The organism is Streptomyces antnestii (assembly GCF_004005495.1).
Taxonomy (GTDB): Bacteria; Actinomycetota; Actinomycetes; order Streptomycetales; family Streptomycetaceae; genus Streptomyces; species Streptomyces antnestii.
In genome coordinates this window covers 54,828-110,817 of record NZ_RZYA01000023.1, presented here as the reverse complement: position 1 = coordinate 110,817, position 55,990 = coordinate 54,828, and the positions used below count along the sequence as shown (strand labels likewise).

Sequence of the window (55,990 nt, the reverse complement as noted above, 5' to 3'; positions counted from 1 at the left end):
CGCCGCGAGAGATTGCTACCAGCCAAGCGCGATGTCCGCCGGCCCGCAAGCGCAGGGAAAACGGCGCAGCGGCTGCCCATTCCTCCCGGAGGTTTTATCCTCACGGAGGGATTTACCGGCACCCGAACTCGATGACGGTGCGGGGCCCGGCGGGCGTGACCGTGCCGAGGACGAGCCCCGCGTCATGGGCCAGCTCGGTGAGCCGGTCCAGACCGCGCTCCCGGCCCAGGAAGTAGGCGAGCATACGCACGTCCATCTCCGTGCTGACGTGGTCGCCGCCCTGCGTCTGCTCGACCACGAGGACCTTGCCGTCGGGATGTGCGGCGTCCGCGCAGTTCCGGAGGATGCGGCGCGCGTCGTCGTCGCCCCAGTCGTGGATCACCCGGGAGAGGACGTAGCCGCCCGCGCCGGCGGGCAGCGGCTCGAAGAAGCTGCCGGTCGTCACGGTCCCGCGATCGGTGAGACCGGCTTCTGTCAGGGCCTCGGCGGCGGTGGCGGACGGCGCGGCGAGGTCGAGCACGGTTCCGCGGAGCGTGGGATGGGCGCGCAGCAGGGCGATCAGCAGCGATCCGTTGCCGCCTCCCACGTCGACGACGTCGCCGAGGGCCGACCAGTCGTACGCGGCGGCGACGGTCGCCGCTTCGGCGTTCAGCTCGCGGCCCATCAGCGTGTCGAAGGACGCGGCCCTGCCCGCGTTCCCCGCGAGGTCCTCCCAGAAGCCGAGCCCGAAGTACCGGGGAAAGGCGGGCTCACCGGTGCGCACCGTGTGCAGGAGTTCCACGACGGACAGGTCGGCGTGCCCGATGGCCCCCTCCAGGTCGATCGTCGCCCGGACGCCCTGCGGGTGATCGTCACGCAGCCACTGGCCCGCGTCGGTGAGCGCGTAGTTGCCGTCCTCGTCGTGGCGCAGGAACCCGGCGGTGACGAGATGGTCCAGTACACGTACGAGCGGGTCGGCCGAGGCGGAGAGGCGGGCGGCGAGGTCCTTGCCCGAGGTGACTCCCTCGGTGATCGCGTCCGCGACCCGCAGCGTCGCCGCCACCCGCAGCGCCATGGGCGTGATCAGATCGGCCGCGGGCCAGAGCGGCCCGCCCCACGCCTCGTCCACCTGGTTCCGTTCCTGGTCCTTGTCCGTCACCGGGCCTCCTTCAGGCCGTACGTCGACGTCCCCGTCGAATCGTCTGCCGTCGCCCGTACCCGCGCCGGCGGAATACCAAGCGGAAATGCCACGTGGGAATTCCGGGGATTACCGGCCGAACCGGCTGAACCGGCTGAACCGGCCGGTTCATTTCACGATTCGATCTGTTCGGCTTCCTGTCCGTCCGTCTCCGAATGCAGGCAGCGCACGACGAGAAGGGTCGCGTCGTCGCTCTGGTCCGGGCCGGCCATCTCCCGCACGACGTCCTGCGCGTAGCGTTCAAGGCCGTCGTGGGCGGGCGCGATGCCCGCGCGGGCCAGCCGCTCCGCCACGTCCAGGAGGCGGGCCGTGTCGGTGTCGAGGTCGCTGCCCCGCCGCTCGACGAGGCCGTCGGTGTACATCAGGATCACGTCGCCCGGGCTCTCTCCGCCGCGCGGTACGACTCCCCCGGCACGACCCCGAGGGGCAGGCCGGGTCCGCCCGGAGGGTCCGGGAGCGGGTGAACTCGTGTTCCCCGCACCAGGACCGGAGGAGGGTGGCCGGCGCACGTCCAGCGCAGGAGGGAAGCGCCGGGGCGGTAGCGGGCCACGATCGCGGTGGCGGTGGACTCCGGCCCGTCGTCGCAGGCGACCTGGTTGAGCCAGGTGGTCAGCTTCTCGACCGGCTCCTCCGTGTAGGCGAGACCGGCCAGCGCGTAACGGAGCTTGGCCATGAGCGTGACGGCTTCGACGCCGTGTCCCCGGGCGTCGCCGATCGCCAGGAGTGCCCGGCCGTTGGGCAGCACGCGGGCCTTGAACCAGTCTCCGCCCACCCCGGCCGCGCCCGGGTCCGGGTGGTACACGGCCGCGGCCTCCAGGCCCAGTGGGGCGAGGGGGTTCGCGAAGCGCGGCACCACCGCCTCGCGCAGGGTGTCGGCCACGTCGGTGAGGGCGTGCGAGCGCTCCCGCTCCCTGAGCACCTCGCGTTCGGCGTGCCGGGCGCGCTCGCTGCTGCGCCGGCCGCGGGTGATGTCCATCATGACGCCGCGTACGCCCCAGACGGGGCCGCCGGGGATCCGCACGGGTTCGGCCGCGAACCGTACGACGCGGGCGCTCACCCGGGCGAGGGTGAGTTCGCACTCGGCGGCGCGGCCGCGCAGGATCACGTCGTACAGCACCTCGTAGAGGGCGTCGAGGTCGCGCCTGTCGGTCATGGCCGCCAGATCGAGGAGGCCGGGGACCGGTGCGCCGGCGGGGAGGCCGAGGACCTGGCGCACCGCGAACGAGCCGAGGACCGAGCCGTCGCCGAGGTTCCACTCCGCCCAGCAGTACCGGGCCAGGCGCTGGGCGGCCCGGCTCAGCGCCGCTCGGTGCCCCCGCTCCCAGGTCAGCAGGAGCTGGCTGCCGCAGCGGGCCGCACGCACCTCGTTGCTGATGCGCACGACCTCCCCGCCGGGCGTCTGCAGGAACCACTCGCCGGACACGGGTCCCTGCGGCTCGCCGGTGCGGTACGCGTCGGTGAGCAGGAGCGGCACCCCGCTGTCCGCCATGCCGGGGAAGAGGTCGAACAGCCGCACGAGGCCCGGCCAGGGCCGGGACCACGACTCCCAGTCGGGCGCGACGGCGTCGGCGTAGCGGCGGCACGCCGCGTTCTGCCCCGCGTACAGGAAGTCGAGCGTGCCGTCCCCGGCGGGGACCGGTGTGATCAGGAGCCCGGGGACGGGCATCGCGTCGAAGAGTTCCCGGGCCTCGCACAGCGGCGTCCTGCCGGCGTCCCCGGCCGGGACAGCCCCCGCGGCCGGCCCGCCCGTGTACCGCTCCCGCCGGCCGACGTACGCGTGGATCCGGCGCCGCTGCTCCGCGATCAGTTCCTCGACGGCGTGCAGTTCGAGGCGGGTGTGGCTGTCGTCCCTGCCGTCCATCCCACCGTTTCCCGGTCGTGCCACTGCGCCCTCCGGGGTCAGCCGGTGACGATGCCCGTGACGAGGTTGATGGTCGTGGCGAGGATGCTGGTGCCGAACACGTAGGACAGGAGGGTGTGCCGCAGCACCACGGCACGGATCTGCGTGCTCGACACATTGGTGTCGGACACCTGGTAGGTCATGCCGAGGTTGTAGCTGAAGTAGAGGAAGTCGCTGTACCTGGGCGGGTCGTCGGAGTTGAAGTCGATCCCTTTGCCGGCGGTGTAGTAGAGGTAGGCGTACCGCGTGGCGTACATCAGGTGGAGCGCCGCCCAGGCCATGAACACGCCGCCGAGCGCGACCGCCGCCGCGGCGTGGCCGCTGTCGGACTTGCCCAGCAGGAGCAGCAGCACGGTGGCGATCAGGCCGCACAGGGCGACGGCGACGATCACGAGCTCGTCGGTGACGGGCCGGAAGTCCTCGCGCCGGGCGTTGGCGCGGGTGGCGGCGGCGTCCATGGGCCAGAGCACCGCCCAGCCGGCCAGCAGGAAGGCCAGTTCCGTCGCGGCGATGGCGGAGAGAACACCCAGTGGGATGTTGGTCGTCACGCCGACGACCGCACCGGCGACGGCCCCCAGAAACACGGCCGCACCCAGCCGGGGAACCGCGGACAAGGGCAGCCAGGCGCTCATGGCCGCCACAGTAGCGTTTCCCTCCTACCCTGGCCCGGCGAAGCCGGGGGCGGGCTTGCCCGACCGGCGAAGCCGCGGGGGTAGGGGCCCTGGCGGCGAAGCCGGGGGTAGGGGCCGTGGCGGCGAAGCCCAGGGATAGGGGCCCGGGCGGGGAGCCGGCGCCAGGAAGCCCGGTCGGCGAAGCCCTGGGCGGGCAAGCCCGGGGTAGGCAAGCCCGGCCGGCGACGCCCGGGGTAGGGAGCTCGGGCAGGGAGCCCGGCCGGCGAAGCCCAGGGACAGGGGCCCGGCGGGGGGCCGGCGCCAGGAAGCTTGGCCGGCGAAGCCCAGTCGGCGAAGCCCGAGCGGGGAAGCCCGAGCGGGGAAGCCCGAGCGGGAGCCCTGCTGGCAAAGCCGGGGCGGCGAAGCCCAGGGCGCGGAAGCCCAGTCGGCGAAGCCCCGGTCGGGGAGCCTGGCGGGCAAAGCCTGGGCGGCGAAGCCCGGGGCCGGGAAGCGTGGCTGGCAAAGCCTGGGCGGGGAAGCCCGGGGCCGGGAAGCGTGGCTGGCGAAGCCCGGGGCGGTGGGTGGGCGGGACCGGTGATATACACCGGACATGTCCTCTCGCCGCCGTTCCTTTCCCGCTGTGACCAGGCACGGGCGGCGGCTCCAGGTGACCGGCGCGGTGCGCCTGCTCTCCCCGCGCGGGTCCCTCACGCTGCACCGGGCGGACGGGGCGCTGCTCTTCGCCGTACGCGGTGCCCTCGCCATGGCGCTCGTCGCGCTGCCGGTGGCGATCGCGGGGCGGCCCGGCCTTTCCGTCTACGCGATGCTCGGCGCCTTCACCACCACCTTCGGGCGCAACCTCCCCTACCCGCGCCGGGCGCGCGTGCTCGCGCTCGTCGCGGTGGCCATGACGGCGTGCGTGGGCAGCGGGTCCGCGCTCGCCGCGTGGGTGCGTCCGCACGCGGGCGGAGCGGGTGCCGCAGCCGTCGTCGCCGCGACGGCCGTGGTCGCCGGGCTCGCGAAGTGGGCGTGCGACGCGACCCGGTTGAGCGGGCTCGGCGCCGTACTGCTGCTGTTCTCGTTCGCGGTGGCGGCCAACGGCTCGCCCGCTCCCGCCGACGTCCTTCCACAGACCGCGCTGGCCGCGGCGGGCGCGGCCGTCGCCTGGGTGCTCGGTGTGTCGGGCCGGTTCGTCCACCCCGACCGGCCGCAGCGGTTCGCCGTGGCCACGGCCCTACGGGAGATCGCGGAGCTGCTGACCGGGCCGGTGTCCGGGGGCGACGCGCGGCGGGCGCGGCACCGCGCGACCGTCGCGGTCCTGCGGGCCTACCACTCGCTCGGCCTCGCCCCGCCCGCACAGGCACGCGAGGCCGGCCGCGAGGACACCTTCGTACGCCTCACCGACCTGTGCTGGTCGCTGCTGATCGGCTCCGCGCGCAGGCCGCCCGACGACCCCGCCGCCACGGCGGAACACCTGCGGGACCAGGCGCGTCTGCTCACCGAACGCAGCCGGCGGCCGCCCACGATGCTGCCCGAACTCTCCCGCCCGTACCCGCCCACGCCGGACGACCAGTCGCCTGCCGAACCGTCTTCTTCCGGACCGTCTCCTGCCGGACAGGACGGCCAGTCCCCCGCCGCACCCGACCGGTCCGTCGCGTGGCGTGCCACGGAACTGCTCATGGGGCACAGCACCGGCGGCCCCGAACACCGGGCCGTGCTGGCCGTTCCCGCGCTGCGGATGGTGCTGGGCACCGGCGTCGCGGGCGGGCTCGCCGTGGTCGCGGGCCTGGAGCACAGCTACTGGGCGTCGATCTCCGCCGCCGCCGTGCTGCACTCCGTCAACGTACGCACCACGGCACAGCGCGCCGTCCAGCGCACCCTCGGCACCGTCGTCGGACTGCTGCTCGCGCTCGGCGTGCTCGCCACCGACCCGGACCCGGTGGCCCTGGCCTGCGTGATCGTGCTCCTCGAATTCCTGCTGGAGTACTTCGTACCGCGCAACTACGGTCTGGGCGTCGTCTTCCTCACGCCGCTGGCCCTGCTCATGAGCGACCTGGCGTCGCCCGCCCCGGCCGGTTCCCTCGTGGCGGACCGGGTGCTGGGGAGCGTGCTCGGCATCGTCGTCGGGCTGCTCTGCGCGCTGCTGGTCTTCCATGACCGCGCCGCGGTGCGGGTCGAACGGGCGCTGGCCGCGTGTACGGAGGCGTCCGCACAGGCGGAGCGGTCACTGACCGGGCGGGCAGGACCCCCGCTGCCGGTCGCTCAGGTTCAACTCGTCGTGGCGGTCGTGGAGTTGAGGGATGCCGACGACGCGGCGGCGGGAGAACTGTGGCCGGCCGGAATCGACCCCGCCGAACTCGCGGCGGCCGAGCAACGCGCGTACCTGCTCCTGGAACGGCTCCACCACCTGCCCTAGGTGGCCGCCCGGCAGGCGGGAAGGGGACGACAGGCCCTAGCGTGGTGTGATGCGCCATGAAGTGACCGAGGCCCATACCGCGACGGCGGTGGGGAGCGGTGACGTGCCCGTTCTCGCCACCCCGTGGCTGATCACGTGGATGGAGGCGGCCACTGTCCGGGCCGCCGCACCCTTCGTCACGGCCGGCCTGACGACCGTGGGTACCGGTGTCCGTATCCGGCATCTCCACGCCACGCCGGTGGGCGGCCGGGTCGACGTCCTCGCCGATCCGCCCGCCGAGACGGAGGGGCGGCAGCTCACCTTCCGTGTCCGGGCGGTGGACGGCTCGGGGCAGCTGGTCGCGACGGGCGAGATCGACCGGGCGATCGTCGACCGGCGCCGGTTCCTCGCGGGCGCGTCCGCGCAGGAGTGAGCCGGGACGAGAAGACGAAGAGGCCCAGAGACCCAGAGACCCAGAGGCCTAACGGCGGACCTTGTAGCGCAGGTGCAGCACGCGGTCGCCCTGGACCACGACGTGCGGGTCCTCCAGGAGGTGCTGGGAGTCGACCGGGCCGAAGTACCGCTTGCCCGAGCCGAAGACCACCGGTACGACGTCCATCGCCACCTCGTCCACCAGGCCGAGGGCGAGTGCCTGGCCGCCGACGTCGCCGGCGGCCACGCCGACGGTGCGGTCCCCCGCCAGTTCCCCTGCCTTGGCGACCGCCCGCGCCACGTCGTCGACGAAGAAGTACGAGGCCTCGGGGTGCCAGCCCTCGGGCCGGGGCCGGTGCGACACGACCACCACGTGCTCACCCGCGGGCGGCGACCCCTCCCAGCCGTTGGTGAGGTCGAAGAGGTGACGTCCGATCACCAGGACACCGAGGTCCGCCCACATGGGCTGTACATAGGCGGCCGACGTCTTCGACACCGTGCAGCCCGCGCCGATCTCGACGTCCCCGTTCCCGTACCACTCGAACAGCGGGCCGACCTCGTCGTCGGCGTCCGCGATGAAGCCGTCCACGGATACGACGTTGTGCATCACTACGCTGCCCATGACATCTCCCAGGGTTCCGGTGTACCAGATGTAGCGGATGTAGCGGATGTATCGGATATACGGGAAAGGTGTCCCGCCCGGTCGATACATAGACCGGGCGGGACGCCTCAACTCATCGCCGCGCGCGTGTCAGTCCCTTTCGACGTCCACGTTCGTCAGCCGGGCGTAGCGCTGCGGATCCCGGCTCCTGATGCGCAGGGCGATGGCCATGCCGGCCACCAGCACGATCGGGAGCGGTGCCAGGAGGACGGCGTTCACCGTCCAGGACGCGCCGGTCAGGAGGTCGAAGTGCAGGGCCGCGAGGACGGTCAGGAGCGCGAGGCCCGCGAACGCGATGAGCGGGGACCACACCACCCGGGCCGTGGACAGGCCCCGCCGGTCGTGGCGGAAGAAGGCCCACACGGCGAGGGCCGCCAGCGCCTGCATGAGCATGATGCCGAGGACCGCGATGCTGTTGGTCCAGATCAGGACCTGGGCGAAGGGGTCGGCGGCGAGTACGGCGCCGACGACGATCACCAGCAGGTTGAAGACCGTCTGCGCGGTCACCGCGGTGCCCGGGGAGCCGTGCCGGGCGGAGACGGCGCCGAGGCGTCGCGGCAGGAGCCCTTCACGGCCGAGGGCGTACAGGTACCGGGCGGCGGCGTTGTGGAAGGCGAGGGTGGCCGCGAAGGCGCTGATGACGACCAGGGCGTGCATCGTGTCGGCCAGCCAGGCGCCGACGTACAACTCGCCTGCCTTGAAGGTGAGTTCGGGTCCGGCCGCGGCTCGGGCCATGGCCACCGCCTTGTCGGTTCCGAAGGCGCCCATGACGAGCCACACTCCGGCGGAGTAGAACAGCGCGAGGAAGCCGATGGCGATGAAGGTGGCCCTCGGCACGGTCCTGCTCGGTTCGCGCGCCTCCTCCGCGTAGATCGCCGTGGCCTCGAAGCCCGTGAAAGCGCCGATGACGATGACGAACATGCCCGCGACCCCGCCGGTGGCGAGCGTGCCCGGGTCGAAGGACTGCATGTCGAGGGCGGCGGTGCCGCGGTGGCCGAGGATGCCGCCGTCCATGACGAGCAGGGTCAGCACTTCGAGGACCAGTGCGACGCCGAGGACCTTCGCGCTGAGGGTCACCCGGAGGAAGCCGAGGACGCCGACGGCGAGCACACAGACGCCGGAGAGCGACCACCACGGGATGTCGGCGCCCGTCGCGTCGTGGATCGACCCGGCCGCGAAGTAGCCGAAGGCGGCCGCGACTCCGGGGGTGATGAGGTTGTACGAGACCACGGCGACGTAGGCGATGCCGACACCGAGGGTGCGGCCGAGGCCGCGCGCGACGTAGGCGTAGAAGGCGCCCGCGTTGCGCACGTACAGGCTCATGGCCGTGAAACCGGCGGCGAAGAAGACGAGGAGCGCGCCCGAGATCAGGTAGCCGAGAGGGGTGCCGGCGCCGCCGATGGAGATGGCGAAGGGCGCCACACCCGCCAGCACCGTGAGGGGCGCGGCCGCGGCGACGACGAAGAAGACGAGATCGAACGTGCCGATCTGGCCGGAGGAGAGACCGGCGCCGGAGCCCGTGTCCTGGCCGGGGTCCGCGGATGCGGGGCTGCCGGGGACTTTGGTGGCGGGGGCCGCGGTGGCGGCGGAGTCTCTGGTGGTCGACTGGACGCTCATCGCTTCTCCTCCGTGGTGGGGATGCCGTCGCCCGGTACGGCGAAGGCCGGGTAGTCCGCTTCCGGTGCCGGGCCCACGACCCGTCCGTCGTGCAGGACCAGCAGGCGGCGCGGGTGGGCCGCGACCGCCTCCGGGACACTCCCCGCCGCGACGACGACGAGGTCGGCCCGGCAGCCCGGGGCGATCCCGTAGTCGGCGAGGCCGAGCGCGGCCGCCGCCTCGTCGGTGACCAGCGACGCGGCGACGTGCAGTTCCTCGTCCGTCATGAGGTCGTCCTGGAGCCCGATGATCGTGGCGCGTTCGAGCATGTCGGCGGTGCCGTACGGCCACCAGGTGTCGCGGATGTTGTCCGAGCCGGCGAAGACGCGGACACCGTGCTCGCGCAGGCGCAGCACGGGAGGCATGGAGTGCCGGGGCCCGTTCGTCATGATCGTCACGTCGGCGGCGGCGAGGGCGGCGGCCGTGCGGTCGAGTTCGGGGCCGTCGACGTCACCGAGGGCGAAGGCGTGGCTGACGGCGACCTTCCCGTTCAGGCCGAGGGCCGCCGTCCGCTCCGCGATCGCCCGCAGCTGCGCGGAGCCGGTCTCTCCCCCGTCGTGCAGGTGGATGTCGATGCCGGCGCCGTGCCGCTCGGCCAGGCCGAAGACGATGTCGAGCTGTCCGTCCACGTCACCGTCGAAGCCCGCCGGATCGAGCCCGCCGATCAGGTCGGCGCCCTCCGCGAGCGCCGCGTCGAGGAGGTCGGCGACGCCCGGCGCGCTCACGACCCCGCTCTGCGGGAACGCGACGAGCTGGATCCCGAGCCGGTCACGGAACTTCTCCCGCACCTCCACCAGCGCGTGCAGTCCGTCCAGGCGCACGTCCGGGTCGATGTCGACGTGCGACCGCACGTGGCCGGTCCCCAGGGACACCATGCGGTTCGCCAGCGCGGTGGCCCGGTCCGCCACGGGTACGGCGGTCGTGGCGCGCAGGGCCCGCTCGTTCGCGATGTGGTCGCGCAGGGTGGCCGAGGCGGGGTGCGGCTGCCAGGGGGCACCGAGCAGCGTCTTGTCCAGGTGCGCGTGGCCGTCGACGAGGGCCGGGAGGACGAGGGCGCCCCCGACGTCGACGGTGCCGGTGCCGGTGCCGGTGCCGGTGCCGGTGCCGGGCGCGGCATCGGGCCCGCGTCCGGCGCCCGGCCCGTCCACCGTGGCGGGCCCGTCCACCATGGCCGGCCGGTCCACCATGGCGGGCCGGTCCACCACGGCGGTGACGCGGCCGCCGGCCAGGTGCACGTCGGCGCGGCGGCCGTCGGGCAACGTGGCGTTCCTCAGGATCTCGGGGGCGAGCGGGATCGACGGGGTGTCGGCGGGGTGCGACACGACTTCCTCCAACTGTTCGTATGACGCCCGGCACGACTGACCAGCCGGTGGCGACTGGGGCGCTACGCTGCTGGTGAGCGGCGGGCAACGACAAGCTAACTGGTATACCGAATACCAGGCAATGGCTGTCGGCACCCGATTCGGAGGTCTGCGATGATCAGAGGCGCCCCGGGGCCGGCCACGCCCGCGCCCCGCACCCCACCGGAGAAGGACTCGATGACCACCCGCCCTGACCGCCTCCCCACGATCGGCGAGAGCCACCAGTCCCTGCGCGAGCAGGTCTACGTGGAACTCCGCGAACGGATCATCGAGGGGACCTTCCCGGCCGGCCGGCGCCTGGTGGAGCGGGAGCTGGCGGAGCAACTGGGCGTGTCCCGCATCCCCTTGAGAGAGGCGATGCAACGCCTCGAGCGGGAGGGGTTCCTGACCGTGCAGGCCCGCCGGGGCTCCGTGGTCACGGACTTCGGCGCACAGGACGCCGCGTACCTCTTCGACATCCGCGAGAACCTCGAAGGGCTCGCGGCGGGGCTCGCCGCCCGCCATGCGACGACCACTCAACTGCGCACGATGGAACGGCTGTTGGCGCGCAGCCGCAAGGCCTCCGACGCGGGGAAGCTGCGCCAGGCCGTGGCCCACAACGCGGACTTCCACCAGCAGATCGTCGAGGCGTCGGGCAACCCGCTCCTCCAGGAACTGATGGCCCCCCTGGACGCCCGGCTGCGCCGCCTCTTCCGGCTCACCTCCGAACTCAACGACGGCGACCCGATGTGCGGCGAGCACGAGCGGCTGTACGAGGCGATCCGCGCCCGTGACGCGGAGCGCGCGGAGGAGCTGGCCCGGCACCATGTGGCGGGCACGCGCGACTCGGCGCTGCGGTACTTCGCCGAGCCGGGCTGACGTCCGGCTCGGGGCTGGCTGCCCTCGCCCCCGCCCCGCCCCCGCCCCCGCCTTCGTATGAACAGAGACCGCCCCGGCGGCTGCCGAAGCAGTCACCGGGGCGGTGTGTTGCGGTGGATGTCCGCCGGGTGAGGGCAGGGGGACGTGGGTCGTAAGGGGTGTGCCGCGTGCCGTGCGTCTACTCGACCGGTGCGGCTGCCTGGGGAAGCGCCTCCGCCGCCGTACGCCCTGCGCCCTCGGCCTTCTCGCCTTCCTCGCCGCCCTGCCCCGTAGCCGGAGCCTGCCGGAAGGCCGCGAGGCAGCCCGCGCTGACCAGTGCCATCGCGGCGAAGGCAGCGGCCACGGGGATCCACGAGTTCCCGGCGGCGCTGAACAGCCAGGTCGCCGCGGCCGGGGCCAGCGTGCCGACGAGACCCGCCGTCTGGAAACTCATCGACAGGCCCGTGTAGCGGACCCGGGGAGCGAACCAGCCGGATATGAGGGTGCCGATCGAGGCGTAGGCGATCGTGCTGGCGAGCATCGGGAGGCACATGGCCAGCCAGAGGCCGGGCACGGAGCGGGTGTCGGCGAGCCAGAACATCGGGAACGCCACGACGAGATGCAGCAGGATGCCGGTCAGGGTGACGCGGCGCAGCCCGAGCCGGTCGGCGACGATCGCCGCGAGCGGGGTGCACACGATGACGACCACGGAGGCGGCGGTGCCGGCGCCGGCCACCTGCGAGTCGGTGAAGCCGAGTTCGGTGACGGCGTACGTCGACATGAACGTGACGACGACGTAGTAGCCGCCCACGGTGATGAGGAAGGCGCCGGAGGCGAGGAGCCAGGTCTTCCAGGCGTCGCGGACCACGGCGATGAAGGGCGCCGCCTGCTTCTCCTCGGCGGCCTCGGCGCGACGGGCCGCCTCGAACTCGGGTGACTCCTCCATGGACCTGCGGATCACCAGGCCGACGAGGACCAGGACGGCGGAGAGCAGGAAGGGCAGGCGCCAGGCCCAGCCGACCAGGGCCGCGTGACCGGCCATGGCGGCCAGGGCGAAGACGCCGGTGGACATGAAGTAGCCGACACCGTCGCCGACTTGGGGGAAGGAGCCGAAGAAAGCCCGGCGCCGGGGCGGTGCGTGCTCGACGGCGAACAGCACCGCGCCGCCCCACTCGCCGCCGACCGCGAGCGACTGGACCATGCGGATGAGGACGAGCAGGAGCGGCGCGGCGACGCCGATGGTGGCGTAGCCCGGGAGCAGGCCGATGCAGAAGGTGGCGCCACCCATGAGGGTCATCGACCAGATCAGGGCGCGCTTGCGGCCGTAGCGGTCTCCGATGTGCCCGAACAGGATCGCGCCGAGCGGGCGTCCGAGGGATCCCACGAAGAGGGTCGCGAACGACATGAGCGTGCCGAGGGCGCGGTTCATCTCGGGGAAGAACAGCTCGGGGAAGACGAGCGCGGCGGCGGTGGCGTAGATGCCGAAGTCGTACCACTCGACGCTGGTGCCGATCATCGAGGCCCCGGCGACCTTCCACGGCCCGGACCGGCGCCGGGGCCCCGGGTCCGTAGCGCCGTCTGCGACTGTGCTCATGTGCGTACTCCTTCACGACCAACGATTGGGTTCGCCATGGACCCAAAAACGTGGGGGCGACGCTAAGCGGCTCCCCGGGGGCTGTCAATAGGGTTCACGCCAAGTCCAATACCATGGCCGTCCGGGGGCATGACGGGACGCGCGTGACCCGCGAGCTGGGAGAGGGCCCGTGAGCAACAGCGAGAATCGTGACGACTGGACGGCGGGAACGCGCCAGGCGGCGTCGCACGCCGTGGTGGCCGAGGCACTCCGTCAGCGCATCGCGCTCGGCGGCTTCGGCCCCGGCGACAAGCTGCCCACCGAGCGGGAGCTGTCCGCCGCGTTCGGCGTGGGGCGCAACACCGTGCGGCAGGCGGTGCGCGAGCTGGCCGAGGAAGGCCTGGTCACGACCACGCTCGGACGCAGCGGCGGCACCCGCGTGGCCCCCGCCCGCCCTGGCGGCGAGGGGTCGCGGGCCGCGGTCACCGCGACGATCCGGGCATCGCTGCGCGACTACATGGAGTACCGGCTCGCGATCGAGCCGTTCGCCGCGCGGCTCGCCGCCGAGCGCGGGGCGGGTGCGGCCCGCCGTGACCTCGTGGCGATGCTCGACACCGAGGTCACGGACCTCGGCGAGTACCACCGCGCCGACACCGGCTTCCACCTGGGCATCGCGGCCGCCGGCGGCAACGAGGTCCTGGCGGAGGCGGTGACCCGGGCGCGGGCCGAGATGTTCGTCGGGGGCAACGCCCTATGGCTCGGCTCGGACTGGAGCCGGGTGTACCCGGCGGAGCGGGACTTCGGCTCCGCGTTCCGGCAGGAGCACGAGGCCGTCGCGCTCGCCGTGCTCTCCGGGGACGGCGCGGAGGCCGAGGCGCGGATGCGGGATCACCTGCTCGACTCGCACCGCCAGTTCCTCGCGCTGCTCGACCAGTTCGCGGCGCACGACTGACGCGGGTGCCCGGCCGGGCGGGGTGCGGCAGGGTTTCCGGGCGGCGCGTTCCGTCGGCGCCGGCGATTGACGCACACCTCGCGGGCGCCTACCCTCCGGAATGGATCCGATGGAGACCCAAATACAAACACCGGCCCACCCGGCAGCGCGCGACAGGAGAGACGCCCCGTGCACTCTTACGACGAGGACCTCACTCGGCAGGTCATGGACCACCTGCTGCACCGACTCCGGCTCGACCAGCCGCCGCTCGGCCGCCTCGGCGACCCCCAGGAGCTGACCCTGGCGCTCAAGGACGCGATCGGATCCGCCCCGCAGCCCCCCGCCGACGTGCTCCGCACCTACACCGACGCCCTCGAACCCACCGTCGTCTCGTGCGACCACCCGGCCTTCCTCGCGTTCATACCCGGCGCCCCGACCAAGGCCGCCGCCCTGTTCGACATGGTGCTCTCCGCGTCCTCCCTGCACGGCGTCTCCTGGCTGGAGGCGTCCGGCGCGGTCGCGGCGGAGAACCAGGTCCTTCGCCTGTTCGCCGACCTGGCCGGGCTGCCCGCGTCGGCCGGCGGCTGCTTCGTCAGCGGCGGCTCCGCCGGCAACCTCTCCGCGCTCGTCGTCGCCCGCGACACCGGCCGCCACCGGCGCGGCCTGTCCCCTCACGCCCCCGTCCGGATCGCGGTGAGCGACCAGGTCCATTCGTCGGTCGGGAACACGCTGCGCATCCTCGGTGTGGAGCCGCTCGTCGTGCCCACCGCCGACCACCGGCTCACCGGCGATGCCCTGCGCGTCGCGCTCGACGCCGCCGAGCGGGACGGCGGCGCCCCCGTCGTCGCCGCCGTCGCGACCGCGGGCACCACCAACGCCGGCATCATCGACGACCTGGAAGGCGTCGCCGAGCAGACCCGCGCCCGTGACCTGTGGCTGCACATCGACGCGGCGTACGGCGGGGCGGCGCTCTTCGTCCCGGAGCTGCGCGAGCGACTGCGCGGCATCGAACACGCGGACTCCCTCGTGGTCGACCCGCACAAGTGGATGTTCGCGCCGTTCGACTGCGGCGCGCTGCTCTACCGCGATCCGAAGCTGGCCCGCGCGGTCCACACCCAGGACGCGTCGTACCTCGACGCCATCCACGGGGCGGACGGCGCCGACGACGAGACCGAGTGGAACCCGAGCGACTACGCGTACCACCTCACGCGTCGCCCCCGCGGGCTGCCGCTGTGGTTCTCGCTCGCGGTGCACGGCACCGACGCCTACCGGGACGCGGTCGCCAAGGGAGCCGACATCGCCCGCCGCACAGCACGCCTCGTCGAGGAGACGGAGGGTCTGGAGCTGCTGCGCGAGCCGGAGCTGACGGTGGTCCTCGTCCGGCGCACCGGCTGGCAGCCGGAGGACTACTACGCCTGGTCCAAGCGGCTGCTCGCGGCGGGGACGGCCTTCGTCACGCCGAGTGTGTGGGAGGGCGAGACGGTCGCCCGCCTCGCCTTCCTCCACCCGGGCATCACCGAGGAGACCGTCCGCGCCATCCTCGGCTCACTGGTCGACGAGGGATAGGGCCCTCGCGGCGCGGGCCGCGCGTACGCGGGACGCCGGAGTGGGGGCCAGCGTGCGGTGCAGGTTGGTGCGCAGGGTCGACGCCGCGTCGAGCACGTAGTTCTGGCGGACCTTCCACGGGCTGCGGTCGCCCTGCCGGGGGAACGCGTCGATGGAGCGCTGGACGTAGCCGGCGGCGAGGTCGAGCAGCGGGCGCTCCTTCAGGGCGCTCGTCGGCCTCGGCTCCACCGCCGCGTAGTCGTGGCGGCGCATGTGGTTGAGCACCTTGCAGACGAGCCGGGACGTGAGGTCGGCGCGCAGGGTCCAGGAGGCGTTGGTGTAGCCGATGCACACCGCGAAGTTGGGGACGCCGGTCATCATCGCGCCGCGCCACACGAACTGGCGGTTCAGGGCCACGGGTTCACCGTCGACGCGTGGTGCTATCCCGCCGAACGCGAGGAGTTGGAGCCCGGTGGCGGTCACGACGATGTCGGCCTCCAGGACGCGTCCCGAACGCAGCCGGACGCCCTCGGGGACGAAGCGGTCGATGTGGTCGGTGACGATCTCGGCGTCGCCCCGCCTGAGGGCCTTGAACAGGTCCGCGTCGGGCACGGCGCACAGTCGCTGGTCCCACGGGTCGTACGACGGCGTGAGGTGTTCGTCGACGAGGCGGTCGTCCTTGAGGAGGCGCTTGTTGAGGCCGGTGAGCAGGCGTCGTGCCGCTTTCGGGCTGCGCCGGCAGAACTGGTAGACGCCGATCCCGAACAGGATGTTCTTGCTTCGCACCAGGCGGTGGGCGGCCCGCTCGGGCAGGACGGCACGGACGCTGTCGGCCAGCTTGTCGCGCGAGGGCAGGGAGCTGATCCAGGTCGGGGAGCGCTGGAGCATGGTGACGTGCGCGGCGCTCTGTGCCATCGCGGGGACGAGGGTGACGGCGGTGGCGCCGCTGCCGATGACGACGACACGCTTGCCCGCGTGGTCCAGGTCCTCGGGCCAGAACTGCGGGTGCACGACGGTGCCGTCGAACGAGTCGACGCCTTCGAAGTCGGGGGTGTGCCCCTTCTCGTAGTCGTAGTAGCCCGCGCAGGAGTAGAGGAAGTCGCAGGTGACGGTGGAGCGGGTGCGGTGTCCGGCCTCGTCGGTGTGCTCCAGCGTCACGGTCCAGCGCGCCGCCTCGGTCGACCAGTCGGCGCCGAGCACCTTCGTGCCGTAGCGGATCCGCCGGTCGATGCCGAACTCGGCGGCCGTCTCCTTGATGTAGCGGAGGATGGACCCGCCGTCGGCGAGCACCTTGCTGTCGCGCCAGGGCTTGAACGCGTAGCCGAGGGTGAACATGTCGGAGTCCGAGCGCACCCCCGGGTAGCGGAACAGGTCCCAGGTCCCGCCCAGGGACCGCCGCGCCTCGATGATCGCGTACGAGCGTTCCGGGCACTCGGTCTGCAGCCGGTACGCGGCGCCGACACCGGACAGACCGGCGCCCACGATGACGACGTCGATGTGTTCGGGCCGGTCCGCGGAACCCGCGGTGCTGGAGTCTGCGGTGTACGTCATGTCTTCCAGTGTCCGGAAGCACACCCGGCAGGCATTGACCCGGGGCGACACTTCTTTGACCCTGGACGACATGTCCGTGATCAGATCGGCGGGGCTGCGCGGCTTCCGCGCCACGGTGGCCGAACTCGGCGGTGACGCCGACGCGTACGCCCGGCAGGCCGGCTGTCCCCCGGCCGCGCTCGACGCGGACGACGTCCTCGTGCCGGAGGAGGCGATGGCCACCGTCCTCGAACTGGCCGCCGCCGACCTCGGGTGCGCCGACCTCGGACTGCGGATCGCCGCACGTCAGGACCTGGGCATGCTGGGCGCGCTCGCCCTCGCCATCCAGAACTCCGACACGCTCGGGGACGCCCTGGAGTGCACCACCCGCTACCTCTTCGTCCACGCCCGCTCGATGCACCTCACCCTTGAGCCCGACCCCTACGGCACCCCGGGCATGGCCGCCCTGCGCTACGGCGTGCGCGCGGGCGTCCAGGCACCGCCCCAGGGCATCGACCTCTCCCTGGGCTTCCTGCACCGCGCCGTCCTGTACCTCGTCGGCCCGTACGGACTGGGCTCGGTGGAGCTCCCCCACCCCTTGTCGGCGCCACTGTCCGTGTACGAGGACTTCTTCGGCGTACCCGTCAAGGGCGACCGCCCCGCCGCCCTGCTGCGTGTCCCCGTCAGTCTCGCCAACCGCTCGCTCGGCGGCGGCAATTCGCGTCTGCGGCACCTCGCGCTCGCGTACCTCGACGAGCAGTTGCCGAGGGAGCCCGCGGACGTCGTCGGCAGTGTGCGGGCCGTGGTCGAGCAGTCGCTCGGGACGTCGTCGCCCGAGATCGGGACCGTCGCCGGGCTCCTCAACGTCCATCCACGCACCCTGCAACGACGGCTGCGCTCCGCGGGCACGACGTTCGCGCGGGTCGTCGACGAGCAGCGGCGCGGCGCCGCCCACCACTACCTCACCGGCACCGATCTCCCCCTCGGCCAGATCGCCCTGCTCCTCGGCCTCTCCGAGCAGTCGGCCCTCAACCGCTGCTGCCGGCGCTGGTGGGGAACCACGCCCCGCGCCGTCCGCCTCGGACAGGGCCGCAACCTTCCTGCAACGTAGCGGGGAGTTGACTGTCGATGTCCCGCGACACCGCCTACGGAAGGAGCCTGCCGTGAGCGACGAGGCCCCGCGTGTGGAGCTGACCCCGACGGCCGCCGATCTGGTGCGGCGGCTGCGCGCGGCCCACGGGCCCCTGATGTTCCATCAGTCGGGCGGGTGCTGCGACGGCAGTGCTCCCATGTGCTACCCGGCGGGCGAGTTCCGCACGGGCGGCAGTGATGTGCGGCTCGCGTCGCTGGTCGTGGAGGGTGTGGCGGAGCCGGTCGGGTTCTGGATGTCGAGGAGCCAGTTCGACGTCTGGAGCCACACCCGGCTGATCGTGGACGTGGTCGAGGGGCGCGGGAGCGGTTTCTCCCTCGAAGCACCCGAAGGTGTACGTTTCCTCATCCGTTCCCGGCTGGTCGGCACCTAGCCATCGACGCGCCCCTCCGCGTCTGGTGAACTCCCCTGAGACAGGGGTGAGTTATCCGGGCTTCAGGGGGGCACGTGAGACATCACGACGCGCGCGTCAGAACGACACTGGCGGCCTGTGCCGCATTCGCCGCACTGGCCGGCACCGCCCTCGCCGGCGCGGCGCCGGCCAGTGGCGCGGAGGGCGGCGGCACCACGATCGCCCCGGGTGTCACCTACGAGGAGTTCGACATACCCGCGGCGAAGGGACTCACGCACGCCCATGTGCTGAGCGTCGACCTGCGGGCCCCGCACGTGCGGGTCGATCTGCTGCACCCGGACGCGGTGGGCGCCCGGGCCACGATCTCCTCACTGGCCGACGCGAGCGGCGCCGTCGGCGGTGTCAACGGCGACTTCTTCAACATCACGGAGTCCCAGCACCCGGGCGTCGAGGCCACCGGCGCCTCCGTGGGCCCGGCCGTCGCGAGCGGCCGGACCCTCAAGTCCGCCGTGCCGGACGGCCAGCGCTTCGGTCCGGCGCTCCCGCCCGGCACGACGACCGAGGACGTGCTCGGCGTGGGCGTCGACCACCGCGCCCGCCTCGACCGCATGGCCCTGGACGGCTCGGTCCGCGCCGACGGCAGGACACTGCCGCTGGGCGGCCTCAACCAGTACGCCCTGCCGGTCGGTTCGGTCGGCGCGTTCACCTCCGACTGGGGCTCCGTCTCCCGGGTGCGCGCGACGTGCGGCACGGACATGAACCGGGCCGCGCCGTGCAGCACGGACACGTACGAGGTGACGGTCCGCGAGGGCCGCGTCGTGTCGTCGGCCGACACTCCCGGCAAGGGTCCCGTCGCGTCCGGCACCACGGTCCTCGTCGGGCGCGAGGCGGGCGCGCAGGAGCTCCGCAAGCTGTCGGAGGGCGACCGCGTCGAGATCACCCACCGGCTCGTGGCGGCTTCCTCTCATGTCCCCTTCCGTTTCGCGGTCGGCGGCTACCCGGTCCTGCGGGACGGCGCGCCCCTGCCCGGCCTCGACACGAAGACCGCCGCGGTACGGACCGCCGCGGGCGCCACGAGCGACGGCCGCCACCTCTTCCTGCTGGCTCTCGACGGCGCCCCGAAGTACCGCACGGGCCTGACGATCGCCGAAGTGGCCGACGCGATGGGCAAGTTGGGCGCGGACGACGCGTTCAGCCTGGACGGCGGCGGCTCGTCGACCCTGGCGACCAGGGACCCGGGCGCCGCGTCCGTCACCGTACGGAACCACCCGACGGACCCGCCGGAGCGTGCCGTGGCGAACGGGATCGGGGTGTTCTCGAAGCAGTGACCGGCGTGATCGCCGCCCCGGTGGCCGGGGTCAGGGATTCAGGGATTCAGGGATTCAGGGATTCAGGCTGCTCACGATGCCCGCCGTCGCCGTCAGCCCGTTGTGCAGGGTGGGCGCCATACTCGTGCCGGCCAGCAGGAACCCCAGCAGCACGCAGACCAGCGCGTGCGAGATCTTCATCGCGCCGTTGCGCAGGAAGACCACCGCCAGGATCAGAAGCAGCAGCACGACCGAAATCGACAGGGACATCGCCGAACCTCCTCCGCCACGCCAACACCGCGGCTTTCGGCCGCAAGTGTGGCGTAGCGGAGGCTGCGCCCGGGCGAGTGACATGTCCGCCGAACGAGTGATGTGGGGGGCGCACCTGATTACGGCGGCGCGCCCCCTACGCGTCGTGGGCGTCGAGGAACGCTTCGAGACCCGCGAGGTCGTCCGTGTTGAGGTGGTCCACGCCCGCGGCGAGCAGTTCGCTCCACAGGGCGTCCCGCTCGGGCCCCGCGAGGTCCGGCGTGGCCCAGAAGCGGACGCGGCGGCCCTCACGGTGCGCGGCCGCCACGATGCCGCGCAGCTTCTCGCGCTCGGCGGCCGGGATCGGGCCCGCGCCCTGCCAGGTGAAGTTGTTCGTCCAGTTGTCGCTGACGAGCGGCGCGAAGGAGGCGGGCGCGGCGCCGCCGAGATCGGTGAGCCGGCCGTCGTAGAACGCGCTGCGGACCTGCTGCCGCTCCATGGGTTCGCGGGCGGCGCGGTCGCCGGAGATCACCGCGGTCAACGCGCCGTCCCGCACCCGGCCGTGGGCGTACGTGGTGAACAGGTGCCGGTAGCCGCGCAGTTGGTGGTCGAGTTCGAGATAGGTGGCCGCACCCTCGGTCTTGATATCGACCAGGAGCTGCAGCGGTGTGCGGTAACCGCGGTACACGGAGCCGTGGTTGGCCCTGACGCGGGCCGCGAGAGGTTCCAGGTAGAGCGACGCGAGCGTGCGCTTGGGGTCGAGGTCAACCGGGTCGTGGGCGACGAGGAGCTCGCCGTCCACGAGGTAGATGTCCGCCTCGACGCTGCCGAAGCGGTGGTCGAGCGCGTCGAGGAGGGGCCGGGGGTGCTCGTAGTCGTTGTGCGCGTGGGCGCGTGCCAGGGGCCGGGGTCCGCGGTTCCGTTCGGCCGCCTGCGCGTAGGCGGGGGCGGCGACGGTCGCGGTGACTGCCGCGGCGAGGGTGGTGAGGGCGGTGAGGGCTCTGCGACGGGTGGGGTGGGCCATGTGTACCTCCCGGGGAGTGCCGTACGGGACCTCAGCGAGTATGGGTGCCCGTGCGCCCCGATGGGCAGGCCCGGGGCGGGAGTTGGCCGGACCTGCACCCCGGGTTCATCTGCCGCCGCTGCCGCGACCGGGTGTGGGGCCCGGCAAGGGCGGGCCCCACCTCCGGTCCCGTACGTCAGGGCGCCCGGAGGTCGACCAGTTCGGCCAGTTCCTCCCGGTGCCGCCCCGCGGTCCCCAGGGCGATCGAGTCGGCCTTGGCCCGCTTGAGGTAGAGGTGGACCGGGTGTTCCCAGGTCATGCCGATGCCGCCGTGCAGCTGAAGTGCCTCCTCCGCCGCGTGGACGGCGGCGGGGCCGGCGTACGACTGGGCGACGGCCACCGCGACGTCCACGTCGTCACTCCCGGCCGCGAGGGTGTCCGCCGCGCTGCGGGCCGCGGCGCGCGTGCCGACGACCTCCAGCCACACCTGGGCGAGCCGGTGCTTGAGCGCCTGGAAGGAGCCGACGGGACGGTTGAACTGGTGACGCTCACGTGTGTAGCGCACCGTCTCCGTCAAGCACCAGTCGGCGACGCCGAGTTGCTCGGAGGCGAGCAGGCCCGCCCCGGCCCGCAGCGCACGGCGGACGGCCGGTACGGCATTGTCCGTGAGCACCCGTGCGGGCGCCCCGGCGAAGGTCACCGTGGCGAGGGGCCGTGTGCGGTCGAGCGAGGTCTGCGGCTCGACCGTGACACCGTCCACGCCGACGCCGACCGCGTACAGGCCGCTGCTCGTCGGCACGAGCAGCACGTCGGCCGCCGCGGCGTCGGCGACACCGGTGACCCGCCCGTCGAGCCGGCCGCCCTCCGCCCGTACGCCGTCGAAGGCCTGGCCTGGCGCGGCCGACAGGGGCACCGTGAGCACGCCCACCGTGCGGCCCGACGCGAGCGCGGCGAGCAGGGTGGACGCCTCGTCACCCGCGCAGTCGAGCAGCGCCTCGGTCGCGACGACCGCACTGGTCAGATAGGGGACGGGGGCGACGGAGCGCCCCAACTCCTCAAGGACCACGGCCACTTCGCGGTGGGTCGCGCCCTGGCCGCCCACCTCCTCGGGGACGAGCAGACCGGCGAGCCCCATCCCCTCGGTGAGGGACTTCCACAGCGCGCGGTCGTGCGGCTCGTCCGTCTCGACGCGGGCCAGCACGGACGCGGCGTCGCAGTGGTCGGCGAGGAGGTCGCGGACGGCGGACCGCAGCGCGTCCTCCTCCTCCGTGTACAGCAGGTCGCTCATCGCGCGAGGTCCTTCCAGGCGACGTCCTTGTCGGTGCGCGGTTCGGACGGCAGTCCGAGGACGCGCTCGGCGACGATGTTGAGCAGCACTTCGCTCGTCCCGCCCTCGATGCTGTTGCCCTTGGCGCGCAGGTACCGGTACCCGGCGTCACGGCCCATGAAGTCGACGAGGGCCGGCCGGCGCATGGTCCAGTCGTCGTACAACAGGCCGTCCTCGCCGAGGAGTTCGAGCTCCAGGCCGGTGATCTCCTGGTTGAGGCGGGCGAAGTTCAGCTTCATGCCGGAGCCCTCGGGGCCCGGCTGGCCGGCGACGAGCTGCTGGCGCAGGCGCTCGCCGGTGAGGCGGGCGACCTCGGCCTCCACCCACAGCTTGAGGAGCCGCTGGTGCGTGTCGTGGGTGCGCAGCTCCGGGCGTTCGCGCCAGGTCTTGGCGAGCGTGGCGATCATGCCGCCCTCGCGCGGGATGCGGGAGCCGCCGATCGACACGCGCTCGTTCATGAGCGTGGTCTGCGCGACCTTCCAGCCGTCGCCGACCGCGCCGAGGCGGTGCGCGTCGGGGATGCGGACGCCGGTGAGGAACACCTCGTTGAACTCGGCCTCGCCGGTGATCTGGCGCAGCGGTCGCACCTCGACGCCGGGGTCGGTCATGTCGCAGACGAAGTAGGTGATGCCGCGGTGCTTGGGCACGTCCGGGTCGGTGCGGGCGATGAGGATGGCCCAGCGGGCGTTGTGCGCGCCGGACGTCCACACCTTCTGCCCGTCGACCACCCAGTCCCCGCTCGCCTCGTCGCGTACCGCGCGGGTGCCGAGCGCCGCGAGGTCGGAGCCCGCGCCGGGCTCGCTGAACAGCTGGCACCACACCTCCTCGCCGACCCACAGCGGGCGCAGGAAGCGCCGCTTCTGCTCGTCGGTGCCGAAGCCGAGGATGGTCGGCGCGGCCATGCCGAGGCCGATGCCGATGCGGCGCGGCTCGTTGTCCGGGGCGCCGGCCGCGGCGAGTTCGGCGTCCACGACGGCCTGGAGCGAACGCGGCAGGCCGAGCCCGCCGAGCCCCTCCGGGAAGTGCACCCAGGCGAGACCCGCGTCGAAACGGGCCTTCAGGAAGTCGGAACGGTCCGTGCTCCGCGGCGGGTGCGCGGCCAGCAACTCCTCTGTACGGCGGCGCAGTTCGGCGGCGTCGGTCATTCGCCCGCCCCCTCGTGACCCGGCACCACGGCGACGCGGCCGGTGGTGACGCCGTCGGCGACGCGCTGCACGGCCGCCGATGCGCCGCCCAGCGGCACGCGCTCACTGATCAGGGGCTTGATCGCGCCGCGCGCGGCGAGCCCGGTGAGCTGCTCGTGGCAGTGGGCGACGAGCTTCGGGTCCTTGGTGTTGTACAGACCCCAGTGCAGGCCGAGGATCGCGTAGTTCTTCACCAGGGCGTGGTTGAGGGAGGGGCTGGGGATCGTGCCACTGGCGAAGCCGACGACGACGATCCGGCCCTCGAAGGCGACGACCTTCGTGGACTGGGTGTACGCCTCGCCGCCGACCGGGTCGTAGATGACGTCGGCACCCCGGCCGCCGGTGGACTCCTTCACGGCGGCGATGACGTCCTGGGCGCGGCGGTCGATGACGACGTCACAGCCGAGGTCGCGGGCCACCTTCGTCTTCTCCTCGCCGCCGACGACGCCGATGACGGTGGCGCCCGCGGCCTTGCCGAGCTGGACGGCGGCGCTGCCGACGCCGCCGGCCGCCGCGTGCACGAGGAGCGTCTCGCCGGCCTGGAGGTTTGCCCTGCGGTGCAAGCCGAACCAGCCGGTCTGGTAGCCGATGTGCAGGGCGGCGGCCTCGGCGTCGTCGAGGGAATCGGGCGCGGGCAGCAGGGCGGCCTCGTCCGCGACGGCGTACTCGGCGAAACCGCCATGCGGCAGCGCCGGGTTGGCCAGGACGCGCCGCCCGTCCTCGGTCTCGCCGCAGATCTCCACGCCGGGCGTGAACGGCATCGGCGGGCGCACCTGGTAGTGGCCGCGGCACATCAGCGCGTCCGGGAAGTTGATGTTCGCCGCGCGGACCCTGAGCAGGACCTGCCCGTCCCCGGGGACGGGTCGCTCGATCTCGGCGAGCTCCATCACCTCGCTCGGCTCGCCGTTCCGGTGCACTTGCCATGCCTGCATGCGGGGCCTCCACGGGACTGCTTCGTCTGACCGGGCTCGCTCGCATACTAAGCAGTCGCTTGGATTTCTGGGAACAGGCCGGGGCCCCTTTTTCGCGCACCGCGCCGCAGACCGGCCGCAGGCACACCGTGGGCGCGTCGTTCGCGCGTCGCAGACACGTCGGTCGTCGTGGGCATGGAGCTTTCGGCGTCCCCGAGGTATCGATACGGCATGACGGACACGACAGGACCCGCCGGCGCGAGCACCCCGCAGGGCCTGCCCGCCCCTCCCCCGCCCGGCGCCACGGCCCTCCCCCCGGGAACGTACCGGGGCAGCCTGGTCCTGGTCACCGGTGGAGGAACCGGGCTCGGGAAGGCCGTCGCCGCCGAGTTCGCACGGCTCGGCGCGGACGTGATGATCGTCAGCCGCCGGGCCGGCCATCTGGAGCCCGCGCGGGAGGAACTGGCGCGGCTCAGCACCGACGGCGCCACGGTGACGACCGCCGTCTGCGACATCAGGGACCCGGACCGTGTCGCCGGGGTCTACGACGCGGCGGAGGCGGCGTACGGACGTACCCCCGACGTCCTCGTCAACAACGCGGCCGCCAACTTCCCCGTACCCACGGAGGACATGACACCGAACGCGTGGCGCACCGTCGTCGACATCACCCTCAACGGCACCTTCTATATGACCCGCGAGTTCGGCCGCCGGCACCTCGCGGCGGGCACGCCGGGCTCGGTGATCGCCGTCGGCGCCTCGTACGCGTGGACGGGCGGCCCCGGCTTCGCCCACAGTGCTGCGGCCAAGGCCGGGGTGAAGAACCTGGTGGAGACGCTGGCCGTGGAGTGGGGCCCGTACGGGATCCAGGTCAACGGGCTCGTGCCGGGCCTCATGCCGCACGAGGACATGACCGCGGACATCCGCGGCAACCTCGCGCGGGGCGAGGACCACGGCCAGGGCGTGGGCGGGCACGGCGCACGGCAGCCCGCCCTGCGGGTCGGCGCGCCCCGCGAGCTGGGCTGGGCCGCCACCTTCCTCTCCTCCCCCTACGCCCGCTTCGTCAGCGGCCACACGCTCGTCGTGGACGGAGCGAACTGGCAGCGGCGCGGCCTGGTGAGCCCGCAGGTCGTGACGGTGCGCGAGCAGATGGGGCGCCGGCCGTTCAGGGCGGACACTCCCTAGGCCGACGGGAGGGTGCTACTTCCCCTCGAACCGTGGCTCGCGTCGCTGCGCCTTCGCCGCGTACCCCTCCCGGATGTCCTCCGACGTGAGGGTGAGTGCCGCGCTCATCGCCACCCGGTCGAGCGCCTCCCCCAGGCCCGCGTCGGCGTAGGCGTCGATGTCGCGCTTGACGGACTGCACGGCGAGCGGTGCGTTGGCGGCGATCTCAGCCGCCACGCCACGGGCCACGCCCTCCAACTCGTCGACTCCGGTGACCTGTTGGACGAGGTGGAGCCGGTACGCGGTCGCCGCGTCCACCTGGCGGCCCGTCAGGGCGAGGAACTTGGCCCAGCCCGCGCCCGCCTCCCGTGCGATCCGCAGGTCGCCGCCCGCGTCGACGGCGACGCCGAGTCGCGCCTCCGGCAGCGCGAAGACCGCGTCGTCGGCCGCGATCCGCACGTCGGCCATCAACGCCAGCTCGAATCCGAAGCCGAGACAGTGCCCCCGCACGGCCGCGACAACGGGCTGCGGCAGACCGGCGAAGGCACGGAACCGCTCGTGCACCCAGCGGATGCCCTCGTAGTAGTTGCGCCCCCGCTCGGCCGTGCTGCGCCCGGTGATCGCGCCGCCGGGCGCCTTCACGTCGATTCCCGCGCAGAAGGCCCGCCCCTCGGCGCGCAGCAGCACCACGCGGATCGTGTCGTCGAAGCGGATCCGGTCGGCGAGCAGGCCGAGCTGCCGGCTCGACTCCCAGCTCCAGGCGTTCAGCTTCTCCGGCCGGCACAGGGTGAGGACGCCGATCCCGCCCTCTTCCACGTCGAGCCGGAGCCGCCGTTCGCCGCCGCCGGGAAGCTCGGCGCTGGTCGTGTCGATCATCCCGCCACCACCTCTGCCTTGTTTCTGACGTGTCATCAGAAGAGCCGTCTGAAGGGGCAGGGTAGATGATCAGCGCTACCGACTGAAGAGCTCGAACGGCACGGCGGGCGTGCCGCCGAAGCGCGGGGCGACGGCCTGGATGTGGCCGGTGAGGAAGTCGCGGCAGTATTTTTCCGGATCCTGGTCCGTCAACGCCTCGATGTACGTGCGGTGTTCGAGCAGGGAGCGCACACACCGTTCGAGTCCGGGCGTGGCGTCGACCGCGTGCGTGGGAGAGGACGAGCCCGCGACGGCGACCCAGCGCACCCCGTTCCACGGTTCCAGGCCCTGGTCGATGAGCTCGGGGAAGATCCAGCGGTTGCCCGCGTCTGCGGCCGCGTCGAGGGTGGCCCGGCCGACGGCGACGTGGTCGGGGGTGTTCCAGGCGACGCCGCCCCACGTGTCACGGTGGTTGAGGGTGATGAGAAGTTCGGGGCGGTGCCTGCGGATGGCGGCGGCGATGTCGCGGCGCAGCGCGGTCCCGTACTCGACGACGCCGTCCTTGTGGTCGAGGAACTCGACGGTGCCGACGCCGACGACGGCAGCGCTCGCGAGCTGCTCCCGCTCGCGCACAGGTGCGCACTTGGCGGGTTCGAGGGTGTCGATGCCCGCCTCTCCACGGGTGGCGAGGACGTACGTGACCTCGCGCCCGCCGTCGGTCCAGCCGGCGATCGCCGCCGAGCAGCCGTATTCGAGGTCGTCCGGGTGGGCCACGACGGCGAGGGCGCGCCGCCAGTCCTCGGGCATGGGCAGCAGCTGGTCGGGGGCGGCGGGTGGGGTCTTCGGCTCGGTCATGGCGGCACCCTAGTGCGACGGCCGCGACGGAGGCCGAGGTTCCGGCGCGGGAGGGGGTCGTCCCGGTGCGGAGACGGGGTCGTCCCGGTGCGGAGACGGGGTCGTCCCGGTGCGGGGAGGATGTCGCGCCCTCCCCGCACCCACCCGACGGGTCAGGCCTCGCCGTTGACCAGGGCAAGGAGCCGGTCGAGGACGCGCGGGCCGCCGGATCGCAGGCCGTCGTGCTCGAACTCGTCGGTGACCCAGGTCCGCAGACCCTTGATCGTGCGCGCCGTGCGCAGGGCGTGGGCCGTGTCGACGTACATGTCGTCGTGGTACACGGCGGCGGCGACCGGTACCTCGTTGGCGGCCAGGCGCGCCGGGTCGTACAGCGGGGCCCAGTCGGTGCGGGCGGCGAGGAGTTCGGCGGTCTCGCGCAGGGGGCGAAGCGCCGGGTCGCAGTCGAACATCCACGGGTGCACGGACTCGCCGGTGAACAGCAGCGGTTCGTCACCGGCGAGCGTCTTCGCCGCGTCGAACCGGGGGAACTCGGCGCGTACGCGCTCGGCCGACCAGTTCGTGGGCCGGTCGTCCTGCCCGTAGATGGCCTCGTGCACGAGCGCGTACAGCGGGTGGGCTGCATACGAGAGGGTGGCGCGCGCCTCCTCCTGGAAGGCGTCGGAGAGCTCGAAGCCGCCGGGCGTGCGGACGAAGGCGTCCTCGATGAGGTAGTGCAGGCGGTCGCTGCCGCCGCTCGCGCCGAGCAGGATGCCCAGGGACTGGAAGGCCTCGACGGTCAGCTTGTAGCCGCCGTTCAGGACGGGCTCGTGCTCGGCGACGTACTGGGCGATGCGGCGCGCGCGTTCGACGTCCTGCGGGTAGCGCGCGTAGTGGGCGGCGACCTTGCGCTCGATGCGCGGGTACGCGGCGCGGTAGACGTCGTCCGCGTGGCCGTCGAGGGTGGGCAGGCCACCGGTGATGACGGCGGCGGCGAGGCCGTCGGGGGCCGTCGACAGGTAGTGGGTGGCGCAGAATCCGCCGAAGCTCTGGCCGAGGACGGTCCAGGGGGCGCCGCCGGTCACCTCGCCGCGGACCGCCTCGCAGTCGCGGACGATCGAGTCGGCTCGGAAGTGCGTGAGGTAGTCGGCCTGTTCGCGCGGGCCGCCGCGCAGCGGGAGCGTCTGGCGGTTGGCCGGGGTGGAGCTGCCGGTGCCGCGCTGGTCCAGGAGGAGGACGCGGTGGTCCTTGAGGGCGCGGCCGAGCCAGGCCTGCTTGCCGGAGAACCGGTTGGCGCCGAACCCGGGGCCGCCCTGGAGGTAGAGGAGCCAGGGCAGGTTCGCGTTCTCCTTGCCGGTGGCCACGGCCTCGCGGGCGAACAGCTCGATGCGCTCGCCGTCGGGGCGGTCGTGGTCCAGCGGCACGGAGAAACGGCGGTCGGTGAGGACGACACCGGGCTGGCGGTATGTGGCGGTCGTCAAGGGAGCTCCTGGGCGCGTACGGAATGCGGTGTGCGGTGTCCGCTCAGTTCAGCACACGCGGGCGTGCTCCCGGACCCGGCCCCCGGCCGTCCGGGCGCATGCCCGGCAGCGCTCCGTGGACGGGTGATGCGCGGTGACTCCCGTGCGGGCCGCCCGCCGCGTACGCTGCACTCATCCGATGATCGATACGAAGGGGCCGCGATGCGTGTCGCACTGTTCCTGACGTGTGTCAACGACACGCTCTATCCGGACACGGGCCGTGCGGTGGTGAAACTGCTGACCAGGCTGGGTGTCGACGTCGACTTCCCGCTGGGGCAGACGTGTTGCGGGCAGGCGCACTACAACACGGGCTACCGCCATGAGGCGGAGCCGCTCGCCCGGAAGTTCTCCGATGTATTCGGTGATTACGACGCGATCGTGACGCCGTCGGGTTCGTGCGGGGCGATGGTGCGCGAGCTGTATCCGCGCATGGGTGAGCGGGCTCGGGCGGAGGGCCGTGGCGACGGTCTCGCGACGGCGCTCGCGCCGGTCGTGCCGAAGACGTACGAACTGACGGAGTTCCTGGTCGACGTGCTGAAGGTGACCGATGTCGGCGCGTACTACCCGCACACGGTGACGTACCACCCCACCTGCCACGGCCTGCGCTCCCTGGGCCTCGGCGACCGGCCCACACAGCTCCTGCGGGCGGTCAGGGGACTTGAGCTGGTCGAGTTGCCCGGCGCGCAGGAATGCTGCGGCTTCGGCGGCACCTTCGCGGTCAAGAACTCCGATGTCTCCGCCGCGATGGGCGCCGACAAGGTCCGCAACGCCGAGTCGACGGGCGCCGATGTGCTGTGCGCCGCCGACAACTCGTGCCTGATGCATCTCGGCGGCACGATGTCCCGGCTGCACACCGCGATGCGCCCGGTCCACATCGCGGAGATCCTGGCGAGCACGGAAGAGGAGCCCCTGTCATGAGCGGCACTTTCGTCGGCATGCCCGCCTTCCCGAAGGCCGCGCACGAGGCGGTGGCGAACACCACCCTGCGCGCCAACCTGAAGCACGCCACCCACACCATCCGCGACAAACGCGCCAAGGCCGTCGCCGAACTCGACGACTGGGCGCTCCTGCGTGAGGCCGGCAAGCAGATCAAGGACCACACGCTCCGTCATCTCGACACGTATCTGGTCCAGTTGGAGGAGTCGGTCACCGCTGCGGGCGGCACCGTGCACTGGGCGGCCGACGCGGACGAGGCCAACCGGATCGTGACCCGGCTCGTCCAGGAGACGGGCGAGTCGGAGGTCGTCAAGGTCAAGTCCATGGCGACGCAGGAGATCGGCCTCAACGAAGCGCTCGAAGAGGCCGGGATCGCCGCCTACGAGACCGACCTCGCCGAACTCATCGTGCAGCTCGGCCACGACCGCCCCTCCCACATCCTCGTCCCGGCCATCCACCGCAACCGCGGCGAGATCCGCGACATCTTCCAGAAGAAGATGGGCAGTTGGGGCCGCCCGGCCCCGGAGGGTCTGACCGACACCCCTGCCGAACTCGCCGAAGCGGCCCGCCTGCACCTGCGCGAGAAGTTCCTGCGCGCGAAGGTCGGTATCTCCGGCGCGAACTTCATGGTCGCCGAGACCGGCACCCTCGTCGTCGTCGAGTCCGAGGGCAACGGCCGTATGTGCCTCACCCTCCCCCAGACGCTGATCTCCGTCGTCGGCATCGAGAAAATCGTCCCCACCTGGCGCGACTTGGAGGTCTTCCTCCAGACCCTCCCCCGCTCCTCCACGGCCGAACGCATGAACCCGTACACGTCGACGTGGACCGGCACCACCGACACCGACGGCCCCCAGACCTTCCACCTGGTCCTCCTCGACAACGGCCGCACCGACACCCTCGCCGACGACATCGGCCGCCAGGCCCTGCGCTGCATCCGCTGCTCCGCCTGCCTGAATGTGTGCCCCGTCTACGAGAGGGCGGGCGGCCACGCCTACGGCTCCGTCTATCCCGGCCCCATCGGCGCCATCCTCAGCCCCCAACTCCGGGGCACGGCAAGCGACATCGACGCCTCCCTCCCCTACGCGTCATCCCTCTGCGGCGCCTGCTACGAGGTGTGCCCCGTCGCCATCGACATCCCCGAAGTGCTGGTGCACCTGCGGGAACGGGTCGCCCAGGGCGGACCGGCCACCCGGCAGGGCAACAAAGTCGTGCTCAAGCCGGCGAAGGGCCACGCCGCCGAGCGTGCCGCCATGCGCGCGGCACGCTGGGCATTCACCCACCCGGCCGCCCTCACCACCGGCCAGCGCCTCGCCTCCCGCACCCGCCGCCTCCACCCTCGCACCCTCCCCGGCCCCGGCCGCGCCTGGAGCGCCACACGCGACCTGCCGGCCGTACCGGCAGAGCCGTTCCGTGACTGGTGGCAGCGCACCCACGGCGGAAAGGAAACCGACAAGTGAGCAGCAGGGACCTGATCCTGGGCCGCGTGCGACGCGCGCTCGGCACACCGGCGACGCCGGACACGTACGACCATGCGGTCGACCGGGGCTACCTGCGCGAGCACGGCCACCGGACAGCCGCGCAGACCGTGGACCTCCTGGCGGAGAACCTGGCCGACTACCGCGCGATCGTGCACCGGTGCACCGGTGGCGAGCTCGCGGGCACCCTGGCCCTACTGCTCGACCAGCGCGGTACGCGGTCCGTGGTGACACCGCCCGGCCTGCCGGAGAGCTGGCTTTCAGAGACCGACGCCGTCCGGGTCCCCGACGAGGTCACGAACACACCCGCCGGCCTCGACGGAGTCGACAGCGTCGTCACCGCCTGCGCCGTAGCCATCGCCGAGACCGGCACCATCGTCCTCGACGGCTCACCCGACCAGGGCCGCCGCCGCATCACGCTCATCCCCGACCACCACATCTGCGTCGTCCGGGTCCCCGACCAGGTCGTCTCCTCGGTCCCGCAGGCCCTGGAACGTCTCGACCCCACCCGCCCCCTGACGTGGATCTCGGGCCCGTCGGCCACGAGCGACATCGAACTCGACCGGGTCGAGGGCGTGCACGGACCGCGCACCCTGGAGGTGGTGCTGGTGGGCGGGGCGTGACGGACGCGGTCAGGTGTCCTTGAAGCCGATCGCCGCGTGCGTCCCGTCGCAGAACGGCTTGTTGCGCGAGGCTCCGCAGCGGCACAGGGTGACACGGTTGCGGACCTCGTACGGCGTTCCGTCGGCGGAGGTCACGGGGATGCCGCCGCGCACCCAGATCCCTCCGCTGACACCTTCCTGGGGGTCTTCGACGATGCCGATGGAGGGCGGGAGCGCAGGTTCGACGGGGCGGCGTTCGGCGGGGTTCCAGGCGACGAGGCGCCCGGAGGGGCAGCGGGCCGTCTCCCGTTCCACGATGTCGGCGGTGCCCTCCTCCTCGACGAGGTTCCACACCTGTCCGTCCGCGTCGCAGAACCGCGCGAAGGCGCACAGCGGCTGGGCGTCGGTGAGCGTCAGCTCGGGCCCGTCCTGCTCGTCGGCCTGCTCCAGATAGGGCAGCCGGCTCGCGGTCTCGGTGCCGTCGAAGCCGACCCGTTCGTGGCTGCGGTCGCAGAACGGCTTGCTCGCGGACTGTCCGCAACGGCACAGCGCGTACGTCTCGTCCGTGTCGTACGTGCGCTGCTGCCACCACTCCACGGACTGGCCGCGCGCATCGGTGACGATCACCTGCTGGGTGAGGGGGACGTTTCCGGTGACGACGTACGGGCCGTTCTCCGAGACGCGTACGCCCCGCATGGAGGCGCTGTGCGGGCCGGGGTCCTGCGCGTCGGACATGGTCGGGCCTTCCTGGTGTGCGGCGGCCCCCTGTCCCAGCCTTGCGGAGAGGATCGCGGGGCGCCACAGGAGAGGGTCCGGCCCGCCGGCGCCCCGGCGGACGCGGTGCGGCCCGCGCCCGCGCCCGCCGGGAACTCCCTGCACTCCGGAGTTCCGGTGTCTACCGCCCGGCCTGCAGCGGGTAGTGGTCCGAGAGGTTGGTGTATGTGTAGCTCTTGCCCCAACTGCTCACCGTCCAGGGGGCCGTGGTCTCGTTCACCACGTCGTTGACCCAGCCGCTCGGGCGCGCGTGGCCCTGGACGTGCAGGACGTAGTCCAGGTCCTCCTTGGGCTCGCCGGGGTAGCGGTAGCTCGCGATCGAGTTCGTCTCGGTGTCGAAGGAGTACGGGAGGCCGGTCCGCGAGTCCGCGCCGACGAGCCCGCCGTCGGCGAGCATGGAGGCGTACTCGGGGCCGTGCGAGTTCACGTTGAGGTCGCCCGCGACCATGACCTGCTCGGTGGCCGGAATGTGCTTGGCGTCCAGGAAGGACTTGATGGCCTTGAACTGGAGGCTGCGGTCCTTGACCGCCTCGCCCGCCCCGCAGCCCGAGTCGGTGGACTGGGTGTGGGTGCCGACCACGTGCACCTCCGTGCCGTTCACGTCGAGGACGGCGTACACGAAGCCCTTGTTCGAGTACCAGTCGGAGCCGCAGGCGTCCTTGTAGACGAACTGCTCCTTGTGCACGATCGGCCACTTGCTGAGCAGCGTCACGCCGCCGTCCTCGGGCGTGGTGGCGGAGTAGGAGCCGCCGGTGGCGTCCCAGCCGTCCTTGGACCGGCCGACGACAGGGGTCTGGTACGGGTACTGCGCCGCCGCGTCGTGCTTCAGCGCGTCCGACGCCGAGTTGTCGAACGCCTCCTGGAGCACGACGACGTCGTTGCCCTGGAAGAAGGATGCGGCCGGAATGGCCGCCGCCCGGTGCGCCTGGCCCCAGTTGGGGTACAGGTTCGTGCTCATCAGGAACGTGTTGTACGTCAGGACCTTGAGTCTCGGCGGCTCCGCGGACGTCGTGGCCGACGCCTGCGGGGCGGTCAGGACGGCGGAGACGGCGGCCAGGGTGACGGCTATGGCGGAACCGGTCGTGCGGCGGGCAACGCGGGACACGTGGCCTCCCGTTTCATGTGGGGGTGCGGTGAGGGACGCGGGCACGCCACATCAAAGCAGCCGCAGTTACCTCTGGGTAACCTCCAGGTGGCCACTTTCTCTCAATTCCGTTGCGCGTAGGGCCTGTTGGCTGTCACTCCGCGCGTCGCAGCCGTGCCGAGAGGTGGTGCTGGAGCGGCAGGCCCACCGCTTCGAGATCGTGCGTGAACGTGAGCGTGCCGTCGTCGGTCAGCGTGTAGACGCGGCGGGTCGCGCCGACCTCCTTGGCGGTGGGGGCGAGCGCCACCTGGTCGGTGGTGAGGTCGACCGTGGTGCCGTCCGCCGTGCCGACGGCGATCTCCGCGATGCCGGTGGGCTGGGTGATCAGCGACTCGACACGGCCGTCGGCCTGGAGCCGCCACCAGCCGCTCTCCCGCGCCGAGGGCCGCAGCGGCGCGCCGTCGGCGCCGAGCAGCCAGGCCCGCGCCTCGTAGCGCAGGAAGGGGCGGCCGTCGTGGCTGAAGGTGACTTCCTGCGCGTAGGTGAAGTCCCCGTCGAGGCTGGGGTATCCGCCCTCTCCGCGGCCGTGCCACGTACCGAGGAGGCCGAGCACGGGCGCAAGGAGCGGGTGCGGGGCGGGGTCCCCGTCCGGCCGGCTGCTGTCGGGGTACGGGTGGGCCGGTGCGGGGTCGTTCACGGTGTGCGCTCCTGAGGTCGTGACGGGGGCCGGGTGCCGGGTGAAGCCTAGAGCGTCGCAGCGGGCGCCTGACTTTTCGGCGACGCGGCGAGCGTGTGTGCGCGCATGCGTGCCGGGCGTCGTCACGCCGCGGGAAAGTGTCGGACACTCCCTAGGGGGTGTCGTCGCCCCTGTCGGTGCCGGGCCGCGTGTCCCCGTCGCCCTCGCCCTCACCCTCGCCGTCGGGCAGCGGCTCGGTCGCCGTGAACTCGCACCACACCGCCTTCCCGTCGCCGCGCGGTTCGACGCCCCAGTCGTCGGCGTACGCGTCCACCATCAGCAGGCCGCGCCCGGAGGTGGCGGCCTCGCCGGGGGTGCGACGGCGCGGCCACACGCTGGACCGGTCCTTGACCCAGAGCCGGACCCGCCGCGCCGGGCCCGGCAGCACTTCGAGGGTGACGACGGCGCCGGCCTCCGTGTGCAGCAGGGCGTTCACCATCAGCTCACCGGCGGCGACCTCGACGTCGTCCACGATCGAGGCGAATCCCCAGTCCTGCAGGGCCCGCCGCAGGGCGGTGCGGGTCTCGGCGAGGCCCTGGGGGTCGGCCGGGTGCAGGTACTGGTGGATGCGGGGCGCCAGCGGTGTGCCCGGGTCGAGGTCGCGGCGCAGGACGAGCAGGGCCACGTCGTCGCCGTTCGGCCTGGCCTGCCGCAGCGGCTCCGACAGGTGGTCGGCCATGGCGGTCGCCTGGACGGGCCCGGCGCGCACCGCTTCCGTCAGCGCCTTCACACCGGCCACGACGTCGCTCCCCGACTGCTCGACGAGACCGTCAGTGAACAGGACGAACGTCTCGCCGGGCAGCAGGTCGAGTCGCGTCTCGGGGTACTCCTCGTCGCCGAACTCCGTGGCGAGGCCGAGCGGGAGCCCGCCGCGCACGGGAGGGGTGCTGACGCGGCCGCCCGTGGCCCGGAGTATGGGTTCCATGTGCCCGGCCCTGGCGACCCGTACGTCTCCGGTGGCGGGGTCGACCTGGGCGTACGTGCACGTGGCGAAGCGCTCGGTGTCCAGTTCGACGAGGAAGCGCGAGGCGCGCGCCATGACGGTGGACGGCGGATGTCCCTCGCCGGCGAAGGCGCGCAGGGCGATACGCAGCTGGCCCATGACGGCGGCGGCCTGGGTGTCGTGCCCCTCCACGTCGCCGACCGCGATCCCGATCCGGCGGCGGGGCAGCGGGATCACGTCCCACCAGTCGCCGCCGACCTCCCGGCCGCTGCTCGCCGCGTGATAGCGGGCGGCGATCTCGACGCCGTCGAACTCGGGGATGTGCCGCGGCAGCATGGTCGACTGCAGGCCGGTCGCGAAGTCGCGTTCGCCGTCGAAGAGGATCGCCCGCTGGAGGGACTGGGCGATGATGCCGGCGAGGCCGAGGCACAGGTCACGGTCCTCCGCCGTGAAGTCGTCGCGCCCCCGGAAGAAGAGCGCGAGCCCGCCGACGGAGCGGGCCTGGGCGACCAGCGGCAGGAAGGCGGCCGCGTCCAGCTCGAGCCGTTTCGCGTACGGGCCGAGGCGCGGGAAGCGGTCCGCGAGTTCACGCAGTGAGGTCACGAAGCGGGGGCGCTGGGTGATCACCGCTTCGGCGAGGGGCAGTGACTCGTCGATGCGGTGCAGTTTGAGTTCCGCGAGCGCGGACATCGACTCCCCTGCCTGGGCGACGAGTTGGAGCACCTCGCCCTCGACGAGTCCGAGGACGAGTCCGTCCGCGCCGAAGCGTTCGAGCCCGCCCTCGCCGGTGAGGACGGCGGTCACGTCCTCCACCGTCATGGCCCGGGACAGGGCGTCGGCGGTGTCCTGGAGGGCGGTGGTCATCCGCTGCCATCCGGCGAGCTGTACGGGGCTGGTCATGGCGAGCTGGGCCCGGTCCGCGCCGGCGTCCCGCACGACACCGGCGACGCATCGCGGGGTGCCGTGCTCGTCCTTGAGGACCCGGCCGCGCAGATGCGTCCACTGCTCCTCGCCGTCGCGGCGCAGGACCCGGAAGTAGGCCCCGTACGAGGACCGCCCCGCGTGGATCGCCGTCATCACGGCGGCGCCGAGGCGGGCGCCCTCCTCGGGTGAGACACGTGCCAGCAGGGACTCGGGGCGGCCGTCGTACTCGTCGGGGCGCAGGTCGAAGACGGCGAGGCCGGCCGCGTCCAGTTCGAGGGTTCCCTCCTCCAGATCCCACTCGAAACTGCCCACGCGGTTCAGCGCGAGCCGCTCCCCGAGGGCGATCTCCGTTCTGCGCCGTCCTGCCATGCGTTCGCTCCGGAGGAGTGGGCCGGGAGAACCCGGGCGGCCGGCCGGGCTCCTCGCCTCCTGGGATCCGTCACGACCCGTGTCGTCAACGCCGGGAACTCCGAGCATAGCTTTGGCCCATTTATCCCGCATTCCGCCCGGGCGAGCCCTCGGCTGTTTTTGTATACCAAAAGCAACGCCACCCGCATCCCAGATGCGTCGAGAGCCCCGGGAATCTCCACAAATGCCGCCTGACCTCTCACTCCTCCCGAGGCACCCTTGCCGCGCCTTCCTCGGTCGGTATACCAATAGGCCGATCGGCAGCGTCTCAAGAACCAGAGAACCCTGAGGAGAACCGTATGACTCCCCCTCCCCTGTCCCGTCGCGGCGTCCTCGCCGGTGCCGCGTTACTCAGTGCGGCGCTCACCCCCGCCGGGACGGCGCAGGCCGCGTCGGCCACCGGGCGCGAGGCGTCCGGCAAGGCCGTGGTGTTCCGCGACGTCCGGCCTTTCGGCGCCGCCGAAGCCGTGGACCTCACGGTGATCGACGGTGTCGTCTCGGACGCGCCCGCGCCCAAGGGCGCCAAGGTGGTCCAGGGCGACGGCCGCATCGCGCTGCCGGCCCTGGTCGACGCGCACATCCACCCGGACAAGACCAGCTGGGGCGGTTCGTGGGTGTCCCGCAAGCCGGCGCACTCCATCGCCGAGTTCACCGAGCAGGACGTCGAGCTGTTCAAGGCGCAGAAGCGTCCGGTCGGCGAGCGGGCCTACGGACTGATGGCGCACGCCGTGACCCGCGGCACCCGCGCCATGCGGGCGCACGCCGACGTGGCACCCGCGTACGGCCTGGCCGGTGTCGAGGGCATCGCCGAGGCCCGCGAGCGGCTCGCCGGCGCACTCGACGTGCAGATCGTGGCGTTCCCGCAGCACGGCGTCGTCCGCACACCGGGTACCGCGAAGCTGCTGGAGGACGCGGCGCGCGCCGGCCTGATCGACATGGTCGGCGGCATCGACCCGATCAGCTTCGACCACGCCCTCGACGAGCAGCTCGACCTGGTCTTCGACCTCGCCGACCGGTACGGCGTCGGGGTGGACATCCACCTCCACGACCGGGACGAGAGGGGCACGACGGTGCTGCGCGGCATCATCCAGCGCACCAGGGCGCTGTCCCTGCGCGGCAAGGTGACGGTCAGTCACGTCTTCTGCCTGCCGTACCTGTCGAAGGGCGACCTCGACACGATGGCCGCCGATCTGGCGGAGCAGGACATCGCCCTGACGACGGTGGCGCCGGGCGAGAACACGGTGCTGCCCATCGCCGCGCTGCAGAAGCACGGGGTGCGGGTCGGTCTCGGCTCGGACGGTGTCCGTGACTCCTGGAGCCCGTACGGCAACGCCGACATGCTCCACCGGGCGCACATCCTCGGCCAGATCACCGACGTACGCCTCGACGAGGAACTGACGGCGTGCTACACGGTCGGGGCGAACGGCTCCGCCGACGTACTGGGCCTGCCCCACGTCGACTTCAAGCCCGGGTCACCGGCGGACTTCGTCCTGGTGCGGGGCGAGTGCGTGCCGCAGATCGTGATCGACATGCCGCAGCGCGACCTGGTCGTCCACGGCGGCCGGGTCGTGGCCCGCGCGGGCGAACTCGTCTGATCCCGTCCGATCTGGTCCGACCCCGTCCGGTCTCGGCTGTTGATCGCGGGTTTCTGATCAACAGCCGGGGCCGACACGTCCCTTGAGGAGGTCGAGGAGCCGGTCGTGCGGGAGTGCGGGGGTGCGGTGCCCGTCCCGGCCGGTCATCTCCGCGTTCACGACAAGGGCGTTGAGCACCGCCTCCTCGACCGCCTGAACCGCGGCCTCGTAGAAGGGGTCGATGCGGCCCCAGGGGATGCTGCGCAGGGTGTCGTAGTCGTCCGCTGTCGGCTCACCGACCGGGAAGGAGCTGGCCAGAGCGCCGGAGTTGGCGGTGGACAGGGCGAGGAAGATGTCCCCGGAGAAGTGGCCCCCGGTGGTGCCGGTACGGCCCAGGCCGATGGGCACACGCCTGGCGAGGGCCTTGCACTGGCCGGGCAGCAGTGGTGCGTCGGTGGCGATCACGACGATCACGGAGCCGGCCCCGCCCGGCGCGAGCCAGTCGGTGTCTTCCATGGGGTTGTCGTCGAGCAGGTGGCGGCCGACCGGGACTCCGGAGACGGTGAGCTCGCGCCGGTCGCCGAAGTTCGCCTGGACCAGCGCGCCCACCGTGTACTGGTCCGGGCCGTAGCCGACGACCCGGGACGCGGTGCCCGAACCCCCCTTGAAGCCATAGCAGTTCATGCCGGTGCCGCCGCCGACCGATCCCTCCTCCAACGGGCCACTGGCAGCTGCCTCGATGGCGGCGACGGCGTGTTCGGGGCGTACGTGCGGGCCGTTGATGTCGTTCAGGTAGCCGTCCCAGGTCTCGGCGACCACGGGCAGCAGCCACTGCCGGGCGAGCCCGGGACGGCGGTCCGCCACCCAGTCGATGACACCGCGGTGCACCGGTCCGACCGCGTGCGTGTTGGTGATGCAGACCGGAAGGGTCAGTGAGCCGGTCTCCTCGATCCAGGCGGTGCCGGTCATCTCGCCGTTGCCGTTGAGCGAGTACCAGCCCGCCGCGCAGGCGGTGCCCACGGCGTCGCGGCCACGGGGCAGGAGCGCGGTGACCCCGGTGCGCACCGCGTCGCTCTCGACGAGGGTCACGTGTCCCACCTCGACGCCGGGCACATCGGTGACCGCGTTCCACGGACCGGGGGCGCCGTCGAAGGGGATGCCAAGGGCGCGGGCCCGGGGCCGCCCCGAAGGGGTGGTGTGGGCTGACGGGGTGGTGTGGGCGTCGGTGCTCATGGGGCGGGGTCCTCCGGAGGGGCGGCGGCGGGCTGGGAGCGGGCGGTGCTGTCCGGCGTCTGCGCGGTCGGGCGGTCGGGGACGAGTTCGGCGCAGCCGGTCGCGGTGCGCGCGTAGCCGAGGATCAGCTCCAGTGCGCGCTCGGTGGTGACGGAGGGGCTGCTCGCGATGATGTACATCCCGAACGCGTCCTCCAGGCCGACCAGGTTGGTGGCGATGTCGAGGACGGGCTCGGCGGGGTGGAAGTGGCCCTGCGCCACGCCGACCTCCAGGATGCCTGCGTACACGGCGACCTGACGGTCGGTCAGTCCCTGGATGAGGGCTTGGTAGACAGGGTCGTCGGGCAGGTCGGAGCCGAAGCGGTACAACGCCCGGACGAGTTCGTCGTCCGGGCCTGACGGGAGGCCGCAGCGGGCCGAGGCCACCAGCTTGTCCCGGGCGTCGGACAGCGTCGAGACCCGTGCCATGCGCCGGGTGAAGAAGCGGTCGACGGCCTCCTTGTACACCTGGCGCAGCAGCTCGGAGAGGTCCTGGAAGTAGTAGTGCACGGAGCCCCGGGCCACACCGGCGGCGTCGGCGATGTCGGCCACGCGCACCCGGGCGGGTCCGTGCGCGCTGACGGCGCGCGTCGCGGCGGCGACGAGCTGGGCTCGTCGGGCGGTCTGGTTCTTTGGTCTTGCCACCCTTCAATCTTTGGCTACCCAGCCAAAAAATTCAAGGGAAGAGTGACCGGGCATTGACAGGTGAGCGTCACAGGACTTTGGCTGAGGCGCCAAAGAACCCGCGACAGGGGAGAGACCGATGGACGAAGAGCTCGAGACCGGCGGCAGACATCCGGCGGCGCCCGCCCCTGACGTCTCCCCGCCCGCCCCTGACGTCTCCCCGCCGGCCCCCGACGGCTCCCCGCCCGGCGCGCCGGCGCCCGCTGCAGGAGCCAAGTACGCGCAGCAGCTGTCGCGTTCGCTGACCTTCAAGGAGAATGTGCTGATCACGCTCTCCTCCGTCACTCCGGCGTCGAGCGTGTTCATCATCGTGCCGTCCGTCATCCAGGGAATAGGCGGCGCCGCCACGATCGCCTTCGCCATCGCCGCGGTGGCGGGCGTGTTCATGGCCTTCTGCTACGCGGAACTCTCCAGCCGCTACCCGGTCACCGGCGGTGAGTACGCCTTCGCCGCCCGCACCCTGGGCCGTCCCACCGGCTTCGCGATGTTCCTGCTCGCACTCGTCGGCGGTGTCGGCATCCTCGCCGTCGTCGCCCTGGGCACCGGGGACTACCTCGGTGTGGTGTGGGGCTCCCTCGACGGCAAGGGGGTCGGGATCGCCGTGCTGCTGATCGCCACTGTCGTCGCGCTGTTCAACATCCGTACGAACGCCTGGGTCACCGGCGTGTTCCTCCTGGTGGAGATGGCGGCGCTCGTGGTGCTGGCCGTGCTCGGCTTCGTCCACGTCGACCAGCCGGTGTCCACGCTGTGGACCGCGCAGACGCTGGGCGGCTCGGGCGTGCTCGAAGGCGCTTCCTGGGGACTGGTCGCCGCCGCCACGACCACAGCCATGTTCGCCTACAACGGCTACGGGACCGCCGTGTACTTCTCCGAGGAGACCCGTCACGCCGGTGCCACGATCGGTCGGGCCATCCTGTGGTCCCTGGGCATCACCGTGGTCACCGAGATGGTTCCGCTGATCGCCGTGCTGCTCGGAACGCCGAGCATGCGGGCGCTGATCGGCGCCGACGCGCCGATGAACTACTTCCTGCTGGCTCGCGGCAACGGCACGATCAACACCGTCGTCAGCCTCGGCATCGCCCTGGCCATCATCAACGCCGTGATCGCGATGATGCTTCAGATGGGCCGCCTGCTGTACTCCTCGGCCCGGGACGGTTCCTGGCCGGACGCGATCGGCCGGCCACTGGCCACCGTTCATCCCCGCCTCAGGACGCCGGTGCCCGCCACGGTCGTCGTCGGCGTGGCCACGGCGGTTCTTGCCTGGCTCGTGCCCTTCTCGACGCTGCTCCTGATCACCGGCGCCAACCTGCTCGTGCTCTACGCCGTGGTGGCGCTGTCCGCCCTGGCCGGACGCCTCACCGGGCGCACCGCCGGCGCGTCGTACCAGATGCCGCTCGGCACCGTCGGACCGGTGCTGATCCTCGTCGTGATGGGCTACGTGGCCTGGGAGACGGCGACCGCCGACTGGGCGCCGATGGCGATCACCCTGGCCATCTTCGCCACCGGCTACCTGTACTACTACGCGTATCTGCACCCCCGCCGCGACGAACGCTGGACCCTGCCCGAGCCGGCGGACGAGGAGACCGCCTGAACAGCCGTGCTCACCGCGCGGAGTGGGCCGTGGGCTCGGGGCGCAGCCGGAGCGTGAGGATCTGGAAAGGCCGCAGGGTCAGGGTCACCTGCCCTGAGGCCGTCTCCCGCGCGGCGCCGGAGCCCTGGTCCGGGGCGAGCGGGCGTTCCAGCAGATCGGTCACGGTGGCCGACTCCAGTGGGAAGCCTGTGGTCAGCAGGGCGGTGGCGCGTCCTCCGTGTGCCTCGTAGAGGCGGACGACGATGTCGCCGGTGCGGTCGTCGGCGAGCTTGACCGTGTCGATGACGACGGCGTCGTCGTCCGTGGCGACCAGCGGCGCGACCTCCGCCGAGGAGCCGGGGACGGCGCGTTCGGGCACGTTGAAGCCGTATCCCTCGCGCACCGCGTCCGTGATGTCGGCGCCGATGACGAGCCCGTACCGCAGGTGGTGCCGGCCCTGGTCGGCGTCCGGGTCGGGGAAGCGGGGGGCGTGGAGCAGCGAGAGGCGGACCGTCGTGGTGGTGCCGCCGTCGGTGCGGACGTCGCGGGTGACCTCATGTCCGTAGGTCGAGTCGTTGACGACGGCGGCGCCCCAGCCCCGTTCGCCGACGTGGAGGAAGCGGTGGGCGCAGAACTCGAACTTGGCCGCGTCCCAGCTGGTGTTGGTGTGGGTCGGGCGCCGGACGTGGCCGAAGGGGATCTCGGCGCTGGAGTGGTCCGCGCGGACGTCCAGCGGGAAGGCTGCCTTGAGGAGCTTCTCCTGCTCGTGCCAGTCGATGTCGGTGGCGATGTCGAGGCGCCTGGATCCCTCGCCGAGAGAGAGGAACTGCTCGATCCGGGATGCGCCGACGGTCCGCACGACCCGCACCCCGCCCGCCTCCGCGCGCACCGACTCGGCGTCGCGGAGGTCGTGCACGGTGTTGCGGTAGAAGGAGTCGATGTCCCAGGCGTCGTACTCGTTGGGGAAGTCCTGGTGGAGTTGGAGGAGGTTGGCCGTCGTGCCGGGGGCCAGGGCCTCGCGGGCTGCCGTGATGTCGTACGCCGAGGTCACCAGGCCCCGGTCGTCGATCCGGACGCGGACGAGTCCGTTGTCGAGAACGTGGCCGCCCTCGGCCGGTACGGGCGCGACCGGACCGGCCCATGAGTCCGTGGACGGCGACGCACCGAAGGCGGGGATGCCGTCGCGGGTGAACGGGGAGGCGTTGAAGACGAGCGTCTCCTCCCCCTTCCCTGCCAGGGCGCGCTGCGCGGCGTCGACGATCCCGTGCAGCTCGGCGGTGACCGCCGCGTGGGTCGCCTCGGCCTCCCGGTGCACCCAGCCGATGGAGGAGCCGGGCAGGATGTCGTGGAACTGGTGCAGCAGGACCGTCTTCCAGAGCCGGTCGAGCGCCTCGTGGGGGTACGGGAATCCGGTGCGGACGGCTGCGGTGGCCGACCACAACTCGGCCTCCCGGAGGAGGTGTTCGCCGCGCCGGTTGCCCTGCTTGGTGCGCAGCTGGCTGGTGAGGGTGCCCCGGTGGAACTCCAGGTACAGCTCGCCGAGCCACACCGGGGCGTCGGGGTACTCCGCGTGCGCCCGCTCGAAGAAGTCGGCGGGGCTCTCGACGGCGACCTTCGGAGAGCCCTCCAGGTCCTCCACCCGGGCTGCGCGGGCCAGCATCTCGGGGGTGGGGCCGCCACCGCCGTCTCCGTAGCCGAACGGGAGCAGCGAGCTGTTGGCGGCCTCCTTGTCCTGGAAGTTCCTTACGGCGTGGGCGAGTTCGGCTCCGGTGATCTCGGCGTTGTACGTGTCGACGGGCGGGAAGTGGCTGAAGATCCGGGTGCCGTCGATGCCCTCCCACCAGAAGGTGTGGTGCGGGAACTTGTTGGTGGTGTTCCAGGAGATCTTCTGGGTGAGGAACCAGCGCACACCGGCGAGCTTCATCAGCTGCGGCATGGCCGCGTTGTAGCCGAAGGTGTCGGGCAGCCACATCTCCTTCGTCTCGACGCCGAACTCGTCGAGGTAGAAGCGCTTGCCGTGGATGAGCTGCCGGGCGAGGGCCTCGCCGCCGATGATGTTGGTGTCGGGTTCCACCCAGAGGCTGCCGACGGGGAGGAACTGTCCGGTCCTCGCCTTCTCCCGGACGCGGCCGTAGACCTCGGGGCGGTGCTCCTTGAGCCAGGCGAGCTGCTGGGCCTGGGACATGGCGAAGCGGAAGCCGGGGTGGTCGTCCATGAGGTGGGTGACGTTCGAGAGCGTCCTGGCGACCTTGCGGACGGTCTCGCGCAGCGGCCAGAGCCAGGCGGTGTCGATGTGGGCGTGTCCGACGGCGGACATGCGGTGGGCGCTGGGGGCGGCGGGGGCCGCGAGCGCGGGGCGGAGCACTTCGCGTGCGCGGGCGGCGCTGCCGGAGACGTCCTGCAGATCGATGGCGTCGAGGGCCCGCTCAATAGTCCGCAGGATCTGCCAGCGGCGCGGCTCGGCCTCGGGGAGTTCGCGCATGAGCTGGCCGAGGACGTCCAGGTCCTGAGCGAGTTCCCACACCTGGGTGTCGAAGACCGCGAGGTCGAGGCGGAGCAGCTGGTAGAGCGGAGCATCGTGGCTACCGGTACCGGTGCCAGTCAGCCAGGACGGCCGGTCGCCCATGCGACTGGGCACTTGGTCGTCGTTGAGGTTCGGGTTGGCGGCGGCCTCGACGTAGTACGTGAACTCCTCGCCGCCGAACGCCGGGTCGGCGACCGGGATGTAGGCGTTACGGGGGTTGAGGGCCTTCACGACGGTGCCGTCCGCGCGGTAGACCAGGCCCTCGCTGGAGAAACCCGCACCGGTGAGGTTGAAGCCGATGTCGACAACGGCCTCGACGCGGCGGCCGGCCCACTCCTCCGGCACCCTGCCGCTGATCCGGAACCAGCTGGTGGTCCACGGCGGCCCCCAGCGGTGGCCGAGCGCCACCGGCTCGTACGGTGCGGCCAGGCCCTCGGCGACGGGGACGGGCTCGCCGGGGACGTTCCAGACCGCGATGTCGAGCGGGACGGTGCGGGCGTGGACCGCCGGCCTGATGCGCTGTTCGAGGACGCGGGCGAGCCGCTGCTCGGTGAGACGCTGCTTGCTGTGCATGGCTGTCTCCGTTCCCTTTCTAGGGATCGATCAGTCCGTTTCGGCCTCAGTCCTCGACGGGTCCCAGGTCGGGTGTGCCGCGAAGCGCCACCGTCCGGGTGGTCGAGCCGTGCAGTTCGAGCAGGCCCTTGCGGTCGTGCATGGCCCGGCCGTAGTTGACGCGCCGCTGGTTCTCCACGAGTACGGCCAGGTGGGTGCCCCGCCGGGGGGACGAGGAAGGTGAGCGCGTGCTCGTGGTTCTCCCGCTCCAGGACGCCGACCGGCTGCCCGTCGACGACGATCTGGGCCCGGTCGCGTACGTGCTCGACGCGGAGCACCGTGCGGAACGCCTCCGGAAGGGTCGTCTCGTAGAGGATGAATCCGGAGGACTGTCCGAGCTCCTCCATGGTGACCGGGCGGTCGGCATGGACCCCGGTGCCGCCGAGCCGCTCGGCCCGGTCCATGAGGCTTGCGCAGGTGGTGAGTTCGGCGACGGCCGGGGCGAGTTTCGGCGCGGGCGCGGGGACCGGCTCGTCGGGGACGGGCGCGTGCTGGCGAACGTGTGCGGATATTGCCGGGTTACCGTCACCCTTCGTTGTCGGCAGCAGCCCCCATCGAGCGAATAAGCACTCGTTCGATTTTTCAGAGCCGCTCGCTCCGGCTGACTCACACGATGGCGAACCGTCGCTCACGGTTGCGCGGCTTGGCATGCTCGCCCCCCCCCTGGACGTGCGCTCGCCGAACATGGGCGGTGATTGCTCCACCGCGTGCTTCGCGGGCCTCGGCCCTGGCTCGGTTGCGGCCTCGACCGTGGTGCTTACGGTGCCTGTGGCGAACGCGGCTGGACTCCCCGGACGCCTCTACGTCACAGGGTTTTGATGAGACCGCCGTCGATGACGAAGTCGGCGCCGGTGATGTTTCCCGCGCTCTCGCCGGCCAGGAACAGGACGAGGTCGGCCACTTCTTCGGGCCGGGTGAAGCGGCCGGTGGCGGAGTCGGCGGTGGCCCGCTTGGCCACTTCGTCGGCAGCCAGCCCCGAGGCCTGGGCGACCGTGGCCGCGACACCCGCCTCGCCCAGCCACAACGGGGTGGCGACCGGGCCGGGGCTGACGGTGTTGACGCGGATGCCGCGCGGCCCGACTTCCTTCGACAGGGCCTTGCAGAAGTTCGCGAGCGCCGCCTTGGCCGCGCCGTAGTCGATCACCAGTGGGTCGGGCAGGACGGCGTTGACGGAGCACACGGTGACGATGCTTCCGCCGCCGTTCTCCAGGAGCGACGGCAGGGCTGCTCGCGTGGCACGCACTGCGCTCAGGAAGTTGAGGGTGAACGCCGAGGTCCAGTCCTCGTCGGTCACCTCCAGGAATCCGCCGGTCCGCGGTCGGACTCCCCCGACGTTGTTGACGAGCACGTCCACACCGCCGAACGCGGCCGTGGCGGCGTTGATCAGCTTCGTGGGGCCGGACGGCTCGGCCAGGTCGACCTCCACCGCGACGACTTGGCCGTCGGCGGCGAGCTCGCCGAGTTCGGCGGTGACCGACCGGGATCCGGCCACCACACGCGCGCCGGCGTCGGCCAGCGCGCGGGTGATGGCGAGGCCGATCCCCCGGCCGGCACCGGTGACGACCGCGGTCTTGCCGGCGAGTCCGAGTTCCATTGGCAGATCCTTTCGAGTCCGCCCGCTTGCTACAGGCCCTGCCTGCGCAACCAGGTGAGCGAGTGTCCCCGGTCGGGGAAGTCCCTGATGTCGGTGACGGCATCGGAGCGGCGGTACTGCTTGAGCGTGGCCCGATTCACGGACTCCGGCACGGTGTGGTCCTTGCCACCGCTCATCAGCAGCAGAGGTCCGCGCACGGCATTGGCCGTGTCGACCTCAGCGGGCGAATGCGGGGTGAAGTTCGCCAACGCGGCCTCGGACAACGACTTGCCCGGCGCCGGGATCGTCCAGCGTTCGAACAGTTCGTTGGACCCTTCCTCCGAAACAGGGTTACCGAAGGCGATCGGGAGCGTGTCCCCCCAGGACGTGGCGTGCAGCCATAGTCCGTGGATGAACAGGACGGGCATCGAGGTCGTCATGGCCGCGTTCTCCGGGGTGCCAGGGTTTGGCCGTCCGCGTCACACACCGCGGACCGAGCCTTCTTTGAACCAGGGACCGATCTACCGCCGAGATCCCGGTGTCGGGCCTGGCAGCCAGCATCCGAAAGTTACCTGCGTGCTGTCCGCTCACCCGGCTGCAACACGACTGTGTGCCAGGTCGCACCGCGCGCTGCGGTGACCGACGCCGACGTCGATCGCGCTGGTCACGGATGTGCCCGTCACGATCTCGGCGGCACAACTCCACCTCAGTCGAATGACCTCCGTGCCCCGCCTGTCCGGCGTAGTCATACGACGGATGTGGCATGACTCCGGTCGTGGCAGCCGCCGGACTGTTCGGACAGCGCCGCGTCAGCCTGTGGCGGCGCCCGCGTCGGCGGGAACAAGCGCGGGCCCGACCACGTTGACGTGTCCCCGCCGCCATCACAGGCGGCGCGGGGCAAGGGAAGGACGAGCCGATGAAGGTACGTAATTCGCTGCACTCGCTGAAGGCCAAGCCGGGCGCGCAGGTGGTCCGCCGCCGCGGCAAGACCTTCGTGATCAACAAGCGGGACCCCCGGTTCAAGGCCCGCCAGGGATGACGACAGTCCGTAAGGAGACGACAGGCCGTAAGGACCTGTCCGGGGGCCGTAAGGACCTGTCCGGCGCGTGGTGATCACGCGCTGGACGGGGGCTTCAGTGCGCGTCGAGTCGTTCGGTCCAGTCGGCGGGAACCCGGCCGGCCGGGCCGGGAACCGGCTGATCGGCGGGGTGGCTCAACGGCGGGGCCAGCTCAGGGCCGCTCTCGAAGTATTCGGACGTGGCGTAGTTCCAGAACCAGGCCTCACCCGGCTCGAAGCTGCGGATCACCGGGTGCCCGGTGGACTGGGCGTGTGCCGTGCCGTGCTTGGCCGGGGAGTCGTCGCAGCAGCCGACGTGCCCGCACAGGGCACAGCGCCGCAGATGCACCCACCACCCACCGACCTCGTCGCATTCGACGCAGCCCGTGCCACTCGGCGGCACCGACGGGTCAACAGCGTTCTCGGGAATCATGAGCTCTCCTCCACGTCGCAGCGCGCCGGGACGATCTGGCCCGACCACCGTTCCCTGCCAGCCTGACGTGAAGGTCCGCCGTCGGCGAACGCTCGCCGGACGGTGACATGGTCGCGCGCGGACGCGGGGCACGGCATCACCTGAATACGTGACTGAGCCGGCACCCTCACCTGTTCGCGTGATGGCGAGGTGGGTCGGAGGTCCACGTCGGCCGCCCACCGGACGCTCACCGGTTCAGGTGATCCGGCCTTCGTGACCGCAGGCCTCTCACCTCTTCAGGTGAGGGACAGGTTGCCGGGCCCGTCGGAGCATTGGTTACTCCAAGGACAGATCATGCTTGCCGCCCAGGTGAAGGAAGGCATCACATGGCCGACGTCGAACGAGGCAGGGACCCGTCGTGGGCCCCGATCGCGCCGCTCTCCGGCGATCACCTCACGCGGCTGACGGCACTCGGGGCGGAGCTCTCGGCCGCCTCGGGCGACGTCCTCTTCTCGGCGGGCGATCCGTCCTACGACTTCTTCGTCGTCCTTGAAGGGACCGCGGACATCGTCGAACGACTCGGCGCGGCGGACGAGCGCCTGGTCGCATCCTTCGGACCGAGGGAGTTCCTGGGCGAGATCGGGATGCTGACGGGCGAGCGCTCGCGCTTCTACGGTGTGATGCGGACACCGGGCCGACTGCTCCGCGTATCGGTGCACCAGATCCAGCTGCTCGTCGCGCAGGACCCCGAGCTGAGCGAGTACATCCTTCGGACCTTCCTCGAACGCCGGGCGAATCTGCTGCGAAGAGGCGCCGGCCTGACCGTCATCGGTTCCCGCTACGACGAGCGGTGCCGCCGGCTGCTGCAAGCGTTCTCGCTGAGCAGGACGGCTGTCCGCTGGATGGACCTCGAAGAGCACTCGGACGCCGAGGCGCTCCTGCGTGAGCTCCAGGTCCCCGTCTCGGACCTCCCCATCGTCCTGATCCCCGGCCGGCCACTGCTGCGCAATCCCGACCCGGCCGACCTCGCCGCCGAGTTCGGGGAGCCGCCGGGCGCGACCGCCCCCGAGCATGACGTCTGCGATCTGCTGGTCGTGGGCGGCGGCCCGGGCGGTCTGGCGGCAGCGGTGTACGGCGCTTCGGAGGGTCTCGATACGGCTCTCATCGATGCGGCGGCCTTCGGGGGCCAGGCAGGTACGTCGTCGAGGATCGAGAACTACCTCGGTTTCCCCGCCGGTCTCTCCGGCGCCGAGCTGGCCGCCCGCGGGACGATCCAGGCCACGAAGTTCGGGGTCGAGCTCCACCGGAACGCCCGGGCCACGGCCTTCACCAGCCGCGCCGGCCTGCACATGGTCACCTGCGACGACGGGCGGGTCTTCAGGGCTCGCGACGTCATCATCGCCACCGGAGCCGAGTACCGGCGCCTGGCCGTCCCCGGCATCGAGGCGTGGGAGGGCAACGGTGTCTACTACGCCGCCACAGTGACGGAGGCCAAACACTCGCGCGGACGGCCGGTGGCCGTGATCGGCGGCGCGAACTCGGCGGGTCAGGCCGCGATGTTCCTGTCCCGGACCTGCGATCGGGTGCATCTCCTGGTCCGCGGAGCGGACTTGGACCACTCGATGTCCCGCTACCTGATCGACGCGATCGTCTCCAACCCGAGGATCGACGTCCGGGTTCGTACGGAGGCGGTCGGCATCACGGGGGATTCGTCGGTCACGGGGCTCGAGGTCGTCAACCACGCCTCCGGGGAACACTCGGCCTTGGACGTCGGCGCGGTGTTCGTGTTCATCGGCGCGACCCCTTGCACCGGATGGCTCGACGACCAACTGGCCACCGACTCCAAGGGCTTCCTGCTCACCGGGCACGACCTCACCGGCCTTCCGGCGGACATGCGAGCACCGTTCCCCTTCGAGACGAGCATGCCCGGCGTCTTCTGCGTCGGAGACGTACGCAGCGGCAGCGTCAAGCGGGTCGCCGCGGCGGTCGGTGAAGGCTCCGCGGCCGTGCGGCTCGTTTTCGAACGCCGGCGGGCCGACAGGGCGGAAATTCCATGACCGCCGAATCCGCCGGCCGGCGCTCATGGCTGGACACCAACCGCTCCTGGCGGGCACACCGCGACCGCCCGACGCCCTACCGCGCCCACCGCGTACGCGACCTGTCAACTATCTGTCTGGCAATGGAACTTGTGGCCGCCCACTGACATACGGACCGCCGCTCGAGCACGAAGAGCGCTACGCCTACCTGATCCAGGCGAACAGCAAGCTGATGGCCACGCGCACCGCGTCAGGCCTGACCGCCGACGCCGCAGCCCGAGTCATCGCCAAGGCAGTGACGACCCGCAGACCCCGCCCCCGCTACACCGCGGGCCGAGACGCAGCCCTCGTCACCCGCCTGACCCGCCTACTGCCCGACCGCACACTCGACCGCATCCTCGCCGCCAATCTGCGCCGCCACCACGCGAAGTGAGCCGTCGACCGAGGAAGCGCGGCATCAAGCCGCTGAGCGATCAGTTAGTCAGTCACGCCGTACCTGAGTCCGTCCAGGGTCAGGTCGAGGAGGCGTTCGGCCTGTTCGCGCTGTTCGGGCTTGCCTGAGGCGAGGGCGACGCCGGTGAGGGCGGCGAACATGTCGGCCGCACTGATGTCCGACCGGATGGTCCCGGCGGCGGTCGCGGCGTCCAGGAGCGAGGTGAGGGCGGTCATCATCAACTCGCGGCTGTGGGCATAGGGGTTGACGCCGGAGTCGACGACGGCGCGCAGGGCCTCGGCCATACCGAGTTTCGCGGTGGCGTAGTCGATGAAGCGCCCCATCCAGGCACGCAGCGCCTCACGCGGGGGCATGGCCGCCAGGAGGTCGGGGGCGGCGTCGCAGAGCCGGCTCAGTTCATTGCGATAGGCGGCCTCGATCAGCGCCTCGCGGGTCGGGAAGTTCCGGTAGAGGGTGCCGGAGCCGACGCCCGCTTCCTTGGCGATGCGTTCGAGGTGCGCATCCAGCCCCTCCTCGGCGAAGACCCGTACGGCCACGGACAGGATCTTCTCCCGGTTACGCCGCGCGTCGGCCCGCATCGGCCGCCCGGCGTCTGAGGCCCCTGAGGTCCCTGCGGTCATCGAAAAGACTCCTTCCTCGCCGGCATTGCTAAGTGGAGGCATCTCCGGTTACGGTTTTACTGTAAGCGGCGGCGCCTCCACTTAACGAGTGTAGGGCACCCCCCACGGGCACCCACCGCTGCCGTACCCATGGCGCGTGCACACCCACCCAGAGGAGAAAACCCATGAGCCTCCCCCTCGAAGGCAAGGTCGCCGTCATCACCGGCGGAGCGTCCGGCGTCGGCCTGGGAATCGCCCAGGAATTCGTGGACCAGGGCGCCCACGTGGTCATCACCGACCTCCAGCAGAACGCTCTGGACAAGGCAGTCGCCACGATCGGCCCGAACTGCTCCGGCATCGTCGCCGACGTCACCGAGCTCACGGACATGGAAGCGGCGTACCAGCAGGTCATCGCCCGGCACGGGCACCTCGACGCCGTCGTGGCCAACGCCGGAATCGGCGCCCACGCACCACTCGGCGCCATCACCGAGGAGCAGTTCGACCGCACCTTCGGCGTCAACGCCAAGGGCGTCCTGTTCACCGTCCAGCCCGCGATCCCGCTGCTGCCGTCCGGTGGCACCGTCGTCATCATCGGCTCGACCGCGTCCATCCAGCCTCCGGCCGGCATGGGCCTCTACGGCGGCGCCAAGGCCGCGGTGCGCGCGTTCATCCGGTCCTGGATCCAGGACATCAAGGGCTCCGGCATCCGCATGAACGTCCTCAGCCCCGGCGCCGTCGACACCGAGTCCCTGCGCAGCGCCCTCGGCATGGCACAGGGCGCCGACGCCGTGCCCGCCGCAGTCCGGAAGATGGGCGAGGGCAACCCCACCGGCCGCATCGCCGACCCCCGCGAGATGGGCAAGGCCGCGGCCTTCCTCTCCAGCGACGCGTCCAGCTTCATCACCGGAGTCGAGCTGTTCGCCGACGGCGGCATGGCGCAGGTCTGAGGCCCCGCCCCCGTACACCACGGGCCGGGTGAACAGTCGAAGGCGAAGTTCGCGCCCCTGTGGGAGAACTACCAGCGCGAACTCGAGTCGGGCGTCAATGAGATGCAGCAGATCGCCGACTGCCCGAAGAAGACCGCCGACGCCTCAACCGAGAACCGAACGCTGACTAAGCCTTAAGCCTTGATCGGTGCGGCCGCCCTGGCGGCCTGCTCGATCTTCGCGCAGTGGGCTGCACGGGCTTCCTCGTCGATCTGCTTCTCGTGTTCGGGGCGCAGCCCGGTCCGGCCGTCGAGGCCCTCGCGCAGGATGTCGGCGTGCCCGGCATGCCGGACGGACTCGCCGAGGACATGGACCATGACGGCGAACAGGTTCGTGTTGGGACAAGTCTCCGGCCACCACGGCACGTGGCCGGGGGCGTCGAGGGGAAGCTCGTTGATCGTCGCGTCCGAGTGTTCCCACGTGCGCCGGTAGAACCCGATGATCTGGTCGCGGGTCTCGTACTCGGCCGCCCACTGATCGCTGCCGTCGGAGTCCTGCCACCGGGGCAGCGGTTCCGGGGAAGGGCGGTCGAAGACCTCGCCGAAGTATCTGGCCTCGACGGTGGCCACGTGTTTGACCAGGCCGAGGAGGTTGGTCCCGGTCGCTGTCAAAGGTCGGCGGGCGTCGTATTCGGACAAGCCGTCGAGTTTCCAGAGCAGCGCCTCGCGGTCCCGCCGCAGTCTCCCGTGCAGGTTGTCCTTCGCGAAGTCATCGATCATGCGGCATGAGCCTGCCATGGGCTGCTCGCGGTCTCAAGATCCCCATGAACGTCACATCAGGCGGTGTCCGATCCCGCGCGTCGTGCCGATCGTCAGCGCGCTGCCGGCCTCACGCAGCTTGCGGCGCAGCCGGGTCAGGTACTGGTCCAGCGTGTTGTCGCTGACCTGGGCACCCTCGGTCCAGCCGACCGTGATCAGATCGCTGCGACGCACGATGTCCCCGTCGGCGGCCACGAGTCTGGCCAGGACGCGGAACTCCGTGACGGACAGGGCGACGACGGTGCCGTGCACGGTGATGCTGTGGCCGACCGCGTCTAGGACCAGGTCGCCGGCCGCGGTCGCCGGGCCCGATGCCGCGCGCTTGACGAACGCCCGCAGTCGGGCGGCGAGTTCGGCGAGATGAAAGGGCTTGGGCAAGTAGTCGTCGCCGCCTGCCGAAAACCCCGACAGACGGTCGGTGAGGTTCTGCCGGGCCGTCAGGAAGATCACCGGGGCCCGGAAACCGTTGGCGCGCATCGCCTGGCACACGTCCCGGCCGTCCGCGTCGGGCAGACCGATATCCAGGACGGCCGCCGAGATGTCACCAGCGGCCAGCCGCAGAGCCGTGGCACCGTCGGGGGCCAGGACGGGCTCGAAGTCCTCCTCGGACAACCAGCGGCGCAGCACGTCCCGCAGGACGTGATCGTCCTCGACCACCAGAATCTTGTGCCGCACGGTCTACGTCAGTCTCCGGCCTTGTGGGTCGTATCGGGTACTTGGCCGCCTCTGCCGGGGGCGACCTCGATGACGAGCTCGACGTCGACGCGCACCCAGGGCAGAACCGGGGCGAGGCCGCGCACCGTCGCGGCCTCGTGCAGCTGCTCGGGCAGCACCTCGTCGAAGGTGGGCGGCGACCATTGCGCCCCTGATCCCGTGCACCGCGAGAGCGGGATCGGCGGCGACCTCAGGGAAGCCGCCGCCGATCAGGTCCGTCAGCGCATGTCCGTGAGGAGGGTCTTGAGTTCGGCCTCCTGATGGGCCGGCGACTCCGGCGGGTTCGGGTGGTCGATGCCGAAGGTCTTCAGGACCAGGTCCATCTGGGCGTCGAGGAACGTCCAGCCGGTGTTGTCCAGCGGCTGCAACGAGGCCTGGTCGGCATCCCAGAGGTCTCGCAGCGACTGGGTGGCCGCGTGGGCCCCCTTCGCGTTCCCCGACTGTGCGTCCTTGAGCGCGGTCGATGCGAGTGCCTTGAGTGCGTCGACCTTCTTCGGCGGGAACTTCTTCACGGCCTGGCCAGGGGCGAGCTTGACGGTGGAGGTGGCATCGGTCTCCGGCGCCGGTCCGACGTGCGGCTGACCATGGGCCCAGATCAGCAGGGCCGCGGTGGCGGCGGCCAGCACTCCGAAGCCGGCCAACCCGACGCGCTCCTTGCGCAGGTCGCCGGTGACCGGTTCGGCGTGGGCCGCCTCGTAGGTCTCGGTCACATCCGAACGCGTCACGGTCAGGTAGACCACCGTCGCCAGGATCAGGCCGAGGAAGATCAGGCTGGTGGTGAACGTGCCCAGCGCGAGACCGGTCGGCTCGCCCGGCTGAGCGACCTTCGGGGCGGCGAGCCAGTCACCGATGTTGGCGCCCAGCGGGCGGGTCAGGATGTACGCGAGCCAGAACGACAGCACCGGGTTGGCGCCGTACTTCCGCAGCACCGTGATCGCCGCGATGAGGCCGAGCGGCAGCAGCACCGAGACGCCCGGGCTCCAGCCGGTCAGCTCCAGGGTCCAGTCGCCGGTCGCGGTGCCGAGCGCGAAGGTGACCAGGACGGTCAGCCAGTAGAACGACTCACGCGGGAGCGTGGTGACCGCGTGGATCGACAGCGTGCGCTCACGCAGCCACCACACGCCGAAGACCACGGCGAGCAGCACCGAGAAGACCGCGGAACTGATCCACAGCGGCACGTTGAGCTGGTCGGTCAGGATGTCGGTGTACAGCGTGCCCGTGACACTGACAACGACCACGGTCAGCCAGTACGGGAACGGGACGTACCGCTTCAGCCGCAGCTGGACGGCCAGGACCACCACGAACACCGCCGTGAAGATCCATGCCGTGTTCACCAGGCCGACGCCCAGCTTCATGTTGATCCAGTCGGCGAAGCTCTCACCGACGGTCGTGCACAAGATCTTGATCACCCAGAACCAGATGGTGACCTCGGGGACCTTGTTGAGCATGAGCCGCCCGCTGCGTGGGGGTGCTTCCGTTGTCGTTGTCATGCAGTGAGGTTTACGCAGGGAACCTGCACACAACCTGACTACGCGATCGCCTCCGGCGTGGGGAAGGTCACCTCGACGCGACCGTGACCATCCGCGACCGCACGGACGGCCACACCCGCGGACGCGGCGAGACGCTTCACCACGGCCAGCCCAAGGCCGTGCCCGTCGCCGCTGGTCACGCCCGCTTCGAAGACCCGGTCGACCTCCGCCGGATCGAACCCCGGGCCATCGTCGAGGACATCGATCACGGCGCCTTGCGGCTCGACGCGGGCGGTGACCCGGACGCGCGAGTTCGCGTGCCGCAGGGCGTTCTCCAGCAGGGGTGACAACACAGCCACGACGAGCTCGCCTGCCACGGCGACGTCGACGTCGGCCGGGACGGCGAGTTCGATGGAGCGCCCGGCGATCGCCTGCCGCGCCGCCGCCCTGAGATCGCAGCGGGTACCGCCGTCGATCCGCGTCCGGGCGGCACCCAGAATCGTGGTGATCGCCGTGTTCAGGCGGTCGACCTCGGTCAGAACAGCCTCCGGTGCCACCTGGTGACCGGAGAGTTGCGCCAACTGTGCCTCGCCCCGCAGGGCCGTCAAAGGCGTCCGCAGCTCGTGGGCGATCTCATCGGTGAGCCGGCGTTCGTCCGCGAGCGCGTTGTCCACACGGTCAAGCAGGCGGTCGAGAGTTCGCCCGAGCTCTCCGAACTCGTCGCGAGGAACGCCGAGGTCGAATCGGCGGCCGGGTTCGTGATGGCCCCAGTCGTCGGCGAGAGCGGCCATTTCGTGAACCACCCGCAACGCACGCCCCACCACGATGCGTGCGACGACGCCCGCGAGCAGGATCGAGATGCCGCCCAGAATGAGCGACATCGCCAGGCTGCGCTGCTCAGACGTCTCGTACGGCGTCAGATCCACCCTCACGACCGCCACGACGTGGTGGCCTTCGAGCGGGATCGGCTGGGCGTGCAGAAGGTAATTGCCGACCGTGGTGGACTGGGACCGCCCGGAGTCGGCAAGCGCCTCGACGCGGTCACGGACGCCGCCCGGCACGAGCCCGTCGACGAGGTGACCGTCGGCATACACCCACGCGACCGTGTCCAGCGCCTCGTTGCCGCCCTCGATCAGCGCGACGTGGCCCTTGCGTACGGTCACGTTCGCCGCCACCGCCTCCGCACGCGAATGCGCCAGAGTGTTCGCGTCAGCGTCGATCACCTGGCTGAGCAGCACGTGGGAGACCACCACCAGCACGGCGACCACCGCTGTCGCGATCAGCACCGCAAGCGCGACGACCCTCCCGCGGAAGCCCGTCACTCCCATCGGTAGCCCACCCCACGGACCGTGGCCA

General features: G+C 71.7%; 53 protein-coding genes and 1 pseudogene (1 of these 54 running past the window's edge). 18 read left to right on the top strand and 36 right to left on the bottom strand.

Translation table 11 applies throughout. From position 1 onward, the window contains the following. Positions 1-112 precede the first annotated feature (112 nt). The 4 genes from EOT10_RS34075 to EOT10_RS34065 form a co-directional block, all read right to left on the bottom strand. The gene (locus EOT10_RS34075; RefSeq protein ID WP_223281358.1) at positions 113-1,138 is read right to left on the bottom strand and encodes a methyltransferase; all 1,026 of its coding nucleotides are present in this window, start codon (positions 1,136-1,138) and stop codon (positions 113-115) included. Positions 1,139-1,290: 152 nt separating this feature from the next. After that, positions 1,291-1,539: a serine/threonine-protein phosphatase gene (locus EOT10_RS42695; protein WP_262985461.1), complete on the bottom strand. Its 249-nt coding sequence runs from the start codon at positions 1,537-1,539 to the stop codon at positions 1,291-1,293. Between the two features lie 5 nt (positions 1,540-1,544). Beyond that, positions 1,545-3,038 (bottom strand): PP2C family protein-serine/threonine phosphatase, encoded by a 1,494-nt coding sequence (locus EOT10_RS42690; RefSeq protein WP_262985460.1) that lies wholly within the window; start codon positions 3,036-3,038, stop codon positions 1,545-1,547. Positions 3,039-3,076: 38 nt separating this feature from the next. Next, positions 3,077-3,709 carry a DUF1345 domain-containing protein gene (locus EOT10_RS34065; RefSeq protein WP_127832238.1) on the bottom strand — a complete coding sequence of 211 codons (633 nt, stop codon included), beginning with the start codon at positions 3,707-3,709 and terminating at the stop codon, positions 3,077-3,079. A gap of 589 nt (positions 3,710-4,298) precedes the next feature. On the opposite strand from EOT10_RS34065, the gene EOT10_RS34060 reads away from it, so the two are divergent. Together EOT10_RS34060 and EOT10_RS34055 are read left to right on the top strand one after the other, a co-directional pair. Then, positions 4,299-6,104, top strand: coding sequence for an FUSC family protein (locus tag EOT10_RS34060; RefSeq protein ID WP_127832237.1), 1,806 nt, complete (start codon positions 4,299-4,301; stop codon positions 6,102-6,104). A 49-nt stretch (positions 6,105-6,153) separates the two neighbouring features. Then, the gene (locus tag EOT10_RS34055) at positions 6,154-6,516 is read left to right on the top strand and encodes a thioesterase family protein (protein ID WP_127832236.1); all 363 of its coding nucleotides are present in this window, start codon (positions 6,154-6,156) and stop codon (positions 6,514-6,516) included. Between the two features lie 48 nt (positions 6,517-6,564). Here the strand turns inward: EOT10_RS34055 and EOT10_RS34050 are convergent, their stop codons facing one another. From EOT10_RS34050 to EOT10_RS34040, 3 genes are all read right to left on the bottom strand, one after another. Next, positions 6,565-7,137 carry a dihydrofolate reductase family protein gene (locus EOT10_RS34050; protein WP_127832235.1) on the bottom strand — a complete coding sequence of 191 codons (573 nt, stop codon included), beginning with the start codon at positions 7,135-7,137 and terminating at the stop codon, positions 6,565-6,567. 129 nt (positions 7,138-7,266) lie between these two features. Then, the gene (locus tag EOT10_RS34045) at positions 7,267-8,793 is read right to left on the bottom strand and encodes an APC family permease (RefSeq protein WP_127832234.1); all 1,527 of its coding nucleotides are present in this window, start codon (positions 8,791-8,793) and stop codon (positions 7,267-7,269) included. Further along, positions 8,790-10,154 (bottom strand): amidohydrolase family protein, encoded by a 1,365-nt coding sequence (locus tag EOT10_RS34040; protein ID WP_223281357.1) that lies wholly within the window; start codon positions 10,152-10,154, stop codon positions 8,790-8,792. Before EOT10_RS34040 ends, EOT10_RS34045 begins: the two co-directional genes overlap by 4 nt. 216 nt (positions 10,155-10,370) lie before the next feature. Here EOT10_RS34040 and EOT10_RS34035 point away from each other — a divergent pair, with 216 nt between their 5' ends. Then, positions 10,371-11,051, top strand: coding sequence for a GntR family transcriptional regulator (locus EOT10_RS34035; RefSeq protein WP_127832233.1), 681 nt, complete (start codon positions 10,371-10,373; stop codon positions 11,049-11,051). A gap of 178 nt (positions 11,052-11,229) precedes the next feature. On the opposite strand, the gene EOT10_RS34030 is transcribed toward EOT10_RS34035, so the two are convergent. Beyond that, the gene (locus EOT10_RS34030; RefSeq protein ID WP_127832232.1) at positions 11,230-12,624 is read right to left on the bottom strand and encodes an MFS transporter; all 1,395 of its coding nucleotides are present in this window, start codon (positions 12,622-12,624) and stop codon (positions 11,230-11,232) included. A gap of 169 nt (positions 12,625-12,793) precedes the next feature. Here EOT10_RS34030 and EOT10_RS34025 point away from each other — a divergent pair, with 169 nt between their 5' ends. Both EOT10_RS34025 and EOT10_RS34020 read left to right on the top strand, forming a co-directional pair. Continuing rightward, the gene (locus EOT10_RS34025; RefSeq protein WP_127832231.1) at positions 12,794-13,555 is read left to right on the top strand and encodes a FadR/GntR family transcriptional regulator; all 762 of its coding nucleotides are present in this window, start codon (positions 12,794-12,796) and stop codon (positions 13,553-13,555) included. Positions 13,556-13,723: 168 nt separating this feature from the next. Further along, positions 13,724-15,100: a pyridoxal phosphate-dependent decarboxylase family protein gene (locus EOT10_RS34020; protein WP_223281356.1), complete on the top strand. Its 1,377-nt coding sequence runs from the start codon at positions 13,724-13,726 to the stop codon at positions 15,098-15,100. Here the strand turns inward: EOT10_RS34020 and EOT10_RS34015 are convergent. Further along, positions 15,080-16,630, bottom strand: a complete 1,551-nt coding sequence (locus EOT10_RS34015; protein WP_127832230.1) for a flavin-containing monooxygenase — start codon at positions 16,628-16,630, stop codon at positions 15,080-15,082. The genes EOT10_RS34020 and EOT10_RS34015 overlap by 21 nt on opposite strands. A 70-nt stretch (positions 16,631-16,700) precedes the next feature. Between EOT10_RS34015 and EOT10_RS34010 the strand changes: the two genes are divergently transcribed. From EOT10_RS34010 to EOT10_RS34000, 3 genes are all read left to right on the top strand, one after another. Next, positions 16,701-17,720 (top strand): AraC family transcriptional regulator, encoded by a 1,020-nt coding sequence (locus tag EOT10_RS34010; RefSeq protein WP_127832229.1) that lies wholly within the window; start codon positions 16,701-16,703, stop codon positions 17,718-17,720. Between the two features lie 52 nt (positions 17,721-17,772). Then, positions 17,773-18,132 (top strand): DUF779 domain-containing protein, encoded by a 360-nt coding sequence (locus EOT10_RS34005; RefSeq protein ID WP_127832228.1) that lies wholly within the window; start codon positions 17,773-17,775, stop codon positions 18,130-18,132. A gap of 74 nt (positions 18,133-18,206) precedes the next feature. Next, on the top strand, positions 18,207-19,439 hold the full coding sequence (locus tag EOT10_RS34000) for a phosphodiester glycosidase family protein (RefSeq protein ID WP_127832227.1): 1,233 nt from the start codon (positions 18,207-18,209) through the stop codon (positions 19,437-19,439). Between the two features lie 54 nt (positions 19,440-19,493). Here EOT10_RS34000 and EOT10_RS33995 read toward each other — a convergent pair whose 3' ends face one another. The 5 genes from EOT10_RS33995 to EOT10_RS33975 form a co-directional block, all read right to left on the bottom strand. Beyond that, positions 19,494-19,688, bottom strand: coding sequence for a hypothetical protein (locus tag EOT10_RS33995; RefSeq protein WP_127832226.1), 195 nt, complete (start codon positions 19,686-19,688; stop codon positions 19,494-19,496). Positions 19,689-19,824: 136 nt separating this feature from the next. Continuing rightward, complete coding sequence (locus tag EOT10_RS33990; protein WP_127832225.1) at positions 19,825-20,691, bottom strand: phosphatidylinositol-specific phospholipase C/glycerophosphodiester phosphodiesterase family protein; 867 nt, start codon at positions 20,689-20,691, stop codon at positions 19,825-19,827. A gap of 175 nt (positions 20,692-20,866) precedes the next feature. Beyond that, positions 20,867-21,958, bottom strand: a complete 1,092-nt coding sequence (locus EOT10_RS33985) for an acyl-CoA dehydrogenase family protein (protein ID WP_127832224.1) — start codon at positions 21,956-21,958, stop codon at positions 20,867-20,869. Next, complete coding sequence (locus tag EOT10_RS33980; RefSeq protein WP_127832223.1) at positions 21,955-23,142, bottom strand: acyl-CoA dehydrogenase family protein; 1,188 nt, start codon at positions 23,140-23,142, stop codon at positions 21,955-21,957. Before EOT10_RS33980 ends, EOT10_RS33985 begins: the two co-directional genes overlap by 4 nt. Next, a complete protein-coding gene (locus EOT10_RS33975) occupies positions 23,139-24,113 on the bottom strand; it encodes an NADPH:quinone oxidoreductase family protein (protein WP_127832222.1) in 975 nt (324 codons plus the stop codon). The genes EOT10_RS33980 and EOT10_RS33975 overlap by 4 nt, the downstream gene beginning before the upstream one ends. Positions 24,114-24,323: 210 nt before the next feature. On the opposite strand from EOT10_RS33975, the gene EOT10_RS33970 reads away from it, so the two are divergent. Continuing rightward, entirely contained in the window at positions 24,324-25,274 is a 951-nt protein-coding gene (locus EOT10_RS33970) for an SDR family oxidoreductase (RefSeq protein ID WP_127832221.1), read from the top strand. Between the two features lie 15 nt (positions 25,275-25,289). Here the strand turns inward: EOT10_RS33970 and EOT10_RS33965 are convergent, their stop codons facing one another. From EOT10_RS33965 to EOT10_RS33955, 3 genes are all read right to left on the bottom strand, one after another. After that, entirely contained in the window at positions 25,290-26,129 is an 840-nt protein-coding gene (locus tag EOT10_RS33965) for an enoyl-CoA hydratase/isomerase family protein (protein WP_127832220.1), read from the bottom strand. A 75-nt stretch (positions 26,130-26,204) separates the two neighbouring features. Beyond that, a complete protein-coding gene (locus EOT10_RS33960; protein ID WP_127832219.1) occupies positions 26,205-26,963 on the bottom strand; it encodes a PIG-L deacetylase family protein in 759 nt (252 codons plus the stop codon). Positions 26,964-27,115: 152 nt separating this feature from the next. Then, positions 27,116-28,420 (bottom strand): alpha/beta fold hydrolase, encoded by a 1,305-nt coding sequence (locus tag EOT10_RS33955; protein WP_127832218.1) that lies wholly within the window; start codon positions 28,418-28,420, stop codon positions 27,116-27,118. 201 nt (positions 28,421-28,621) lie between these two features. On the opposite strand from EOT10_RS33955, the gene EOT10_RS33950 reads away from it, so the two are divergent. The 3 genes from EOT10_RS33950 to EOT10_RS33940 are packed head-to-tail and all read left to right on the top strand — an operon-like array spanning position 28,622 to position 31,493. Then, the gene (locus EOT10_RS33950; protein WP_127832217.1) at positions 28,622-29,377 is read left to right on the top strand and encodes a (Fe-S)-binding protein; all 756 of its coding nucleotides are present in this window, start codon (positions 28,622-28,624) and stop codon (positions 29,375-29,377) included. Further along, positions 29,374-30,852 carry a LutB/LldF family L-lactate oxidation iron-sulfur protein gene (locus tag EOT10_RS33945; protein ID WP_127832216.1) on the top strand — a complete coding sequence of 493 codons (1,479 nt, stop codon included), beginning with the start codon at positions 29,374-29,376 and terminating at the stop codon, positions 30,850-30,852. Before EOT10_RS33950 ends, EOT10_RS33945 begins: the two co-directional genes overlap by 4 nt. Beyond that, positions 30,849-31,493, top strand: coding sequence for a LutC/YkgG family protein (locus EOT10_RS33940; RefSeq protein WP_127832215.1), 645 nt, complete (start codon positions 30,849-30,851; stop codon positions 31,491-31,493). Before EOT10_RS33945 ends, EOT10_RS33940 begins: the two co-directional genes overlap by 4 nt. Positions 31,494-31,502: 9 nt before the next feature. Here the strand turns inward: EOT10_RS33940 and EOT10_RS33935 are convergent, their stop codons facing one another. The 4 genes from EOT10_RS33935 to EOT10_RS33920 form a co-directional block, all read right to left on the bottom strand. Next, positions 31,503-32,207, bottom strand: coding sequence for a CDGSH iron-sulfur domain-containing protein (locus tag EOT10_RS33935; protein ID WP_127832214.1), 705 nt, complete (start codon positions 32,205-32,207; stop codon positions 31,503-31,505). 160 nt (positions 32,208-32,367) lie between these two features. Then, the gene (sph, locus tag EOT10_RS33930) at positions 32,368-33,351 is read right to left on the bottom strand and encodes a sphingomyelin phosphodiesterase (RefSeq protein WP_127832213.1); all 984 of its coding nucleotides are present in this window, start codon (positions 33,349-33,351) and stop codon (positions 32,368-32,370) included. Positions 33,352-33,484: 133 nt separating this feature from the next. After that, complete coding sequence (locus EOT10_RS33925; protein ID WP_127832212.1) at positions 33,485-34,027, bottom strand: nitrobindin family protein; 543 nt, start codon at positions 34,025-34,027, stop codon at positions 33,485-33,487. A 151-nt stretch (positions 34,028-34,178) separates the two neighbouring features. After that, on the bottom strand, positions 34,179-36,302 hold the full coding sequence (locus tag EOT10_RS33920) for a SpoIIE family protein phosphatase (protein ID WP_127832211.1): 2,124 nt from the start codon (positions 36,300-36,302) through the stop codon (positions 34,179-34,181). Positions 36,303-36,640: 338 nt separating this feature from the next. On the opposite strand from EOT10_RS33920, the gene EOT10_RS33915 reads away from it, so the two are divergent. After that, a complete protein-coding gene (locus EOT10_RS33915) occupies positions 36,641-37,936 on the top strand; it encodes an amidohydrolase (protein ID WP_127832210.1) in 1,296 nt (431 codons plus the stop codon). Positions 37,937-37,993: 57 nt separating this feature from the next. Here the strand turns inward: EOT10_RS33915 and EOT10_RS33910 are convergent, their stop codons facing one another. Beyond that, complete coding sequence (locus EOT10_RS33910; RefSeq protein ID WP_127832209.1) at positions 37,994-39,148, bottom strand: DmpA family aminopeptidase; 1,155 nt, start codon at positions 39,146-39,148, stop codon at positions 37,994-37,996. After that, positions 39,145-39,831, bottom strand: coding sequence for a TetR/AcrR family transcriptional regulator (locus tag EOT10_RS33905; protein ID WP_127832208.1), 687 nt, complete (start codon positions 39,829-39,831; stop codon positions 39,145-39,147). Before EOT10_RS33905 ends, EOT10_RS33910 begins: the two co-directional genes overlap by 4 nt. 118 nt (positions 39,832-39,949) lie before the next feature. Here EOT10_RS33905 and EOT10_RS33900 point away from each other — a divergent pair, with 118 nt between their 5' ends. Continuing rightward, positions 39,950-41,461, top strand: coding sequence for an APC family permease (locus EOT10_RS33900; RefSeq protein ID WP_127832207.1), 1,512 nt, complete (start codon positions 39,950-39,952; stop codon positions 41,459-41,461). Positions 41,462-41,471: 10 nt separating this feature from the next. Here EOT10_RS33900 and EOT10_RS33895 read toward each other — a convergent pair whose 3' ends face one another. From EOT10_RS33895 to EOT10_RS33880, 5 genes and pseudogenes are all read right to left on the bottom strand, one after another. Beyond that, complete coding sequence (locus EOT10_RS33895; protein WP_127832206.1) at positions 41,472-44,537, bottom strand: alpha-mannosidase; 3,066 nt, start codon at positions 44,535-44,537, stop codon at positions 41,472-41,474. A gap of 46 nt (positions 44,538-44,583) precedes the next feature. Further along, entirely contained in the window at positions 44,584-44,715 is a 132-nt protein-coding gene (locus EOT10_RS42685; protein WP_262985459.1) for a hypothetical protein, read from the bottom strand. Positions 44,716-44,824: 109 nt separating this feature from the next. Further along, positions 44,825-44,923 (bottom strand): annotated as a pseudogene (locus tag EOT10_RS43005) (hypothetical protein); the annotation flags it as partial. Between the two features lie 458 nt (positions 44,924-45,381). Beyond that, a complete protein-coding gene (locus EOT10_RS33885; RefSeq protein WP_127832204.1) occupies positions 45,382-46,170 on the bottom strand; it encodes an SDR family NAD(P)-dependent oxidoreductase in 789 nt (262 codons plus the stop codon). Between the two features lie 29 nt (positions 46,171-46,199). Beyond that, on the bottom strand, positions 46,200-46,589 hold the full coding sequence (locus EOT10_RS33880; RefSeq protein ID WP_127832203.1) for a dienelactone hydrolase family protein: 390 nt from the start codon (positions 46,587-46,589) through the stop codon (positions 46,200-46,202). Between the two features lie 476 nt (positions 46,590-47,065). On the opposite strand from EOT10_RS33880, the gene ykgO reads away from it, so the two are divergent. Beyond that, on the top strand, positions 47,066-47,188 hold the full coding sequence (ykgO, locus tag EOT10_RS33875; protein WP_127832202.1) for a type B 50S ribosomal protein L36: 123 nt from the start codon (positions 47,066-47,068) through the stop codon (positions 47,186-47,188). A gap of 94 nt (positions 47,189-47,282) precedes the next feature. Here ykgO and EOT10_RS33870 read toward each other — a convergent pair whose 3' ends face one another. Further along, on the bottom strand, positions 47,283-47,639 hold the full coding sequence (locus EOT10_RS33870; protein ID WP_127832201.1) for a UBP-type zinc finger domain-containing protein: 357 nt from the start codon (positions 47,637-47,639) through the stop codon (positions 47,283-47,285). A 365-nt stretch (positions 47,640-48,004) separates the two neighbouring features. On the opposite strand from EOT10_RS33870, the gene EOT10_RS33865 reads away from it, so the two are divergent. Next, a complete protein-coding gene (locus EOT10_RS33865; RefSeq protein ID WP_127832200.1) occupies positions 48,005-49,675 on the top strand; it encodes an FAD-dependent oxidoreductase in 1,671 nt (556 codons plus the stop codon). A 211-nt stretch (positions 49,676-49,886) separates the two neighbouring features. Beyond that, on the top strand, positions 49,887-50,087 hold the full coding sequence (locus EOT10_RS33860; protein ID WP_189492398.1) for a hypothetical protein: 201 nt from the start codon (positions 49,887-49,889) through the stop codon (positions 50,085-50,087). Positions 50,088-50,131: 44 nt separating this feature from the next. Here EOT10_RS33860 and EOT10_RS33855 read toward each other — a convergent pair whose 3' ends face one another. Beyond that, positions 50,132-50,728, bottom strand: coding sequence for a TetR/AcrR family transcriptional regulator (locus EOT10_RS33855; RefSeq protein WP_127832199.1), 597 nt, complete (start codon positions 50,726-50,728; stop codon positions 50,132-50,134). Between the two features lie 164 nt (positions 50,729-50,892). Between EOT10_RS33855 and EOT10_RS33850 the strand changes: the two genes are divergently transcribed. Further along, positions 50,893-51,654, top strand: a complete 762-nt coding sequence (locus EOT10_RS33850; protein ID WP_127832198.1) for an SDR family NAD(P)-dependent oxidoreductase — start codon at positions 50,893-50,895, stop codon at positions 51,652-51,654. 173 nt (positions 51,655-51,827) lie between these two features. Here EOT10_RS33850 and EOT10_RS33845 read toward each other — a convergent pair whose 3' ends face one another. From EOT10_RS33845 to EOT10_RS33825, 6 genes are all read right to left on the bottom strand, one after another. Beyond that, positions 51,828-52,412 (bottom strand): DinB family protein, encoded by a 585-nt coding sequence (locus tag EOT10_RS33845; protein WP_127832197.1) that lies wholly within the window; start codon positions 52,410-52,412, stop codon positions 51,828-51,830. Positions 52,413-52,463: 51 nt separating this feature from the next. Continuing rightward, on the bottom strand, positions 52,464-53,126 hold the full coding sequence (locus tag EOT10_RS33840; RefSeq protein ID WP_127832196.1) for a response regulator transcription factor: 663 nt from the start codon (positions 53,124-53,126) through the stop codon (positions 52,464-52,466). An 8-nt stretch (positions 53,127-53,134) separates the two neighbouring features. Then, positions 53,135-53,284 carry a hypothetical protein gene (locus EOT10_RS41485; RefSeq protein ID WP_189492396.1) on the bottom strand — a complete coding sequence of 50 codons (150 nt, stop codon included), beginning with the start codon at positions 53,282-53,284 and terminating at the stop codon, positions 53,135-53,137. 99 nt (positions 53,285-53,383) lie between these two features. Then, on the bottom strand, positions 53,384-54,655 hold the full coding sequence (locus tag EOT10_RS33835) for a COG4705 family protein (protein WP_127832195.1): 1,272 nt from the start codon (positions 54,653-54,655) through the stop codon (positions 53,384-53,386). Positions 54,656-54,693: 38 nt separating this feature from the next. Continuing rightward, entirely contained in the window at positions 54,694-55,962 is a 1,269-nt protein-coding gene (locus tag EOT10_RS33830) for a sensor histidine kinase (protein WP_127832194.1), read from the bottom strand. After that, positions 55,953-55,990, bottom strand: partial view of a response regulator transcription factor gene (locus EOT10_RS33825; RefSeq protein ID WP_127832193.1) — the final stretch only. Its footprint extends 616 nt past the window's final position; 38 of the gene's 654 nt are visible here — the last part of the coding sequence; the start codon falls outside the window, past its right edge; the stop codon is at positions 55,953-55,955. The genes EOT10_RS33830 and EOT10_RS33825 overlap by 10 nt, the downstream gene beginning before the upstream one ends.

Coding starts and splice junctions, on each gene's coding strand:
- EOT10_RS42695 (WP_262985461.1), bottom strand. CDS start 1,539: ATGTACACCGACGGCCTCGTCGAGCGGCGGGGCAGCGACCTCGACACC.
- EOT10_RS42690 (WP_262985460.1), bottom strand. CDS start 3,038: ATGGACGGCAGGGACGACAGCCACACCCGCCTCGAACTGCACGCCGTC.
- EOT10_RS34065 (WP_127832238.1), bottom strand. CDS start 3,709: ATGAGCGCCTGGCTGCCCTTGTCCGCGGTTCCCCGGCTGGGTGCGGCC.
- EOT10_RS34060 (WP_127832237.1), top strand. CDS start 4,299: ATGTCCTCTCGCCGCCGTTCCTTTCCCGCTGTGACCAGGCACGGGCGG.
- EOT10_RS34055 (WP_127832236.1), top strand. CDS start 6,154: ATGCGCCATGAAGTGACCGAGGCCCATACCGCGACGGCGGTGGGGAGC.
- EOT10_RS34050 (WP_127832235.1), bottom strand. CDS start 7,137: ATGGGCAGCGTAGTGATGCACAACGTCGTATCCGTGGACGGCTTCATC.
- EOT10_RS34045 (WP_127832234.1), bottom strand. CDS start 8,793: ATGAGCGTCCAGTCGACCACCAGAGACTCCGCCGCCACCGCGGCCCCC.
- EOT10_RS34035 (WP_127832233.1), top strand. CDS start 10,371: ATGACCACCCGCCCTGACCGCCTCCCCACGATCGGCGAGAGCCACCAG.
- EOT10_RS34030 (WP_127832232.1), bottom strand. CDS start 12,624: ATGAGCACAGTCGCAGACGGCGCTACGGACCCGGGGCCCCGGCGCCGG.
- EOT10_RS34015 (WP_127832230.1), bottom strand. CDS start 16,630: ATGACGTACACCGCAGACTCCAGCACCGCGGGTTCCGCGGACCGGCCC.
- EOT10_RS34010 (WP_127832229.1), top strand. CDS start 16,701: ATGTCCGTGATCAGATCGGCGGGGCTGCGCGGCTTCCGCGCCACGGTG.
- EOT10_RS33995 (WP_127832226.1), bottom strand. CDS start 19,688: ATGTCCCTGTCGATTTCGGTCGTGCTGCTGCTTCTGATCCTGGCGGTG.
- EOT10_RS33990 (WP_127832225.1), bottom strand. CDS start 20,691: ATGGCCCACCCCACCCGTCGCAGAGCCCTCACCGCCCTCACCACCCTC.
- EOT10_RS33985 (WP_127832224.1), bottom strand. CDS start 21,958: ATGAGCGACCTGCTGTACACGGAGGAGGAGGACGCGCTGCGGTCCGCC.
- EOT10_RS33980 (WP_127832223.1), bottom strand. CDS start 23,142: ATGACCGACGCCGCCGAACTGCGCCGCCGTACAGAGGAGTTGCTGGCC.
- EOT10_RS33975 (WP_127832222.1), bottom strand. CDS start 24,113: ATGCAGGCATGGCAAGTGCACCGGAACGGCGAGCCGAGCGAGGTGATG.
- EOT10_RS33970 (WP_127832221.1), top strand. CDS start 24,324: ATGACGGACACGACAGGACCCGCCGGCGCGAGCACCCCGCAGGGCCTG.
- EOT10_RS33965 (WP_127832220.1), bottom strand. CDS start 26,129: ATGATCGACACGACCAGCGCCGAGCTTCCCGGCGGCGGCGAACGGCGG.
- EOT10_RS33960 (WP_127832219.1), bottom strand. CDS start 26,963: ATGACCGAGCCGAAGACCCCACCCGCCGCCCCCGACCAGCTGCTGCCC.
- EOT10_RS33950 (WP_127832217.1), top strand. CDS start 28,622: ATGCGTGTCGCACTGTTCCTGACGTGTGTCAACGACACGCTCTATCCG.
- EOT10_RS33945 (WP_127832216.1), top strand. CDS start 29,374: ATGAGCGGCACTTTCGTCGGCATGCCCGCCTTCCCGAAGGCCGCGCAC.
- EOT10_RS33935 (WP_127832214.1), bottom strand. CDS start 32,207: ATGTCCGACGCGCAGGACCCCGGCCCGCACAGCGCCTCCATGCGGGGC.
- EOT10_RS33920 (WP_127832211.1), bottom strand. CDS start 36,302: ATGGCAGGACGGCGCAGAACGGAGATCGCCCTCGGGGAGCGGCTCGCG.
- EOT10_RS33915 (WP_127832210.1), top strand. CDS start 36,641: ATGACTCCCCCTCCCCTGTCCCGTCGCGGCGTCCTCGCCGGTGCCGCG.
- EOT10_RS33910 (WP_127832209.1), bottom strand. CDS start 39,148: ATGAGCACCGACGCCCACACCACCCCGTCAGCCCACACCACCCCTTCG.
- EOT10_RS33900 (WP_127832207.1), top strand. CDS start 39,950: ATGGACGAAGAGCTCGAGACCGGCGGCAGACATCCGGCGGCGCCCGCC.
- EOT10_RS33895 (WP_127832206.1), bottom strand. CDS start 44,537: ATGCACAGCAAGCAGCGTCTCACCGAGCAGCGGCTCGCCCGCGTCCTC.
- EOT10_RS33885 (WP_127832204.1), bottom strand. CDS start 46,170: ATGGAACTCGGACTCGCCGGCAAGACCGCGGTCGTCACCGGTGCCGGC.
- EOT10_RS33880 (WP_127832203.1), bottom strand. CDS start 46,589: ATGACGACCTCGATGCCCGTCCTGTTCATCCACGGACTATGGCTGCAC.
- ykgO (WP_127832202.1), top strand. CDS start 47,066: ATGAAGGTACGTAATTCGCTGCACTCGCTGAAGGCCAAGCCGGGCGCG.
- EOT10_RS33870 (WP_127832201.1), bottom strand. CDS start 47,639: ATGATTCCCGAGAACGCTGTTGACCCGTCGGTGCCGCCGAGTGGCACG.
- EOT10_RS33865 (WP_127832200.1), top strand. CDS start 48,005: ATGGCCGACGTCGAACGAGGCAGGGACCCGTCGTGGGCCCCGATCGCG.
- EOT10_RS33860 (WP_189492398.1), top strand. CDS start 49,887: ATGGCCACGCGCACCGCGTCAGGCCTGACCGCCGACGCCGCAGCCCGA.
- EOT10_RS33855 (WP_127832199.1), bottom strand. CDS start 50,728: ATGACCGCAGGGACCTCAGGGGCCTCAGACGCCGGGCGGCCGATGCGG.
- EOT10_RS33850 (WP_127832198.1), top strand. CDS start 50,893: ATGAGCCTCCCCCTCGAAGGCAAGGTCGCCGTCATCACCGGCGGAGCG.
- EOT10_RS33845 (WP_127832197.1), bottom strand. CDS start 52,412: ATGATCGATGACTTCGCGAAGGACAACCTGCACGGGAGACTGCGGCGG.
- EOT10_RS33835 (WP_127832195.1), bottom strand. CDS start 54,655: ATGACAACGACAACGGAAGCACCCCCACGCAGCGGGCGGCTCATGCTC.
- EOT10_RS33830 (WP_127832194.1), bottom strand. CDS start 55,962: ATGGGAGTGACGGGCTTCCGCGGGAGGGTCGTCGCGCTTGCGGTGCTG.